Below are 57,671 nucleotides of genomic sequence, written 5' to 3'. Positions count from 1 at the left end.
CCCATCACACCGCGCATCCGCCAACAGGACGATGACCCGGCTCACTCACGAGCCGCGGCGACCGCAGCGGGTAGTCCGCCCGAGGTCGACCGTGAGCAGTCGCCCGACCCCGAGAGATCCCGCGTGCGCTGCGCAAACACCCGACGACACGCACCACGGGAGCCGGGCGGAGCCGACCCGGTCCGACGCATGCCCCCGGTCGGCGACATCCGTCGGACCGGTGAACGCCCGTACGGCGGCGCCCCGCCCGCACCGACGACACGGCTCCCGGCGGGTGATCCCACCGGGAGCCGTGTCGTGTTCACCGGACCTGCTACTTCTTCGCGGTCGTCGTGCTCTTCTTCGCCGTCGACTTCGAGGCCGTCGACCCGGACGTCGACTTCTTCGCGGTGCTCTTCGTGCCCGTGCTCTTCGTGCCCGTGCTCTTGGCGGCCGTGGACTTGCCGGCGCTGGACTTGGTGGCCGTGCTCTTCGTCCCGGTGCTCTTCGTGCCCGCGCTCTTGGTGCTGGTGCTCTTGGTGCCCGCGGTCGACTTCTTGCTCGTCGTCTTCTTCGCAGGCCCCTTGGCGCGCTTCTCGGCGAGCAGCTCCTCGGCGCGTTCCTGCGTCAGGTCCTCGACGCTGTCGGACTTGCGCAGTGACGCGTTGTACTCGCCGTCGGTCACGTACGGCCCGAACCGGCCGTCCTTGACCACGATCGGCTTGCCGGAGACGGAGTCCTCCTTGAGCTCCAGCAGCGGCGGCTTCGCGGCCTGCCTGCCCCGGCGCTTCGGCTCGGCGTAGAGCTTCAACGCCTCGTCGAGCGTGATGTCGAAGATCTGATCCTCGGTGGCCAGCGACCGCGAGTCGGTGCCCTTCTTCAGATACGGCCCGTACCGGCCGTTCTGCGCGGTGATCTCCTCGCCCGACTCCGGATCCGTACCCACCACGCGCGGCAGCGACAGCAGCTTCAGCGCGTCGTCGAGAGTCACCTCGGCGATGTCCATCGACTTCAGCAGCGACGCGGTGCGCGGCTTCGGCTTTGCAGTCTTCTTCGCCGTGGTCTTCTTGGCGGTGGTCTTCTTGGTCGCCGTCTTCGTCCCGGTCTTCTGCTCCCCCGAGGAGTCCTCGCCCCCGTCGGACTCGGCGGCAGCCTCCTCCGCCGAGTCCTGCTCGGCCGGTTCCTCCTCCGGTTCCGGCAGGATCTCCGTGACGTACGGGCCGAACCGGCCCTCCTTCACGACGATCTCGTGCCCGCTCACCGGGTCGGTGCCCAGCACACGCCCTTCCTGCGGCGTCGCGAACAGCTTCTCGGCGATCTCCAACGTCAGCTCGTCCGGCGGCAGATCGTCGGACAGGTTCGCCCGCTGCGACTTGCCGTCCACCTCGCGTTCCAGATACGGCCCGTACCGGCCCACGCGCACGACGACGTCCCGGCCCTCGGAGTCGGTGAACATCGGGATGGAGTTGATCTCCCGCGCGTCGATGTCCTCGACGCCCGACCCGACCAGCTTCTTCAGCCCGCCGATGCGGCCGACCGAACCGTCGACGCCCAGGTCGCCGCCGAAGTAGAAGCGCGACAGCCAGCTGGTGCGCTTGTCGTCACCGCTGGCGATGCGGTCGAGCTCGTCCTCCATCGCAGCGGTGAAGTCGTAATCGACGAGCCGCTCGAAGTGCCGCTCCATCAACCCGACGACGGAGAACGCCACCCACGACGGCACCAGCGCGGAACCCTTCTTCCACACGTAACCGCGGTCCTGGATGGTCTTGATGATCGACGCGTACGTCGAAGGACGGCCGATGCCCAGCTCCTCGAGCTTGCTCACCAGCGCGGGCTCGCTGTAGCGCGCAGGCGGCGACGTCGCGTGGCCGTCCGGGTCGAGCTCGGCAGCCGTGAGGTTCTGTCCCTCGGCGAGCTGCGGCAGCCGCTTCTGCTTGTCGTCGGCCTCACCGCCCTCTTCGGTGTCGACGGATTCGACGTAGGCCTTCAGGAAGCCGGGGAACGTGATCGTCCGGCCGGAGGCCGAGAACACGCACTCTTCCCCGCTCGTGGCCGTGCCGGTGATCTTCACCGACATCGTCGTGCCCTTGGCGTCGGCCATCTGCGAGGCGATGGTGCGCTGCCAGATCAGTTCGTACAGGCGGAACTCGTCGGTCTCCAGCTCGCCCGCGACCTGACCGGGCGTGCGGAACACCTCACCGGCCGGGCGGATCGCCTCGTGCGCCTCCTGCGCATTCTTGACCTTGCGGTTGTACTGCCGCGGGCCGTTCGACACGTACTCGGAGCCGTACAGGTCGGTCGCCTGGCTGCGCGCCGCCGACAGTGCCGCCTCCGACAGCGTCGTCGAGTCGGTACGCATATAGGTGATGTAACCGTTCTCGTACAGCCGCTGCGCGATCCGCATCGACCGCTCCGACGAGAACCGCAGCTTGCGGCCCGCCTCCTGCTGCAACGTCGACGTCATGAACGGCGCGTACGGCTTCCGCGTGTACGGCTTCTCCTCGACGCTGCTGACCGCGAAGTCACGGCCGCCGAGCGCTTCGGCCAGCCGGTTCGCCTCGGTCTCGTCCAGCACGCGGACCTCGGCCGAGGCGTCCTTGAGCTGCCCGTTCCAGCCGAAGTCCCGGCCGGTGGCGACGCGAGCGCCGTCCACCGCCGTCAGCCGCGCAGGGAAGTTCCGCGGCGCCGCGTCGGCACCGGCGTCCATCGTCGCCGAGATGTCCCAGTACGACGCCGAGGTGAACCGCATGCGCTCGCGTTCCCGCTCGACGATCACGCGGGTCGCCACCGACTGCACCCGGCCCGCCGACAGTCGCGGCATGACCTTCTTCCACAACACCGGCGAGACCTCGTAGCCGTACAGCCGGTCGAGGATGCGGCGCGTCTCCTGCGCGTCCACCAGGTCCGGGTCGAGCTCACGCGTGCTCTCCGCCGCGGCCCGGATCGCCTCCGGCGTGACCTCGTGGAACACCATGCGGCGCACCGGCACCTTCGGCTTCAGCGCTTCCAGCAGGTGCCAGGCGATGGCTTCGCCCTCACGGTCGGGGTCCGTCGCGAGGAAGAGCTCGTCGACGTCCTTGAGCAAGCCCTTGAGCTCGGTGACCGTGGCCTTCTTGTCGGCGGGGACGATGTAGAGCGGCTCGAAGTCGTTGTCGACGTCCACGCCGAGTCGCGCCCACGACTGGCCCTTGTACTTGGCGGGCACGTCCGCGGCGCCCCGCGGCAGGTCGCGGATGTGGCCGCGCGAGGACTCGACGACGTAGCCGTTGCCGAGATACGGCGCGATCTTGCGCGCCTTCGTCGGCGACTCGACGATCACCAGTCGTCGATTGCCGCCACCCGAACTCTCGCCGTTCTTCTTCCGCGTCGTTGCCGCCACGCTGTCCCGCTTCCTCACATCATCTATCGGACCCGCCAGTGTGCACGCTGAACGTCCGTCGTGTCTGCCCAGGTTCCTCAACACGCCGCATGCGACGTGTCAAGTGGTTCGGCCGATTCGTCCCCGATGTTTCCATGCCGCTGCGCCGACTCTCGCCCGCCACCCCTACGGTGACTACCCGCCTGCGGGTCGCACAGGTGATGTGGAACTCACCCGGCCGAGTCGACGGCCACGTGTCATTGAGACACCGCGACCCGCCCAGACATTCCCGGCCACCCGGATCACGAATCACGACACGGGGCCCGACCGGGCCACTCATGCCCCACTCCCGGGTGACGACGTGCGGGTCGGCGCCTCGTCGACGGCCTGGCCCGGTCGGCGTCCGGTGAGCGCCGACTCGCGGTCGACGCCGTATCGACGTCCGACTTCGCAGCGTCGACCTCTGACTTCGCCAAGTCAACCGCCGACCCCGCCGGGCCGACCGCCTGCACCGGCACGGCCCGCTCGATCCCTCGCGTCGCGGGAACGGTCGCGGGAAGGTTCTCCGTCACAACGCGCGCCCTGCGGCGTGCCGGGGTCACCGCCCCGCGATGCGGGCATCGCCGCGTGCCGTGAGCTGCCCGCAGGTGCCCGAACGGGTGCCCGCATCGCGCAGCTCGGGGACCCGATCGAGGTCGCCGAGAAGGTCGAGCGTGCCGACCCGGTCGAGCGTCGTGCGCACCGCGCCGACCGCGTCCGCCCCGCGCCGGTCGAGCGCACGCTTCGCGGCGACCGCCTGCTCCCGCACGCGGCCGTAGGCCTCGACCGTCGACACGCGCACCCGTTCGACACCGTCCACGCCGGTCTCCCCGAGCCCGCGGAGACGTTCCAGCGCGGTGTCGAAGCCGCCGATCATCACGGTCAGCAGCCTCGCCGACGTGGCGGAGGTGCGGTCGGGACTGCTGGCGTCGATCTCCGGGAACCGGCTCGCCGCGTCGACGACGTCCGCCGCCGCGCCGCAGTATTCGTCCACCCAGGCGGCGAGCTCGTCGTCGCGCCCTGGAGTGGCGGGATCCCCCGACGCCGCGGGACTGCCGGACGGCCGGTCCGCCTGCCTCGCCGACGAGTCCGGTTGACCACACCCGGCCAGCAGTGCACAGCCGAGAATCCCGCCGGCCACGCCGACCGTCACGAACCTCCGCGCCCCCAACGCCGCCCCTTCCGGTCACGGTTCGTACTGCATCCGATGCGGAGAGTACCGTCCGCACCGGTCGCGTATGCGAACACTGTGCCCATGCCCACGCCGTGCGGAGGCCTCCGAACGGCGAAAGCCCCCAGGGGTCACCTCGGTTCCGTTGATCCCACGCCGCCGTACACGTCGTGTCTCCGACCGGGCGGCGGGGGAGACGGTTGATCGAGTACTGCCACCGGTTGGGTGGCGGAGACGGGAGGGCGCAACCAAGGTGCCCCTGGGGGCATCGGCACGGTGCCTCGTGATCAGGCGTTCGTCGAAGCCTCGGCCGGCGTTTCGGTCATCGCCGAACCGCGCCGCTTCGACACCACGATGGCCGCGACGATGATCGCCACCGACACGACCGAGAACGTGATCCGCAGCGCCGGAGAGGCACCTTCACCCACCGTGAGCTGCACGACCGCGGGTGCGATCAGCAGCGACACCAGGTTCATCACCTTCAGCAGCGGGTTGATCGCCGGTCCCGCGGTGTCCTTGAACGGGTCGCCGACCGTGTCACCGATGACCGTCGCCGCGTGTGCCTCCGAGTTCTTGCCACCGTGGTGACCGTCCTCGACCAGCTTCTTCGCGTTGTCCCACGCACCGCCGGAGTTCGCGAGGAACACCGCCATGAGCGTGCCGCACGCGATCGCGCCGCCGAGGTACCCGGCGAGCGCACCCGTACCGAGTCCGAATCCGACGGCGATCGGCGCGAACACCGCCAGCAGCCCGGGCGTCGCCAGCTCGCGCAGCGAGTCGCGGGTGACGATGTCGACGACCTTGCCGTACTCCGGCCGCGTCGTCCCCTCCATGATCCCCGGGATGTCACGGAACTGCCGTCGCACCTCGTAGACCACGGCGCCTGCCGCGCGCGACACCGCGCTGATGGCCAGGCCCGAGAACAGGAACACCACCGCGGCGCCGATGATGACGCCGACCAGTGTGTTCGGCGAGATGATGCTGTCGACGAACGAGTCTGGGACCGAGTCCCCCACCGTCCTGCCGACCTCGGTGAGCGCGTCGCGGATCGCCGACGAGTACGAGCCGAACAACGCCGTCGCCGCCAGCACGGCCGTCGAGATCGCGATGCCCTTCGTGATCGCCTTCGTGGTGTTACCGACGGCGTCGAGCTCGGTGAGGATCTGAACGCCCTCGCCCTCCTCGAGGTCGCCCGACATCTCCGCGATGCCCTGGGCGTTGTCCGCCACCGGGCCGAACGTGTCCATCGCGACGATCACGCCGACGGTCGTCAACAGGCCCGTACCGGCCAGCGCCACCGCGAACAGCGCGACCGCACCGCCGAGCAGGTAGGCACCGAACACGGCGGCACCGATCACCAGAGCCGTGTACACCGCGGATTCGAACCCGAGCGAGAGGCCCGAGAGGATCACCGTCGCCGCACCCGTCTCGGACGTCTTGCCGACGTCCTTCACGGGCTTGTTCTCGGTGCCCGTGTAGTAACCCGTCAGCCACAGGATCAACCCGGCCAGCACGATGCCGATCAGCACCGAGAGCGTCGCGATGACCGCCGGGTTGCCGGACGCCCCGTCGAACGAACTCGGCAGGAACACGAACGCCGCGATCGCCGACAGCACCGCCGAGATCGCCGCCGATATGTAGAAGGAGCGATTGATCGTCGTCAGCGCGCTCTCACCCGAGCGCGCCTTGGTGATGTAGATGCCGATCACCGCCGTGATCACACCGATCGCCGGAATGATCAGCGGGAAGACCAGTCCCTCGCCGCTCGCGCCGAACGCCGCACTGCCCAGGATCAACGCCGCCACGAGCGTCACGGCGTACGACTCGAACAGGTCGGCGGCCATGCCCGCGCAGTCGCCGACGTTGTCGCCCACGTTGTCGGCGATCGTCGCCGCGTTGCGCGGGTCGTCCTCGGGGATGTTCTGCTCGACCTTGCCGACCAGGTCGGCGCCGACGTCGGAGGCCTTGGTGAAGATACCGCCGCCGACCCGCATGAACATCGCGATCAGGGCGGCACCGAAACCGAAGCCTTCGAGCACCTTCGGCGCCTGGCCCGCGTAGACCAGCACGACGACGGCGGCACCGAACAGGCCGAGACCGACCGTGATCATGCCGACGACGCCACCGGTACGGAACGCGACACGCATCGCCTTCTCCCGGCCACCGGGCTGCCTGGCGGCCGCCGCCACCCGGACGTTCGCTCTCGTCGCCAGCCACATGCCCAGGTAACCGATCGAGAACGAGAACACCGCGCCGATCAGGAAGAACAGCGAACGTCCGATGCGTTCGTTCCAGTCTTCGGCCGGTAGGAACAGCAGCAGCAGAAACACGATCACGCCGAAGACGGCCAGTGTTCTGCGTTGCCGGTTGAGATAGGCAGCGGCGCCCTCCTGCACCGCGGTGGCGATCTCGCGCATCCGCTCCGTGCCCTGGTCTGCCGCCAGGACCTCCTTGAGCAGGACGTATCCGAGTGCCAGTGCAGCCAGGGCGATCACGGCGACCACGGCGACTATGCCGTAGTCACCTCCGGCCAGCTCCGGAGAGCCGGCCGCGAGGAAGTGCCGGGACATGCGTCCTCCTGAAACGTCGCCTACGCCAGCAGCGACTGGTCGGCCGCGGCACTCCGCGGGCCCCACTGTGTCGACGCTGACATGGGATGTGCACCACTTTTTGCGGTTTGTCGGCGCAGTGTATTGGTATCGGAGTCGATCTCGGGAGACCTGTTCCGGGGCGGATACCCGGCGTAGTGGTGTGTCACCGGTCACCCTCAGGTGGCGATGATCACAGCGACGGCTGTGCGATTCTCGAACAGATGAACGAAGCCTCGACCACGCGCGCACGCCGGCTGCTCGAGCGCGCGACGGCCGGCATCCCCGAGCGGCGCGACCCGGTCACGCACGTCGCCGACCTGCCGGGGCGCGACGCCGAGGTCACCGACTGGCCTTCCTGGGCACCGACCGAGGTCGTGGCCGCCCTGCGCAGCGGCGGCATCGACCGTCCGTGGACCCACCAGGCGACGGGCGCCGCGGCCGCGTGGGAGGGCTCCGACGTCATCGTCGCCACCGGAACCGCGTCCGGGAAGTCGCTCGTCTACCAGCTGCCCGTGCTGTCCACGCTGGTCACCGATACCTCGTCGACCGCGCTGTACCTCGCGCCGACGAAAGCCCTCGGCGCCGACCAGCTCGGCGCCGTGACGGCCCTCGACCTCGACGGCGTACGTGCCGCGTCGTACGACGGCGACACCCCGCGCGAGGAACGCGACTGGGTCCGCAAACACGCACGCTGGGTTTTCAGCAACCCCGACATGCTGCACCGCGGCATCCTCAGCGGGCACGCACGCTGGGCGGCGTTCTTCCGCAAGCTGCGCTACGTCGTCGTCGACGAGTGCCACAGCTACCGCGGCGTGTTCGGGTCGCACGTGGCGTTGCTCCTGCGGCGGCTGCAACGCGTGGCCCGCCACTACGGCGCCGAGCCGGTGTTCGTGTTGGCGTCCGCGACGACCGCCGAACCCGCCGAGTTCGCCGCTCGTCTCACGGGCAGACCTGCCACGGCGATCACCGAGGACACGTCGCCGCGAGGTCCGCGGACCGTGGCGCTGTGGGAACCGCCGCTGCTCGACGAGCTGACCGGGGAGAACGGTGCGCCCGTGCGCCGTTCCGCCGGGGCCGAGGCAGCGCGCATCCTGGCGGAGCTGGTGATCGAGGGCGCTCGCACGTTGGCGTTCGTGCGGTCTCGGCACGGCGCGGAACTGACGTCGCTGGGCGCGAAACGCATCCTGGCCGAGGTCGACCCCGCCCTTGAGGAGACGGTCGCCGCCTACCGCGCCGGCTACCTGCCGGAGGAACGGCGGCGACTCGAAGCCGATCTGATGGCACGGCGACTCCTCGGGGTGGCGACCACCAATGCGCTCGAACTCGGCGTCGACATCTCCGGCCTCGACGCGGCGGTGCTCGCCGGTTACCCAGGCACGTTGGCCTCGTTCTGGCAGCAGTCGGGCCGCGCGGGACGAGCGGGCGACGACGCACTGGTGGTGTTCGTGGCGCGGGACGATCCGCTGGACACCTACCTCGTGCACCATCCGGAAGCCCTGCTGGATCAGCCGGTCGAGACCACCGTGCTCGACCCGGTCAATCCATACGTGCTGGCGCCGCAGTTGGCGTGCGCGGCCGCGGAGGTTCCGTTGAAGGCGGGCGAACTCCAGACGTTCGGTGGCGACGAGGCGCGTGCGGTCCTGGACTCACTGGTCGCCGACGGAGTACTGCGCCGCAGGCCTAGCGGGTGGTACTGGACCTCGCGCGACCGGCCGCAGTTCGATGTGGACATCCGCGGGTCGGGCGGGGAGCAGGTCGCGGTCGTCGAGGCCGAGACGTCGAGGCTGCTGGGAACGGTCGATCCGAGTTCGGCGTGTACGACGGTGCATCCCGGTGCGGTGTATCTGCACCAGGGGTCGTCGTACGTGGTCGACGAACTGGACTTGGACACCGGGCTGGCGCTGGTGCACGCCGAGGACCCGGAGTGGAACACGTCGCCGCGCGAGGTGATCGACATCGAGGTGCTGGCGACACAGCAGAAGCAGCATTTCGGCGGCGTGACCGTCTGCCTCGGCGATGTGGCCGTGTCATCGCGGGTCGTCGGCTATCTGCGCCGGCTGCCGTCCGGTGAGGTGCTCGATCAGGTTGCGCTCGACCTGCCGGAAGAGGAGCTGCGCACCAGGGCCGTCTGGTACACGATCAGCGACGAGCTGTTCCAAAGCGCGCCGCCCACAGCCTCGGAGGCCGGCTCCGACGCCGACGGTGGGGATTCAAGCGAAGCCGCCGCGGGCGGTGCGGATGCGGACGGTGCTGGGGTGGGAGGCGCTGTTGTGGAAGGCACCTCTGCGGGCGCCGCTGCGGGCGGCGCTGTCCACGTTGTCGGAACCGCCGCCGGTGACGTCGGCGGTGTTGTCGGGACCGCCGCCGATGGGCCTGCCGGTGAAGCGACTTCGACCGACGCCGGCGGCGACGGTGCACGTATCAGCGCGAGTTCCGGCAGCGGGACCGGTGGGGACGGAGATGCTGCAGGGCGCCGGGAGGCGCCGGGGCTGGGATCGGCGCGCCTTCCCGGCGCCCTGCATGCTGCCGAGCACGCAGCGATCGGCCTGCTACCGCTGTTCGCTACGTGCGACCGCTGGGACATCGGCGGAGTGTCCACCGCGTTGCACGCTGACACCGGGGAGGCGACGGTGTTCGTGCACGATGGTCATCCCGGGGGTGCCGGTTTCGCCGATCGCGGGTTTGCCGCGCTGGTCCCATGGCTGGCCGCTACGCGGGAGGCGATCGTCTCCTGCGAGTGCCCGGCCGGGTGCCCGTCCTGCGTTCAGTCGCCCAAGTGCGGGAATGGCAACGAACCGCTGGACAAGGCGGGGGCTGTGACCGTGCTCGACATCGTGCTCGGGGCGCTGGGACGCGATGGCACACACGGTCACGAGGTGGTTCAGGCCGCGGACGGAGCCGCGGCAGGCTGATCTTCGGGAGCGAGTACCGAGGTGGTCGAACCTGCCACGGCCGCGTCGTCGTGCTCGCCGAGCAGAGCTCGGACCAGCACCTCGTGGACGGTCGACGCCTCCGGCAACCGCCAGCCCCAGATCTCCGGCTTGACGCGCCAGTGCACGACGCCCTGGCGATACGGGGTCGGCGGGAGCGGGACGTATCCGTCACGGCCGTGGCAGGTCACGTCCTCGTTCTCGGCGAGCGCCGGGTGCACGGCGTCGGTCGAGGCGGTGAGGAACAGCCACCGGCCGTTCGGCATCGCCACGATCGGCGCCGGACGGCCCGTCACCCGCAACAGGGATGCAGCCCGCCGACCGAGCTCGTCGCCGACCTCGAGTGCATCGACCATCGTGCCGGTTGCGACGAGCAAGCTGCACGGTTTGCCGGTGAACCACGCGGCGACCTGGCGCGGGTGCGCGCCGAGACGGTCCTGCCAGTTCTCGTGAGCGGGTGCCGGGTACTCCCAGTCGGCGCCCTCGCCCGGGGAGATCGTGCCCGGCAGGATGGGCCAGCCACGCTCGGCGAGGCTGATCGCCTCCGCACGCAACTCGATCCGGAACGAGCCGCGCCAGCTGTCGGGCCACTCCATGTCCAACATGTCTTGCTCAAGCCTCCTGAAACCGTTCGCGCCGCTGCGTTGCGGCGTCTGATTTCACTTAACGGCAAGTTGCAGGCTCGGCGACAGAGGCACTCGACAACCGGACGTTCGGAGACGATGAGTGAGCATCGACACAACGGTTGCGCCGAACGTCGGTCGCCGGTCATCGGGTCCCGTCGCCGGTCGACATACCGTTCGTCGTGGCGGTGGCCTGGGACTCCACCCACCGAACACCGCTCGGCGGCGCCCGGCCGATCGGTGATTCCTGCGCAGAGTCCTTCTCTTCCACAGGCCGGGGATACCGTTCACCGCGTGCAGTCGACCGCTGCTCGTCGTCCGGGCGCGCTTCGGTGGCCGCCGGACCAGCACGCGCGCGGGCGGTGACCGGACCGAAGGCAGCGAGCCACGGCCCACCACCGGCCTCGACGGTCACGAGCGCGTCCGGGTGCGCTACGCGGCAGTCGGTCAGGTCGACGTGCATGCGGTCGGCGACCGTCCGGGCGAGCCGGCATGCTTCGCCCACGCTGCGATCCACCTTGCCGGCCGCGGCGAGTGCGGCCAGATCCGCGGCGTTGGCGACCTGTTGCCGAACCACAGCTACATGACCGACCAGCCACACGACGCCTGCGACAGCCAGCAGACCGGCGATCGCGAACGCGCCCCACACCGTGGCCATGCCCTCGTCCGCGTTCCGGGCCCGTACCTCGCGCTGCGACGCTGCCCTGTTCGACGGCCGTGCCGTTCTCCACGGCCGTGCCGCACTCGGCGGCGTGGCCTCGCCAAAGTCCGCCGACGCGGTGTCCCCGCTGGGGTCCCGCCCGGAGCGCAGGTAGTGCCCCACGAACCTCACCGCGCCACCTCGCTCGCCATGGCTTCCCCGGCCCCAGCTTCCCCTGTTCCGCCTTCTCCTGTTCCGCCTTCTCCTGTGCCGGGTTCCCTTGTTCCGCCTTCCTCTGTTCCGGGTTCGCGGACCGCATAGGCCTCAGCCGAGAGCTCCATCCCCGGCAACAGACCGCCGAGAATCGGGCTGTGCACGGTGACGACGATGCCGGTGCCGTCACCGGCCGACGTCAACGTCGCTCCGTCCGGCGCCAGCCGTTCGACGGCTTCCCGAGCACGGGTTTCGTCCCCTCTGCCGAGCAGGCGCGCCGCTTCACCTGCGGCATCGGCGCAGCGCACCTGGTCCAGCATCGCCGCGACGACTCCCAGAACGAGTCCCAGCACCACGATCAGCGAGCACACCGTGATCGCGCCTTCGACGGTCACCGCACCACGGTCGCTCTCGTCGCACCGGCCGAACGCGTCCCCGTCCCCGCGCCCGTCCCGGTCGCCACAGCCACAGCCACAGCCACCTGTACCGTCGCGAGCCCGCGGTTGCACGGCGAGCATCAGAAGTCCACCGACAGCGCCTGCTCGATGAGCGACGTCAGCGCGGATGTCACGGAGTCACCGGTGACGATCATGTACAGCACCGCCGCCAACGCCGCCGCGGCCAGGGTTCCTATCGCATACTCTGCCGTCGACATCCCCGCATCGACCTCTTTTTCGGCGTGCGCATCGTCCGGCTCGGCACGGCCGGTGACGGCAACGGTCCGGCCGTCGCCTCCGCCGAAGCTCCGTTCACCGTGCCGGTTCCCGGGAGGCTCGGCACCGATCCCTCCGTCACACGGCACCCGTTCCCGTTCCGGCCCCGGCTGTCTCGGAATCAAGGCGGCCAGATCCACCGCAGGTTCATCCACTGCCGATTTGTCGACAGTCGCATCGTCCACCACCGCCTCCGCAGTCCGAAGGTCGCTGCGCGGGGCCGCCGCGGATTTCCGCGAGCTGGCACCATCCCGTGGGGAGATTGCGTTCGTACTCGCCGGCCGAGCGAAGGGCAGCACCGTACGCACGATCGTCATCACTGTGTTCATGACTTTCCTTTCCCATCGGTTTCCGGCGGTCGGCACGCGCCGACCAGATTCAGTCCACATCGGACCCTTTTGATTCAGACCAGCAATTCGTTCGCGAGCCCGATCACCACCGGCGCGATACCGAGGCACAGGAACGCGGGCAGGAAGCAGAGACCGAGCGGCCCCGTCACCAGCACACCGGCTCGCTGGGCGCGCGCCTCGGCGGTGTCGGCGACAGCCTCGCGTTCCCGGTTGGCCATGTCCTCGGCGACGCCTGCGAGCGCACTGCCGGAGCGGGCTGTACGGCAGGCGGCACGAGCGAGTTCGGCCGTGGCCGGGCACTCCTTGGCCGGCAGCCAGGCCTGCTGCGGTTCGGCACCGAGCGCCAGCAGGCCGGCGGTGGCGTGCAACGCGGCGGCCGCGTCGGATTGCGCCGTCGGCGCCACCGCGTGCACTCCGGTGGAAACCGGCATACCCGAACGCAGACACGCGGCAAGCAGGTCACCGGTCGCAGCCATGCGCAACGGATCCGGCTGCTCGCGGCCTCTCCGCGCTCGCACCCGCGTGACGACCCACCACACGCCCGCACCGACGACGGGCGCCGCGACGACCGGCCCCGCGGCAACGACGAGCAACGCGGCCGACACACCCGCGCACGCCGGCAACCCTCGCTCCGAAGACACGAGATATCGCAGTTGCCGCGGACGTTTCGCCAGAGTCGCCTGCGACGGGAGCAACGAACGGAGCCGGGACGCGGACACCGCCGGTGGCAACCAGAGCGCAGCGGCGAGCAACACCGGCACGAGGGGGCTCATCGGGGCAGCACCCTTCCCGTGATCGCCGACGTCCAGGCCACGCCGCCCAACAACAGCGCGACGCCCACGGCCAGCAGCGCCTGCCCGGCTGTCGTCGTGAACAGCACGTCGAGCGGTGCCGCGCCCATCGCCTCGCCGAGCAGCACCCCGAGTACGGGCAGCCCCGCAAGGATCAACGCGCTCGCCCGCGGCCCCGCCATCCGCGCGTCGAGCGTCCCCGCGAGCCGAGCACGAGTCGCCACGTCGCGGTGGACCGCGTCGACGATGTCGGCCAGTGCAAGCCCGTGTCGGCGCGCGAGCGACCACGCGGCCGTCACACGCTCCAGGACACCTGCGGGCAACGACCCCGACTTTGCGGGCAGCCCGGTGAGGCCGGTATCCGGCTCGCCGCCGAGTCGCACGGACACCGCGATAGCCCTGAACACCGGTGCGATGTGGCGCTCCGCTTCCTGCGCCGCCGATTCCGCTGCCGTCGCGGGATGTGCACCGGAACGGAGATCTCCCGCCATAGCGCGCAACGCCTCGGCGAGACCGTTCAGCGCGGCAACGCCCTGCCGCACGCGGCGGCGAGCCCGAATCTGTACGTACACCGCAGCCGCACCGAATCCGGCCGCCAGCACGACGCCGACGCCCGCCCACAGTGCAACCAGCAGCACCGGCGGCAGCGCCGCCACCGCACCGACGCGCCACGACCACAGCGATCGCCACCGGCGCCCGACACGTTCCAGGACCGATGCCCGGTCGGACAAAGCCTGCAACCGCTGTCTGCCCCACTGGTGCGGCCAGAGCAGCAACGCCACACCTCCGGTTGTCAGGCTCGACACCAGGTGGGCCGACGTCACCATGGCGGCTGCACTCCCCGGTCACGCAACAGGGAGGCCAGCAGCTCGCGGTCCGCCGTGGGGCCGGACGCCGTCCAGACGGCCCGCACCTCGACGCCGTCGCCACCGCGCCGCACGACACCGACCTCGGTGAGGCGCCGCGTGCCGCCGCTCCGCTCCATGTGCAGCACGAGCTGCACCGCTGCGGCGAGCTGACTGTGCAGCGCCGAGCGGGACAATCCACCGAGCGCGGCCAACGCCTCGAGCCTGGCGGGCACCTCGCCCGGCGAGTTGGCGTGCAGAGTGCCCGCACCGCCGTCGTGACCGGTGTTGAGTGCGTTCAGTAGCTCGCAGACCTCTCGGCCCCGGACCTCGCCGACGACGAGCCGGTCCGGTCGCATCCGCAAGGCCTCCCGCACGAGGTCGCGCAGTGTCACCTCACCCGCACCCTCGACGTTGGGCGGCCGCGCGACGAGTTGCACCACCTGTGGATGCGACGGCTGGATCTCTGCGGCGTCCTCCACGCTGACGATGCGTTCCCGCGGGGAAACCGCTCCGAGCAGCGCCGCGAGCAGGGTCGTCTTACCGGAACCGGTGGCACCGCTGATCAGAAAGGCCAACCGCGCAGTCACGACGGCCTCCAACAACGCGAACCCGGACTCGTCGACGGTGCCCCGCCTGCGCAGCGCCCGCAGATCGTGCGCGGCGGGACGGAGGACGCGCAGGGACAGACAGGTGCCGCCCGCAGCCACCGGCGGCAACACGGCGTGCATACGCACCCGACCGTGCGATCCGGCACCGGACAACCAGCCGTCGACGAACGGCTGAGCGTCGTCGAGGCGCCGCCCAGCCGCGAGCGCGAGCCGCTGCGCCAGCCTGCGCACGGCCTCCTCGTCGGCGAACGTCACGTCCGTGCGGCGCAGGCCGCCGGAGCCGTCGATCCACACTTCGTCGGGAGCGGTCACGAGCACATCGGTCACCGCCGGGTCGTCAAGCAGCGGTTCCAGCGGTCCGGCACCGACGAACTCGTGGCGGAGCAAGCGCAGCGCGTCGAGGACGTCGAGATGCCCTGACACTCCGGTCGTTTCAGCGCGCACGGCTTCGGCCACCGACTGCGGATCGGGCGTCGAGCCGGCGTTCGCGAGCCGCTGCCGCACCCGTTCGACCAGACGCGCATCGCCGGAAGAAGCCTCATCATCTTCGAGTCGTGAGTGGACAGTACTGGTTCCCATGTTCTCCCCCTTGATAAACGACTACCGGGAATTCCGCCGGCTTCGCAGACAGATCAATGTGGATGGCCCGTCGACAGGCATCAGCCTGCGGCGAGCTCCCGAAGCACGGTGCGCGCCGCAACGCCGAGTGGCCCCCTGCGCCTCGGGTTGAACGAGCCCCGTTCGACGGTCTTGGCGATCCGCCGATCGGCGGGCAGCCACCCCAGCAGCGGCACACCCACGCTGCCGGCGACATCACGTGCGCTCAGCCCGTCCGGGGAGGGACCGCGTACCAGCACCCGAACCCGGCTGCGGACGTCACCGAGCCGCTCCAGCACCCGGGAGGCCGCGACACAGGCGCGCAGTTCGGCGGGCACCACCACGACGACGAGTTCCGCGACGCTCAGAACCCGACGGCCGCACGGGCCGGGATCGCGCGGCAGATCGCACACGACGGTCCGCCCCGCACGTACTCCCGCCCGAAGTACCGCCTCGACCGTCTCCGGCGCCGGACCGCCGCCGTCGCGGTCGCACGAGAGCAACGCGACCGGACCGTCGGGCGGCCCGGCGACCGGCAGGGCGTCGTCGAGTGCCGACATGGCCACCCGCCCGCCGTGGATCCGCACGTCGGGCCAACGCACCCCGGTCTGCAGTTCAGCACCCAGCACGAGATCGATACCGCCGCCGAGGGGATCGCAGTCGAGCAGGACGGACTTGCCTCCCGCTCTGGCGGCGCTCACCGACACGGCCGCAGCCAGCACCGAGGCACCGGCGCCTCCGCGTCCGCCGAGCACTGCGACCACACGACCCCGGTCCACGCTCGGCTGTTCGACGACATCGGCCAACGAGGTGAGCAGTACGCCTTCGGTGTCGGGAAGCGTCACGACCTCACGCGCGCCCAGCACGACGGCGCGGCGCCACACGCTCTGCGGCGGCTTTCCTCCGCACACCAATACGACGTCGTCGCGGCGCGGCCGCACCCGGGTGCTCGGCGCGACATCCTCGTCGACGAGCACGAGCGGCGCTTCGTGCCAGTACGGCTCGGCGTCGTCGAGATCGGCCGCGTGGGCGAGATCGCAATCGACCGCGGCGGCGTGCCTGCGAATCTCGTCCAACACCCGCCCCTCACGCGCGACGACGAGCGGCCGCCGGTCACTACCGGCCATCGCGTCGGTGGCCACGGGATTGCCGACGGCACTCGATTCCGGCGATCGGTCCACAGTCCGTTCCATCACGTCCCCAGAAACTCTCGGTTGCGCATCCACATTCACCTGCGGCCGGGGCGGTGGAAAGAGGAAAAACGCGAACCTGTGGATAACCGGGTCGTTGTGGATAACTCAGCGGTAACCGGAAAAGCGCGAGGCGAGTTCGGGGAGGCGGCCCCCGCCAGGGGGAGGGAAACGGGGACCGCCCGGGCTCGGCCGGGGGTGAGCCGAGCCGTATCCGGGAGCGATACCGGACTACTTTCAGGATAGCTCCGCCCTTCTGTCCGAAACTCGTTCTGAACAGGCAATTCGATAACAGATGGGTCGCGGGTCCCGTGCCACGGACCGGGCCGGTGAAGCGTCGGGATCCGGCGCAGGTGCGCCCGTCCCGCACGCCCTTGTCGATCACATATCGTGAACGCGTGGCCGACTCCGGGAACTCCCCAGCCTGCGGCGTCGCAGCGTTCTTCGATCTCGACAAGACGATCATCGCTTCCTCGAGCGCACTCGCGTTCGGCAGACCGCTCATGCGCGAAGGGATGATCAGCCGCCGTACGGCCCTCAAGAGTGCATACGCCCAGTTCGTGTTCTCCCTGTCCGGCGCCGACGAGGAGCGCACCGAACGCCTCAGGGCCGAGATCTCGGCGCTGTGTCGCGGCTGGGACGTGGCACAACTGCGCGCGATCGTGGCCGAGACGCTGCACGACGTCGTGACGCCGCTCGTCTACGCCGAGGCCGAAGCTCTGATCGCCGCACACAAGGCGCAGGGACACGACGTGATCGTGTTGTCGGCGGCCGGCGACGAGGTGGTCACGCCGATCGCTGCGATGCTCGGCGCGGACCACAGCGTCGGTACCCGTATGAGCATCGTGGCCGGCCACTATTCCGGCGAGATCGACTTCTACTGCTACGGCGAACAGAAAGCGGTCGCGGCACGCCACCTCGCGGCAGAACGGGGCTACGACCTCACCCACTGCCACGCCTACAGCGATTCGAGCACCGACGTCCCGCTGCTGGAGGCCGTCGGGCATCCGCACGCGGTCAACCCGGACCGCACGCTGCGCCGGATCGCCACGGAGCGAACATGGGAGATCCACACCTTCGACAAACCGGTGTCGATCCGGTCGAGGATGACAGTGCGCACCAACGTGCTCGCGGGGGTCGGCCTCGGACTGGGGATCGCCGCAGTCGCCGGAACCGCAGCCTACGGACTGTCCAGGCGGACGGGTGGACGACCGCCCGCATGACATCCGAGGCGACCACGACGGTGGAAACCGGAGAAGAGCCGCTCAGGCGACGTCAACACCCGTCCGGCGGCTGACTTTCCCATCACACCAGGGAAACCCACGTCACGCGCATATCCGGCCACAATCTGTACCGGTGCACCCGAAATACCCCTTGAAGTGAGCTGCATCACTGAGTACAACTGGAGGTGCGGACGTCGAACCGGCCAGGGATCCGGCGAAGATAAGCCCGATCCACCCCGATCGATCTCCGTGCGCGAGTACCGGGTACCCACGCTGGGCACGCCGCGTAAGGCTTCGTCGCCGTGGGACTGCGTCACCGGGACGCCGGACGCCTAGTACCCCAAAAGATGCGACACACGTTGCAGCTTGGTCGCCCAGGCGCTCGCGCGAGGTGAGGCCCGTCGACATCGTCGGCGGGCCACACCTGTGTGCACCACGTGCATCCGACCCCACCCACCGCGCCCAGTGTGTCGTGGTGCTGTGTGTCGTGGTGCTGCGTGTCGCGCCGCTGCGTGTCGTGACATGTCGCGGCGCTGTGTGTCGTGACATGTCGCGGCGCTGTGTGTCGTGACCTGAGCGCCGCGCCACCCCTCCCGCGCCGGCCGACCGGCGCCCTGCCTGTTCGCGCCCTGCCTGTTCGCGCCCTGCCTGTTCGCGCCCTGCCTGTTCGCGCCCTGCCTGTTCGCGCCCTGCCTGTTCGCGCCCTGCCTGTCGGCGCAGCCTCGCAGCCTCGTTCGCGCCCGGTCTGCGGCGCCTGCCGGCCCGCGCAGCGCGCCCTGTGCAGGTCCGTGCTCCCAGTGCTGCGCCGCGCACCTGGTGCCCGGCCGTACACCGGGCGACCTGTGCCGAGCCCGCACCTCCCTCTTCCGCACCCCGCGCCGCCGGATCCGCCTCGGACCGAAAGCAGCCCGCACCGCACCGAAGGCGGCCCGAGTCGGTCACCGATTCTGCTTCCCGTCGATACCGCAGCACGCCGTTCGCGCGATCAGCGCGGCGCCGAGGCCCGCCACGCTTCCGTGGTTGTGAACGAGTCCGCGAATGGCGGATTCCGTTCCCCCATCGGCATGTCATGAGTGGACCGTTCCTGCCGTTTTCCGGAAGGAACGGTCCATTCGTGACGGTGCGCGACGTTCGTCCATTGACGGGCCTATCGTGCTCGCCTAGCTTTCCGGTGCCGACGCTTTCGTGGATTTCCCACATCCACACGCTCACTGGAGGGATTTCGTGACAAAACCTGCTTCCCCGCGCAGGAGGAACAGCTATGCCGCTGCCACGCTCACGGGACTGCTCGTCGTCACCGGCGGTGTCGGTGCATCCGCCGCAGGCTCCGAGGTCTCCGCGAACCCTCCGGCACAGGCCGGTCCGGACAGCACCGTGAGCTGGGCCGAACGCACACTGCGCGACATGACGCTCGAGCAGAAGGTGGGGCAGCTGTTCGTCGCCGACGTCTGGGGACAGGCGCCGAACGAGAAGCACGCGGGCAACCAGGAGAAGTACGGCGTGGACACGCCGTCCGACGTCGTCCGCAAGTACCAGCCGGGCGGAGTCATCTACTTCAATCACGGCGGCACGGACAACATCGAGCGCCCGAAACAGGTCGCGAAGCTGTCCAACGGTCTCCAGCGGGCGGCGCTCGCCACGGATTCCGGCGTGCCACTGATCGTCTCGGTGGACCAGGAAGGCGGGCGCGTGACGCGCGTGGGTGAGCCCGCGACGGAGCAGCCGAGCCCGATGGCACTCGGCGCGGGCCGCGACACCGAGGCCGCGAAGGCCACTGCAGCCGTCACCGGCTCCGAGCTGCGCGCCATGGGCATCAACCAGGACTTCGCGCCGGTCGCCGACGTCAACTCCAACCCTGCGAACCCGATCATCGGTTCGCGGTCCTTCTCCGCGGACCCTCAGCTGGCGAGCGACTTCGTGAGCGCGCAGGTCCACGGATACCAGGACTCGGGCAGCGATACGGCGACCGTCTCGAGTTCGGCCAAACACTTCCCGGGGCACGGCGACGCGGCGACCGACAGCCACACCAGCCTGCCGACGATCGACCGCACCGAGCAGGAATGGCGCGAGATCGACCTGCCGCCGTTCAAGGCGGCCGTCGACGCGGGCATCGACTCGATCATGACCGCGCACATCCGGGTGCCCAGCCTCGACCCGTCGGGGGAGCCGGCCACGCTGTCGAAACCGATCATGACCGGCCTGCTGCGCGAGGAACTCGGCTACGACGGCGTCGTCGTCACAGACTCGCTGCAGATGCAGGGCGTCCGGGAGATGCACCCCGACAGTGAGATCCCGGTACTTGCACTCGAAGCGGGTGTCGACCAGATGCTGATGCCGCCGGACCTCGACGTCGCCGTCAACGGCGTGCTGGACGCAGTGAACAACGGCCGCATCACCGAAGAGCGCATCGACAAGAGCGTGCTGCGCATTCTCGAACTGAAGGCCGAGCGCGGCATTCCCGAAGCGCCGATGGTCAACGTCGGTGCCGTGGACAAGAAGGTCGGCACGCCGGCCAACCGCGAAACGGTGCAGGCCGCCACGGACAAGGCGCCGACGCTGCTGCGCAACGACGACGAGGTGCTGCCACTGACCGGCCAGGGCAAGACGCTGGTGACCGGCTGGAACAACCTCGACTACCCCGGTTACCCGGCCCGTCCGGTCGAGTCGCTCGCCTCGAAACTCGGCGATTCGGCCACGGCGCTGCCGACCGGCGCCGAACCCGACGAGGCGACGATCCGGCGTGCAGTGAACGCAGCGGGTGACGCCGACACGGTCGTCGTCCTCACGAACGGACTCTCGGGTGATGCGGCGCAACGTGACCTGCTGCACGAGTTGTTGGCCACGGACGCGAACGTCGTGGCAGTCTCGGTCCAGGAGCCCTACGACCCCGGCTACGTCGACGTCCCGACATGGCTCGCCACATACGACTGGCGGGACGTTTCCATGACCTCACTCGCGCAGGTGCTGCTCGGCCAGCAGGCCCCGCAAGGCAAGTTGCCGGTGACGATTCCGGCCGGGGACGACCCCGACACGACCCGCTACCCCTTCGGCCACGGTCTGACCTGGTGATGACATGCCTTTGAACCGACGCACGTTCCTGACCGCGAGCGCCCTCGCGACACCCCTGCTGACCTCGGGGTCCCAGCTCGCATCCGCGGCCCCGCGCCCGGGTACGGCAGGCGACGCCGCCGGCCGGTCCGGCCCCGTCCCGGGGCGCGCCGTGCGGCCCGGCGCCGACGTTCTCGCCGACGACGGTTGGAAGCGCCTCGCCGGACGCAAGGTGGGTGTGCTGTCCAATCCCACCGGCGTGCTGGTCAGTGGCGATCACATCGTCGATTCGCTGATCGCGGCGGGTGTCCGCCCGGTCGCCGCGTTCGGCCCGGAACACGGATTCCGGGGCAGCGCGCAGGCCGGCGGCTCCGAAGGTGACTACGAGGACCCTCGCACCGGTGTCCCCGTCTACGACGCCTACGGCGCCACGATCGACGAACTCGCCCGGATGTATCGCAAATCGGGTGTCGACACGGTCGTCTTCGACATCGCCGATGTGGGTTCCCGCTTCTACACCTACATCTGGGCGATGTACGAGGGCATGGCCGCGGCCGCACGGGTCGGGGTGGAGTTCGTCGTTCTCGACCGGCCCAACCCCATCGGGGGCTCGGCGTTCGGTCCGACGCTCGACCCGAAATTCAGCTCCGGCGTCGGACTGAAGCCGATCGTCCTGCAGCACGGCATGACGGCGGGCGAACTGGCGCGATTGTTCAACAACGAATTCCTGCCCGAGGACGGCGGAAAACTCGATAATCTGGACGTCATCGAGACTCGCGGCTGGAAACGTGATCGTTTGTTCTCGCAAACCGATCTTGTCTGGACGCCCCCGAGCCCGAACATGCCGACGCCGAACACCGCGCTGGCATACCCCGGCACCTGCCTTTTTGAGGGAACCGTGTTCTCGGAAGGGCGGGGCACCACGTCGCCGTTCGAGATCTTGGGCGCACCCGGGGTCGACTGGAAGTGGCGTGAAGCACTCCAGGAACAGAACCTTCCCGGTGTATCGTTCCGGGAAACGTACTTCGTGCCGACGTTCGGCAAATTCACCGACGAACAATGCGGTGGCGTTCAGCTGAACATCACCGACCCGCACGCGTTCGAGCCCATTCGCACGGGCATCGCCATGATCGTTACGGCGAAACGAGTGCACCCCAAGCTGTTCGGGTGGCGCGAGGACAACTTCATCGACAAACTCTTCGGTTCCGATCGCCTCCGCAGTATGGTGAACGCCGGCGCAGGCACCGACGAGATCATCGGTTCCTGGGCCGATGAGATCGACGGATTCCGCCGGAACCGGGAGCAGTATCTGATCTACCGGTAGGGGGATTACTCGCGTGCGAGGCAGAATCGTGGCGATGACGGCTGTCTTCGTCCTGACAAGCACGACCACCGCGGCGGCGGCGACACCGGACGAAGGCCGGTTCGACGGGCCGCGTACCGCGCTGTCGCCGACGGCGGGCGCGCTCGCTCACGCCAAGCCCAAGGACGCGGGCGTGGACCCGCGGCCCGTCCGCCAGGCGGAGCGCAGGCTGGCGGAGTTGACCGCGTCGGATGCCGTCGACGGCCACCCGATGTACTCGGGCGCCACCGGACTGCTCGCCCACGACGGCAAAGTCGTGGGCAAGTTCTCGGCGGGAGGCGCGGTGCGCTTCGACCGTGACGGCAACGAGCTGCCGCCGAACCAACAGGTTCGCATGCGCGAGAACACCATCTTCGACATGGCATCGGTCACCAAGCTGTTCACCTCGGTCGCGGTGATGCAGCTGGTCGAGCGCGGCGACGTCGAGCTGTCGGCACCCGTCGCGCGGTACCTGCCCGCGTTCGGGTCGAACGGCAAGGACTCGATCACCGTCGAGCAGCTGCTGACCCACACGTCGGGACTGCAGGCCACGATGCCGCTGTGGGAGGACTACCCGGACCGCACCTCGCGCATCGGCGCGGTCCTCTCGGCCGAGCCCGTGAACGAACCGGGAACCGAGTACGAGTACTCCGATCTGAACCTGATCACCCTCGGCGAACTCGTCGGCAAGCTCACCGGTAAGCGGCTCGACCACTACGTTCACGACAACATCACGGCCCCGCTCGGGATGACCGACACGGGGTTCAACCCGCCGGCCTCGGAGCGGGACCGCATCGCGGCGACGGAGTACCAGTCCGAGCCGGATCGCGGCATGATCCGCGGTGTCGTACACGACGAGAACGCCTGGTCGCTCGACGGCGTCGCCGGTCACGCCGGCATCTTCTCGACCGTCCGCGACATGGGTGTACTCGGGCAGGCGCTGCTGAACGGCGGCGTCTACGGCGGTGAGCGGATCCTGAAGGAACGCAGCGTTCGCGACATGCTCACGAACCGCAACCAGGAGTTCCCCGACCACGCTCACGGGCTCGGATTCGAACTCGACCAGGACTGGTACATGGGTGAACTGTCGTCACCCGTCACCGCAGGCCACACGGGTTACACGGGCACGTCGTTCGTGATCGACCCGAGTTCGCAGTCGATGGCCATCCTGCTGACCAACCGGGTGCACCCGACTCGCGAGTGGGGTTCGATCAACGACGCTCGCGAAGGGTGGGCGACCGCCATGTCGCGGGCACTGAAGGCCAAGCCGAACGCCGGCGGAGGCTCGTGGTTCCGCACTCCGGGACAGGACGACAAGCCGGAGAACGGCAACGGCGGCGGCAAGTCCGGCAACGGCGGCGGCGCCGGCAACCCGGCGGGCTCCGGCGACGATGCGAAGTCGGACAACGGCGGGCTGCGGCCGAAGCCGGTCTCCCATCGACCCGGTTCGTAACCCAGGTCCCCGCACGAAGTCACGTCACCGAGGCGGCCCCGGGTGCAGTGCTGCACTGCACCCGGGGCCGCCTCGCGTTGTACGGGCGCCGACCGGCAACTCACGCGCATTACACGCGTCGACGCGTATCGCACCTCGGATATGGGCATCCATGGTGTTGAAGCGGCCGCCGGGCCGATGTGCCTGCGGCGGCGATTCGGCACCGGCGCCGAGTGACACCCGGTGCACATTCGAGGAGACAGTGATGACGGGCGATTGTTGGCCATTCACCAGCAGATTCACGACGTTCGATGTGGGCCACCCGGCCGCGTCGACCGCACGTGCCGCACGGGTGTGCAGACGCGCAGCGATCGTCACCACCCCACCGAAGAAACGTGCAAACCATACTGAATCGCTCTCTGCTACCGGCACATAGCCGCAGGTGACGTTGCCAAGTCGTTAAGACGCTGTGTCTAACGTCCCCTAGGCGGTTGGCGACTTTCTAAGCAACGATGGTTCGGACGGCCGGGTCGACGGGGGACGCGCCAGGGGCTGCAATCGACTGGAGGGTGTGGGTAACCTTGTCGCAGACGCCAGCAGTAAGGAATTTTCCAACGGGACCTGTAGGTGATGAACCTTTGCCGGACACTGCGGACGACCCCGTGGCCGCGACGGCTCCGGAATCGGCCGACCCGGACGGCAGCCCGCTGGTTCGCATCCGCTCACTGCTGCCGGGCCTCGCGAAGGCCGAACAGCGTGTCGCCAAGGTTGTCCTCGACGACCCGACGACCGTGTCCCGACGCAGCATCACCGAAGTCGCACTGGCGGCGAACACCAGCGAGACGACCGTCACCCGGTTCTGCAAGGCGATCGGCGTCGGCGGATACCCGCAGCTGCGCATCGCGCTCGCCGCGGACACGGCCCGCTCGGCGGCACGCACCCCGCAGGTACACGGCGGCGACATCTCCTACGACGACGATCTCGCCTCGATCGTCGGCAAGATCGGGTTCACCGATGCCAGGGCCGTCGAGGAGACCGCCGAACAGCTCGACGTCGACCGATTGCAGCAGGTCGTCGATGTGATGGCAGGCGCGGGCCGCGTCGACGTCTACGGCGTCGGTGCGAGCGCGTTCGTGGCCGCCGACCTGCAGCAGAAGCTGCATCGCATCGGAAGGGTGAGCTTCTCCTGGTCCGATACGCACATCATGTTGACGTCGGCAGCCGTGCTCGGCGAGGGCGACGTCGCCGTCGGCATCTCGCACTCGGGCGCGACGACCGACACCGTCGAGGCGCTGCGGGCGGCGAAGGAACACGGAGCGACGACGGTCGCGCTGACGAACTTCCCGCGTTCGCCGATCGCAGAGGTCGCCGACCACGTGCTCACCACCGCGGCACGGGAGACGACCTTCCGCTCGGGTGCCACCGCCAGCCGGATCGCCCAGCTGACGGTCATCGACTGCCTGTTCATCGGCATCGCGCAACAGCACATGGACGACGCCGTGAAGGCGCTCGACGCCACTCGCGACGCGGTCGGCACCCACAGGCTCGGTACCCGTCCCGACGGGCGGCGGCGCACCCGATGACAACCCGGCCGGCAAGAGGCCGGGTGAGGACTGAAACGGTGAGAAACATGGCATCCCGCACGACGAACGCGGGTCCGCAGCAGGTCGCGACGATCGCACACGTCGAATCGCCGACCGAGCAACGCAATCCGCGCACGACCGACATCGACCGGATGTCGACCCACGGCATCCTGTCGGCGATCAACGCCGAGGACGCGCAGGTCGCCGGTGCCGTGCAGAGTGTGCTCGATGTCCTCGCCACAGCGGTCGACCATGCGGTTGCGGCGTTGCGTGGCGGCGGCAGGGTGCACTACGTGGGCGCGGGCACGTCGGGCAGGCTCGCGGTGCTCGACGCCGCCGAACTGGTGCCGACCTACAACGTTCCCTCCGACTGGTTCGTCGCCCACCACGCAGGGGGCGAACGTGCGCTCCGGCTGCCCGTGGAGAACGCCGAGGACGACGAGTCGGCGGGTGCCGCCGAGATCGCGGAGTCCGTCGCTCCGGGCGATTTCGTATTGGGCCTGACCGCTTCGGGGCGCACACCGTACGTACTCGGCGCCCTCAAGGAGGCCAAGCGACTCGGCGCGCACACGGGGCTGGTGTCGGACAATCCGTCCGCGCCGGTGCCCGCCGAGGTCGACGTGCCGATCGTCGTGGACACGGGCCCCGAAGCCGTGGCCGGGTCTACCCGGATGAAGGCGGGCACGGCGCAGAAGATGGTGCTGACCGCGTTCTCCACGGCCACGATGGTCAAGCTCGGCCGGACCTACTCGAATCTCATGGTCGGCATGCTCGCCACGAACGCGAAGTTGCGCGGTCGTACGCTGCGCATTCTCGGCGAGGCGACCGGTGCGGCCGAGCAGGAGTGCGACGAGGCGCTGACCAGGGCCGACGGCGACCTCAAGGTGGCGCTCGTCCACCTGCTCGGCGACGTCGACGTCACGACCGCGGCCAACGCGCTCGACCACAACGGCGGGCACGTCCGCGACGCACTCGACGAGATCCGCCCCCGCGCGTCCTGAGTCGCCGCCCCGACCACGAGGAGCCCTGCCGCACGTCCGCCGGCCGCACCCGCTCACCCGATACCCGGACACCCGGCCCGGCCGGCACTCCGCAGGCGGGGCCGACTCTCAGGCGGCGGCGTCGGCGATGCTCTGTGCTTCGCGGGCGCCCGCTTCGAACGCCGCGCAGCAGAACAGCAGCCAGTCCCGCACGCCGTCGGGCTCTCCGGAGGCGAACGCGGCCGCCGTCTCGGCATACCGTTCCTGCCTGCGGAAACAGGCGACCTCGGGCACGGTGAGCGACTTCGGATCGAGGCCGCTCGCCACCATCGTCAGCCGTGCGGCCGCGCGCGCGACCACACCGTCGGCGCTGCCGAACGCCCGCAGCGTCAGCAGTTCGCCGTGGACGACGGCCGTGAGCACCGCCGCGGGCACCTTCGTTCCGCCGGTGACGAGCTGGCCGAGCAGCTCCAGCCGCGGCGACGCCGCGGGATCGGGCCTGCCCAGCGCATCGGGATCGGACGTCAGGTCCGCCGCGGCAAGGACATGGATCCTGGCGAGCGCCTGCATCGGGGCGCGGCGCCACGTCGGCAGGAGCGTCTCGGTCGCCTTCGCCACCCGCAGCGCACCGGCAAGCACCGGATCGCGCACCTCGCCCTCGTCGGGGATCTCCGGGTCGACACCCTCGACGCCCGCCGAGGAGCGCGCGGCGCGCACCGAGGCCTCGGCGGCGGTCGCCGAGCCCTCGCGCAGGTTCACGCCGTACCGGTGGACGGCGAACACCGCGTCCTGGGCCGATTTCGCCGCCTCGGCGACCCCGTCGAGTTCGACGAGTGGCGCGAGCGGGTCTCCAGCTGCAGCCGGCTGACTCATGCGTCCAGCACCTGACCTTCCCTCGTCACAACGGGCGGTTCGGTCGACCACGGGAAGTTGATCCATCGGTCGGTCCGCCGCCACACGTAGTCGCACGCCACCGTCGACACGGGTTTCTCGTACACGACGGCGCAGCGCACCTCCGCCACCTCGTCGGCACAGAAGTCGCGCACCAGTTTCAGCGTCGCACCGGTGTCGGCGACGTCGTCGGCCACCAGCACCTTCGCACCCGCCAGGTCCACGGCGTTCGGGACCGGCGGCAGCATCACCGGCAGGTCGAGTCGCTCGTCGACGCCCGTGTAGAACTCGACGTTCATGACGTGCAGGTTCTTCACGTCGAGCGCGTACCCGAGCGCGCCGGCCACGAACAGGCCTCCGCGGGCGATCGACAGGATCAGATCGGGCCGGAACCCGCTGTCGGCCACCGCCGTGGCGAGCTCACGGCTCGCCGCCCCGAACAGATCCCATGTGAGCACCTCACGCTCCGGCTCACTCTCGGCCACTGTCCATCCTCCCGCGTCGCTTGCACACTCCGGCGAGCATATGCGCCGACCGTTCGTCAGCCGCTCATCGCCCAGGGCGCCCGCAACGAGCGCGGGGCCTTGTGGGTGGGCGAACGTGGCTGCAACCTGTCTCGTGCGGTACTAACTTCACAGGCAGGCGCAGGAACGACGACGCGTGCGCCTGAGCAACGACCAGGAGGCCTTGCAGATGACGACAGAGCAGTCGCCGGCACTCGACAACCTGTTGACCGAGAGCCGGAGTTTCCCTCCGAGCCCGGAGTTCGCGGCGGCGGCCAACGCGACGGCTGAGTGGTACTCGGAGGCCGACGCCGACCGCGAGGCGTTCTGGGCGAAGCAGGCCGAACGCCTGCACTGGAACACGAAGTGGACGCAGGTCGTGGACTGGTCGGACGCCCCGTTCGCCAAGTGGTTCGTCAGCGGCAAGCTCAACGTGGCGTACAACTGTGTCGACCGGCACGTCGAGGCGGGCCACGGCGACCAGACGGCCATCCACTGGATCGGCGAGCCGGGCGACACGCGCGACATCACGTACTCCCAGCTCAAGGACGAGGTGTCGAAGGCAGCGAACGCGCTGACCTCGCTCGGCGTCACCGCCGGTGACCGGGTGGCGATCCAGCTGCAGATGATCCCGGAGGCGATCGTCGCGATGCTGGCGTGCGCCCGGATCGGCGCGCTGCACAGCGTGGTCTTCGGCGGGTTCTCGCCGAGCGCGCTGCGCCAGCGGGTGGACGACGCCGAGGCCAAGGTAGTCATCACCTCGGACGGGCAGTACCGCCGAGGCAAGGCGGCACCGATGAAGGCGAACGTCGACGAGGCGCTCGACGGCGCGGCCAGCGTCGAGAAGGTCATCGTGGTCCGGCGCACCGGCAGTGATCTCGAGGACGACGCGCCGTGGACCGAGGGCCGCGACGTCTGGTGGGACGAGCTGGTCGGCTCCCAGTCCGCCGAGCACAAGCCCGAGGCGTTCGACTCGGAGCACCCGCTGTACATCCTGTACACCTCGGGCACGACGGGTAAGCCGAAGGGGATCCTGCACACGTCGGGCGGCTATCTGACGCAGGCGGCCTACACGCACAACGCGGTGTTCGACCACAAGCCGGGCGAGGACGTCTACTGGTGCACGGCCGACATCGGCTGGGTCACCGGCCACTCGTACATCGTGTACGGCCCGCTCGCGAACCGTGCGACGCAGGTCGTCTACGAGGGCACGCCGAACACCCCGCACGAGGGCCGGCACTGGGAGATCATCCAGAACTACAAGGTGTCGATCTACTACACGGCGCCGACGCTGATCCGCACGTTCATGAAGTGGGGCGCCGAGATCCCGGCGGGTTATGACCTGTCGTCGCTGCGACTGCTCGGCTCGGTGGGTGAGCCGATCAACCCCGAAGCATGGATGTGGTTCCGCGAGAACATCGGCGGCGGCAACTGCCCGATCGTCGACACGTGGTGGCAGACCGAGACGGGCGCGATCATGATCTCGCCACTGCCCGGGGTCACGCACGCCAAGCCGGGTTCGGCGCAGCAGCCGCTGCCGGGCATCTCGGCGAAGGTGGTCGACGACGCGGGCCAGCAGGTCGGCAACGGTGGCGGCGGCTACCTGGTGCTGGACAAGCCGTGGCCGTCGATGCTGCGCGGCATCTGGGGTGACGACCAGCGATTCAAGGACACGTACTGGTCGCGGTTCGCCGATCAGGGCTACTACTTCGCGGGCGACGGCGCGAAGTACGACAACGACGGCGACATCTGGCTGCTGGGCCGGGTCGACGACGTCATGAACGTCTCCGGTCACCGCATCTCCACCACGGAGGTCGAGTCGGCGCTCGTGTCGCACCCGACGGTGGCCGAGGCCGCGGTGGTCGGTGCGAGCGACTCGACGACGGGCCAGGGCATCGTGGCGTTCGTGATCCTGCGCGGTGACGCGGCACAGGCGGGCGACGAGGCGATCCAGGAGCTGCGCAACCACGTGGCGAAGGAGATCGGCCCGATCGCCAAGCCGCGACAGATCATGGTCGTGCCGGAGCTGCCGAAGACCCGTTCGGGCAAGATCATGCGTCGGCTGCTGCGCGACGTGGCCGAGAACCGCGAGGTCGGCGACGTCACCACGCTCGCCGACAGCTCGGTCATGGACCAGATCTCGAAGGGCCTCTCGTCCGGTTCGGACGACTGAGCCGACTCGGTCGCACACGAAAGCGGCCTCCACAGTGGATGTCCACTGTGGAGGCCGCTTTCTTATGTGCGGAGATCCCCTGGGGGATGTGTCAGCCGGTCACGTCCAGGTGGCCGGGCTGCGGGGTCGGAGCCGGGGCGGCACCGTCGGGGCCGGCCTCGTCGCCACCGTCACCGTTGTCGCCGCCGTCACCGTCGCCGCCGCCGCCGTTGCCGCCGTCGTCGCCGCCGTTGTCGCCGCCGTTGTCACCGTCGCCGCCACCGTTGTCGCCGTCGCCGCCGTCATCGCCGTCGTCGGCGGTGCAGGTCGCCGACGCGATGTCGATCGTCTGCCCGGCGACGTCCGACAGGCCCGGGACGCCTTCCAGCAGCTCGATGTGGACCGCCGTGACGGTGTTGTCGGTCTGCTGGTTCAGGGTGACCTGGGCGACGCCGCCGAGCTGCTCGGGCAGCACCGTCGTGTTCGGCTCGAGGTTGTTGATCGGGACTTCGTGCCCGGCGATGGTCAGCGTGGTGATGTTCGAGCTCATCTCGCCGTTGTCGCACTCGGCGCTGATGGTCCCGGTCGCCGCAACCAGGGGCGAACCGCCCGGGAGCTCCGGAAGGCCCTCGACGTCGCCGGGGAGGACGCTGAGGTTGGCAACATCCGCATACGCGTAGTTCGGGGACGCCTCGGCGTTGAGCACCGTCGCCGCGGCCAGACCCGGCACCTCGGTGCCGGCGACCGTCTCGGACCCCTCACCCTCGACGTACGGCGTCTTGGCGATGTCGATCAGGCCGCTGGCGGAGATGCCGAAAGCCGAGTCCTCGGTCTGCGCGAGCGCCGACGGCGCGAACATGACACCACCGACGAGGGCGGCGGACAGGACGCCTGCGCCGAGCGCGGCAGTCTTCTTCTTCGACAAGGAAGTACCTTTCGATTTCCGGTCGTGCATTCGGGTCGGGTTTCCGGGCGGGGGCCCGTTACCGGTGGGGCACTGCCGTGGGAGGGGCGTCAGACGACCTCGACGATCGTTCCCAACGGCAGCTTGACGAGCTCGTCCAGGGCCTCTTTCGTGACCCTGATGCAGCCGTCGCTGTTGGCCTTGCCAACGAAGCTGTTGTCCGGCCACGTGTGGATGCCGACGGTGCCGGGGCCACCGCCGTACGTCTCGTGCGACTCCGAGTGATAACTCAGTGGAAGCACGATGGGGCTGTAGTCGTTCACCTGCTCCTCGATGGAAGCGATGATGTACTGCCGCCCCGTCGGCGTCGGGTGCTCGTCCTTCCCGACCCCGATGGTCCATTCCCCGATCTGCTCACCCTTCTCGGTGATCTCGAGGGTGAAGTCGTCGCGGTGCACCGTGACGGCGAAGTCGTTGCGCGCCTCTTCGACCGTCTCGTCGGTGGTGTGGACCCAGCCGCTGGCGCCGTTCGGACGCGTGGGCAGCAGGATCTGCGCCCAGTCGCCCTTCTCTGCGATGACCGGGACCCACGTCGGCGACGAAATCTGCTTGGTGGGGAGCTTCGCGAACGGCTTACCGCTCGGTTTGTCGTACACCGCCACGGCCTGCTTCGGGTGCAGCACCGTTCCGGTGCCGTCCTTGCTCGCCGACGTGTCCCCCTTCGCGGGGTCGGCGGGAGCCTGCTCGAGATCGCCGTGGGTCGTGGCGTCCGGCAGCTTCGCGAGCTGCTCCTCGGTCACGGCCACCGGCTTGGTGTCCTGCCCGTCGCCGGCCGCGGAGTCACCGCCGCCGCACGCGGTCACGACGAGCGCGAGTACCGCCGCGCCAACAACGGCCGCCAATGAGCGAGGCCGCCTCCGGTACGCGGCCCCGAACCCGGCGGACACACCGGCGTCACGCCCGGCGGAACCGGGACGACCGGCGTTGCTACGCCTTTCCATCGATCACGTCCTGCAACTAGGCACACGAAGGTGCGAGGTGTGGAGCGTTCAGTGGTGCGTCGCCCACGCGATGTGCGACCGTCCCCGCAGACCCGCCCGTTGGCGCTCCTCGTACTCGAGCGCCCGGGCAGCCGGCTCCATCCGGCGCAACCCCAGTACGGCTCTCGCTACGTGCACAGGGGGTACCGGCGCACGGGGTTACTGTTCGCGTACGCGACGGTTCGCATTGTTATCCCCGCTGCAAGTTTCGATCAAATGCGTTGCTTATTTTCAATACGGCCCCGAGCTGCAACGATGAACTGTTTTCCCAGGGCACAGCCCGATCGAGGGATCACTCCATCGGGCTACGTATACGAGGTCTGTACCGGTTTGCCCCAGGAAGAGACACCGACGCGCCCTACGTATCCGAAAAGGCTTCACATCGCCATCCGGACACAACGGACGCGCACGCCACCTGGGCGTATGAGATCTGCACCACACTTTTCGGAATTTTGTTAACGCCATTTCTCCAAGCCCCTAGTACCCGGCTGGACAGAATGTCGAACGAGTGTTCTACACTGCGGGTGCCACTGCCGGACGTTTCGAGGGGACCTGCCCGCGATGAATGCCGAAGCCGCCACCGAAGCCACCACCGAAGCCGCCGCCGGCGCGACTATCAGCACGACCGACGAGGCCGTCAAAACGTCGTTGACCAGCGATAACCCTGGCTCCGAAGCGGCCGCGACGCCGGCTGACTCGGCCGAGGCGTCGGCCGAAGCGCCCAACGACACGACGTCGACCGGAGAGCAGCAGGCCGAGGCACAGCCCGGTGAGGGACAGTCCGCCGACGACGCCAAACCCAAGCGCGGCCGCTCCAAAGGGACCAGCGCACGCAAGACCCGCACCGTCGAGCTGACCCTCACCGTCACCGGAACGGCGGATGGTGAATGGCAGGCCGAGCTCAAGCACGGCAGCAAGTGGGTGACCCGTGGACTGGCCGTGACGGCCTCGGCCGTGTCGCGTGCGGCGAAGGAACTGCACGAGCAGTTGTCGACGCCGATCGACGAGGTCATCAACGCCGCGAAGGAGCAGCAGCAGGCCCGTGTGGCCGAGCTCGAGGCCCAGCTCGAAGAGGCGAAGAAGCAGCTGGCCGAACTGGAGCAGTGAACAGGACGGCCCGCCGGCGCGGTCGCGGCTCCTCGGTGTGACCGCGCCTCGGTGTGACCTCGGCGACCGAACTAGCCGAGGTCCGCATCGGCGGCGATGTCGATGCGGGCTTCGTGACGCACCGGGAAGTTCACCGACCGCGCGATGAAACACGCCTCGTGGGCTGGTTCGTGGAGCGCTCGAGCCCGGTCGGCCATCGCACCATCGGCGACCGTGACGACCGGACGCAGCAGCACCGACGTGAACTCGCCGACCCCGAGCGTCTCGGTCATCGTGCCGACCGGTTCGTCGGCGTAACCGGTGACGACCACACCGGCCTGCCCGCACTGCGCGAGATACGACAGCATGTGGCACTGGGCGAGGGCCGCGAGCAGCAACTCCTCGGGGTTCCAACGGTCGGCGTCGCCGCGGAAGAAGGGGTCGGCCGACCCGGCCAGTGGCGGTTTCCCCTCGGCGATCACGTCGTGTTCGCGACCGAAGTCGCGGTAGCCCGACGTGCCCGTACCGCGGTCGCCTCTCCACCGCACAGTCAGCGTGTACGTGTGTTCGCGCTGTCGCATGGGTCCTTCATACCGGTTTGCGGCGACATCGGGGAACGCGCCGACCCGCGTATCGGCAGCTCGACCGGCGCAGCGGTACGGGCTACCGCACCCCGGCCATCAGCTTGCGGATGTACGGCGAGAGCACCGCGATCAGCACGCCGATGCCGAGCGCCACACCGCCGACCGTCCCGAAGTACGACGCCTCACCGTCCGTCGAGTAGTACTCGGCCAGGGAGCCGGACAACGCCGTACCCAGCGACACCGACAGATAGTTGAGCGCCACCATCTGGGCGCGGAACGCCTGCGGTGCGAGTTTCGTCGACAGCGAGAGACCGACCGGCGACAGGAACATCTCCGCCACCGTGAACGTCGCCAGGATGCCGACGATCGCCAGCAGGGGGCTCGTGTTGCCCTCGCCGCCGGCCATCGGCAGGAACAGCAGGAATGCCACGCCCATCACGCCGGTGCCGAGTGCGAACTTCATCGGCGTCGACGGCTGCCGGTGGCCGAGCTTGGCCCACACTGTGGCGAAGATCGGTGCCAGGATCAGGATGAACACCGGGTTGATCAGGTTCACCCACGAGATCGGCATCTCCCAGCCGAACAGGTCCCGGTTGAGGCGTTCGTCCGAGTACACCTCGAGCACGGTGAATTGCTGCTGGAACAGCGCGAAGAACGCGGCGCTGGCCACGAACATCGGGATGAACGACATCACGCGGCTGCGCTCGACGCTGCTCACCCGGCTGCTGGTCAGCAGGATCACGAAGAGCGCGGCGGCCGCGAGGCCCGCGACCCACACCGCCACGTCGCCGAGGTTCTGCGCGGTGACCGCGCCGGTAAGCACGAGCAGTACGCAGGCGACGGCGACCGCCACGAACACCAGCGCGACCAGCGGGCGGCGCGAGGCGGGCAGCGGGTTCGGCACGATCCGGGAGGTCTCGCCGAGGTTGGAGCGGCCGATCGAGTACTGGATCAGACCCAGCGCCATGCCCGCGGCCGCGAGGCCGAAGCCGACGTGGAATCCGACCGTGTGCTGGAAGAATCCGGTGAGCGCGGTGCCGACGAACGCACCGAGGTTGACGCCCATGTAGAAGATCGTGAAACCGGCGTCGCGGCGCTCGTCGCCTTCGCTGTAGAGCGTGCCCAGCACCGCGGTGGCGTTGGCCTTCACGCCACCGCTGCCGAGCGCGACACACAGCAGACCGGCCCCGACACCCGCGTAACCGGGCAGCACCGCGAGCGCGAGGTGACCGATCATGATGATCACGGCGCTGTAGAACAGCGTCCGCTCGGCGGAGAAGAGGCGGTCGGCGATCCAGGCGGCGAGGATCGTCGACAGGTAGACGAGACCGCCGTACGCACCGACGATGCCGAGTGCTGTGCCCCTGTCCATCTCCAGGCCACCGTCGGCGGCGGAGAAGTAGAGGTACAGCGGCAAGATGCCGAGCATCCCGTAGAACGAGAATCGCTCCCACATCTCGACGCCGAACAGATTGGCGAGCCCCCGGGGATGCCCGAAGAAGGTCTTCTCGTTCCCGCTGCCTGCGGATCCCGCGCCGGCGGGTTCAGTGTCGACACCCGACATGTTGATTACTGTCCGATCTTGCGTACTTTGGCGGGTTTTGCCCGTCTTTCCGGCCAATACTCAACAATACTCCCCGGACGCTACCGATCGTGATGGGCGTCAACTGACATACTCACCCGTTCGGCGGAACCCGGCTCCGACCGCCGGACGACACATCCGGCGACGACTTCACACCACACCGACACCGCCCGTGCGCCCTTCGCGACCGTGACGCCATCAACATGGCACGATGAGGCGCGTGAGCAGCCCGAAGCATGAACTCAACGACGGCGACAACCGGGATGCCGGGGGCTGGGTGCCCTACCTCCCGTTGTCGGAGGATCCCGCGGCCGACTCCGCCGAAGGCGCGTCGATCGGTTCGCTGGTCAAGGACGCGACGCAGCACATGTCGACGCTGTTCCGCGCCGAGCTGGAGCTGGCCAAGGCCGAGACTGTCGGCGAGGTCAAGAAGGCCACCAAGGGCAGCATCTTCTTCATCATCGCCGCGGTGGTCGCGCTCTACAGCTCCTTCTTCTTCTTTTTCTTCCTCGGCGAACTGCTGTCGGAGTGGCTCCAGCGCTGGGCCGCATTCGGCATCGTGTTCCTGCTGATGCTGGTGTTCGCCGGGATCTGCGGCCTCCTGGGGTACCGGAAGTTCAAGAAGGTCCGCGCACCACAGCGGTCGATCGACAGCATCAAGGAATCGGCGGCGGCACTGAAGCCGCAGCACAAGTCGGCCGACGTCGCCGAAGGGATGCCCGGGGCCCCGGGCGAACCGCTTCCGCGGTCCTGACCCTTACCGTCCCGAATCCCGGAAGTGCTCCCGCCCGACCCGTCGACCGTCCGGTACCCCGGCCCGTGGACGCATCGCGACGTGTCCGCCAACGGCATCCTGCTGCACGTGGCGGAGGCGGGCGCAGGCGAACCCGTGTTGCTGCTGCACGGGTTCGCAGGCATGTGGTGGACGTGGCATCACCAGCTACGTGACCTCGCCGAGGCCGGATTCCGCGTGGTCGCCGTCGACCTGCGCGGATACGGCGACTCGGACAAGCCGCCACGGGGCTACGACGCGTGGACGGCCGCCGGGGACGTCGCGGGGCTGATCCGCGCGCTCGGGCTGCGCTCGGCACACGTCGTCGGCCACTCCTGGGGCGGGCTGCTCGCCTGGTCGGCCGCGGCGATGCGACCGCGCGTCGTGCGGTCGGTCGGAGTACTGGGCGGTGCGCATCCGCTGGCGCTGCGGCAGGCGGCAGGCCGGCTGCCCTTCGGACGCCGAGGCGCACAGGCCCGCGCGTCGAGCCACGTGCTGCGGTTCCAGGTTCCGATGGCGCCGGAGAAACGTCTCGTCACCGACAACGCCGCCTACACCGGTGAGCTGCTCGCGTCGTGGTCGGGCGAGGCGTGGCGCGGCACCGACGACTTCACCGAGACCGCGGCGACCCTGCGGCACGCCATGCGTATCCCCGGTGTCGCCCACAGCGCACTCGAGTACTACCGCTGGGCACTGCGCTCACAGTTCCGCGGCGACGGCAGACGGTTCCGGCGCGACGTCGACGCCCGCGTGACGATGCCCGTCCTGCAACTGCACGGCGAGGACGATCCGTGCGTGCTGCTGTCCACCGCACGCGATTCGGCACCGTGGCGCGGCCCGCACTCCGAGTTCGTCACCCTGCCGGGTGTCGGCCACTTCCCGCACCTCGAAGCGCCCGCCGAGACGTCGGCGATCCTCGCCTCGTTCCTCCGCGGCCGCTGACCGCACGGGCTGACCGCGCCGGTAGACCGCACCGGCAGAGCACTCCGTCAGGCGGCACCGGCCCGATCCGTCACGAGGTGCACGAGCCCGTGCCGACCTCCCCGCCGTAGGCGGGCGCCTGCTCGTACTCGTCCCGCACCTCGTCGGCCGTGAGCACGAAGCCGGTGTCGGGGTCCTCGACCGACGCGCCGAACACGACGCCGATGACGTCGCCGTCCGGGTCGACCATCGGGCCGCCGGAGTTGCCGCTGCGCACCTGCCCGCGGACGGTGAAGACGTCACGCTGGACGGTGTTGGCGTCGTAGATGTCGGGACCACGCAGGTTGATCCGTTCCCGCACCCGCAACGGTGACGCGGTGTACGGGCCGTCGAGCGGGTAGCCGAGCGCGATCGCGTCATCACCTTCGACGGCGTCCTCGTCTCGCAGGTCGAGCGGACGCGTGGTGAGACCGGGCACGGCCAGCACCGCGAGGTCGGTACTCGGGTCGAAGTGCACCACCGTGGCAGGCTCGCGGCCCTGGGGAGTCTCGACGGCGACCTGGTCGGTTCCGGCGACGACGTGGGCGTTCGTCATCACGCGCTGCGGGGCTACGACGAAGCCGCTGCCCTCCAGCGAGCGGGAGCACGAGGAGGCGACGCCGCGGATCTTCAGCACACTCGGCTGCGCCTGGCGCACGACGGCGTCGGCGGGCAACGACTCGTCGGGAGGGGAGATCTCCCGCACCGGCGCCTGCTGGAACGGATCCACAATGGACGGGAATCCGGAGGCGTCGAGCAGTTCACGCAGCTCGCCGGGCAGGCCCTGCGCCGCGTCCGGCATGACGTCGTTGACGCCACCGAGCACCGACGACTGATTGATCGCCCGTGCCAGCCCGGGCAGCGCGGCGACGCTCGTCAGCGGAAGCGCGATGAGCCACGCAACGACGAACACCACGATTCCCTGCACGATCGCGCCGAGCGTACTGTCCACACTGGACAGTTTCGGCGAGCGGATCCGGTTCTTCAGCTGACTGCCGGCCAGCACCCCGACGGTCTCACCGAGCGCGACGAGGAACACGACCGTGCCGACGGCGATCGCCACCCGCGCGGCGGGTTCCTCGAACGAGTCCACCAGCCACGGCGCGACCTCGATACCCAGCAGCGCACCGGCGACGACGCCGATGAACGCGGGCAATGCGACGAGCATGCCCTGGCGTGCGCCCGACACCGCCGCGAGCAGTGCCAGTGCGATCACCAGCAGGTCGACCCAGTTCACCGTCACTCCCGGCCCGTTTCACGCTCCATGTGCCGCGCCCACGCTACGTCAAGGTCTCGCACATCCGTGTGATCCCATGGCCGTTCCCAGCCACCCAGTCGCAGCAGCGCCGTCAGCACACCCGCCGTGAAGCCCCAAACGAACAACTCGCCGATGGTGAAGGCAGGGCCCTTCCAGCCGCCGCCGGGTTTGCGGACCATGAAACGGTTCGCCGGATCGGCCAGTTCGGACAGCGGCACGCGGGCCACGGCTGCCGTCTCGCCGGGGTCGACCGCGTGCACCGGCGACGGCTCCTCCCAGTGCGCGAGGACCGGCGTCACCGCGAACCGAGACACCGGGATGTACAGCCGCGGCAGCACCGCCACCGGGCGGATTCCGGACACCTCGACGCCCGTCTCCTCCTCCGCCTCACGCAGTGCCGTGCCGATCGGCCCTTCGTCACCGTCCTCGGCTCCGCCTCCGGGAAATGCCACCTGCCCGGCGTGCGAATCGAGCGTGTCGGCGCGGCGCAGCAGCAGCACGTCCGGGCCGTGCACCGACTGTTCGCCGAACAGCACCAGCACCGAGGCCGCACGCGGGTCCTGCCCGTCGGGCACGGTCAGGCGCGTGAACGCCTCGGCGTCCGTTCCGGCACTGGCCCGCACCAGTTCGGCCAGCCAGTCCGGCACGTCGGCCGGGTCGACGAGCGGACCGGTCATCTCACACGTCACCGTTCGCCTCCCGCTCGCACGGCCTCACGGATCTGCGCCGCGGACGTGAACAGCCGCGGCTGTCGAATGAGCTCGACGTCCCCGTCGCGGGTCACCAGGTACGACGCGGGCAGCGCGCGCGGCACCGACAGCGCCTCCCTGACCGGCCCCGACGGCCCGTCGCCGTCGTGCAGGCCGGGCAGGTCCACGTCGAGCTCGGCCAGCAGTTCGAGCCCCTCGCGCTGGCCACTCTCGACCTGCACGGTGACCACCCGGGCGGCGCCGGGTTCGGCGGCGTAGGCGTCGAGCAACGGCAGCTCCTCCCGGCACGGCTGGCACCACGTGGCCCAGACGTTGATCAGCGTCGGCCGGTCTCCGGCTGCGACGACCTCGCCCACGTCGACCTGCGAACCGTCGGCCAGGCACACCGCATCGACACCGCGCAGCTCACCGGCGGGGGTGCCGGAGCCGGTCTCGCACCCCTCGAGCTGCGCGGCGGCTCGTGCGGAGCCGAGGTCCTCGCCCCCGTCCGCACCGTCCTGCGAGTTCACCATGGGCACGACCGCCACCAGCGCGGCGATCACCAGCACACCCGCCACCAACGCCCAGCGCGCCGCGGGGGTCACTGCTCCGACACCATGGCCAGCAGGTGGTCACGTTCGTCCCCCTTGACCAGCGCCGCGGCCTCGTCGAAATCGGTGGGGCCCTCGCCGAACGCAGGGCAGTCGCGCGCGACCGGGCACGCGCCGCACGCGGGTTTGCGTGCGTGGCAGATCCGCCTGCCGTGCCAGATCACCCGCTGCGAGAGCATCGTCCAGTCCTTCCGCGGGAACAGGTCGCCGACGGCGAACTCGACCTTGACCGGATCCTGTTCGGCCGTCCAGCCCCAGCGGCGGACGAGCCTGCCGAAGTGCGTGTCGACGGTGATGCCGGGCAGGCCGAACGCCTCGCCCAGGATCACGTTGGCCGTCTTCCGGCCGACCCCGGGCAGCTTCACCAGCTCGTCGAGCGTCCGCGGCACCTCGCCGTCGTGGCGTTCGACGAGCGTGGCGCCGAGCTTCAGCAGCGAGCTCGCCTTGTTGCGGTAGAAGCCGGTGGGCCGGATGTACTCCTCGAGCTCGGCCCGGTCGGCACCTGCGTAGTCGGCGGCCGTGCGGTAGCGCGCGAACAGGGCAGGCGTGGTCTGGTTGACGCGCACGTCGGTGCACTGCGCCGACAGGATGACGGCCACGAGCAGCTCGAGCGGCGTCGAGAAGTCCAGCTCGCACTCGGCGTTTGGATACGCCTCGTCCAGGCAACGCTTTATTCGTCGCGCCCGCCGCACCAGGGCGAGCCGACTCTCCTCGGTGAGCGGCCGCGACCGGACAACACTCTTTCGGGGACTCCCCTCCCGGGGGTGCTCAGGAACCGCTGACGACACATCGTTAGCCTACGTGCGACCTCCGACAGGACGGGCACACGCTTCACTACCCTTGGACGCGGCGGTGCCCCCGATCGCCGGATATGGAGAGACATGACCGTCTGGTTCGTCATCGCGGTGCCACTGGCGGTCATGCTGTTCGCACTCGGCATGGAACGCGTCGAGACTCGACTGCGGCACGTGTCCGTGCGCGGCGAGGACGTCGAGGAGTTCCTCGAGCAGGCCAAGCCCGAAGAGGTCAGGGCGCTGTACGGGCACGGCATCGGCAGGGCCCTGGAACTGTTCCGTCGCAGGCGGTTCAGCGGCCGATCCGGCGGCCGGTTCGGCAAGCCTCGCCGCGGCGACCCCGACCGGGAGCCTGCGCAGGCTCGGACATCGGCGTCGGCCACGGCCGCTCCGCAGTCCGCGGCCCGGTCCGCGGAATCGCCGGCCCCGGGCGAGCGCAGCGAACGCGGCACTGACTGAGACCGCTCCCGACCGAAGTCGGTGACACGTCGGCCGGACGCAACAGAGCCGGTGACTGTCTGACGCGAAACCATCACCCACACGCCTCAGAGGTGCGCGAGTGCCACGGCCTGCCGGTAGTCACCGGGACACCCGGAGTGAGCACACGTCACCCGACCGGAGGCGGTCGCCCGGCACCGTTACGCCAGGGTTAAACTTTCGGGTCGGAGATCGTCCGCGTACGGTCTCGACGAGCTGTGTCAGGCAGCGCCCAGCGCCGGGTGATTGCCGTGTACGTCACCCAGGACGGGGTGTCGCTACGGCGGATCGGCGAGCCGGGAAGCGATCTCGAGGGCACGCCCTACACTGCACGTAGTGACCGGCGCCACGCTCCCGTCCCCCGGGTGCGATGGTCGCTTCTCAAAGGAGGCACGAGGTGGACGAGACCCTGGCCAGGGCGGGCATTTTCCAGGGCGTGGAGCCGGCTGCGGCCGAAGCGCTCGCGCAGACCCTGGAGACCGTGGACTTTCCGCGCGGCCACGTGATCTTCAACGAGGGCGAGCCCGGCGACAAGCTCTACATCATCAAGTCGGGCAAGGTGAAGATCGGCCGCAAGTCGGCCGACGGCCGGGAGAACCTCTTCCAGATCATGGGCCCGTCGGACATGTTCGGCGAGCTGTCGATCTTCGATCCGGGACCGCGTACCTCCACGGCGACGACCGTGACCGAGGTCAGCACCGTGACGATGGACCGAGCCGCACTGCGGCAGTGGATCTCCACGCGTCCCGAGATCGCCGAGCAGCTGCTCCGCGTGGTCGCCCGCCGACTGCGGCGTACGAACAACATGGTCGCCGAACTGATCTTCACGGACGTTCCCGGCCGTGTCGCCCGCGCGCTGCTGCAGCTGGCGCAGCGGTTCGGCAGCCAGGAAGCGGGCCTGCTGCGGGTCACGCACGACCTGACCCAGGAAGAGATCGCCCAGTTCGTCGGCGCCTCGCGCGAGACGGTGAACAAGGCACTCGCCGACTTCGCACACCGCGGCTGGCTTCGACTCGAAGGCAAGAGCGTGCTGATCCTCGACCCGGAACGGCTCGCGCGACGCGCCCGCTGACCAGGGGATTCGACACCTCCCACCGGGCGAGGGTCCATCATTCCCCTATGAGGCGGCCGGCGGCTCCGGCAGCAAATGCCGAGCCAGGCGACATCCGGGATCCGGCGTCACGGCGTAACCCGAGGCGGCGTGATGCGAAGCGGCGGCGCGATCCGAGGCCGCGGCGCGATCCGGCGTCGCGGCACGGCCCGACGTCGCAGGCAGCCCGGCATTCCGGGCGGCCGCGATTCGACATCCGCACCGTGGAAGGCGCGGCACGCGGACATCGAAACGGCCGGGCACAGGATCCGCGGACCGCGTGCGGCGCGCTCCGAGCCCGTGGACGCAGTTCGGCACATCGCGCCACGGCGCTACTGCACCAACCGCAGCAAGAACGACTGCACCAAAAGCGACCGCACCAAGACATGACAAAGGGCCGGGCGCCACCCCCGACGTGGCGCACCGGCCCTTTGCCTGTGCGTGGACCATCCCCCGACAGCCCACGCTCCCCGCCCTCCGGTTGAAAGGCCCCGACCCGAATCCCGGAGGGAGATTGTGTTCGCCTCCAGCAGCGTTGGTGCTCGTGCCACCGAGGTCTCGTCACCGAGGCCGGCGACGACCGAACCTCTCGATTACCGAGTACCCGCTGCGAAGCGAGGAAACCGACTATGTAGTTGATCGACATATCCGCGGTCGAAGCAGAGCCCCTACCGGAGCAATGTCCCGATCGAGGTGAGCCTCGATCAAGCACTGCGCCTAGTTCCGGGTCACGGAACCCGTCTTCAGCTTGTTCACGGGTGGGACTCGTAGTGCCGAGCCTCATGACGCGAGCCCCGCTGACTTCTTCAGAATCGCACGGCACCCACCCTGCTCTTCAAGTGTCTTCACCCTCAAGGACGCTCAAGCGGGTCAGAAGATGCCCGAAAACGCTGTTCTGTTATCCAACTGAGACACGGATACCCGAAAGAGGGGTGGGTATGCACCTCAATACTGACCGTCGCCGGTAGACGAAGTCCAGAAAAATAGACTGGTACGCACGTGCCATAATAGTGCGCATGTCCCAGCCCGACCGGTCCGATCCGCCTGCGTCCCACGGCCGCACCTCGCTCGCCGACTACCGCGCGGTGCTGCGCACCCCGCGTTCCCGCAGGCCACTCGTGGCGTCGGTGCTGGCCCGGCTGCCCATCGCGATGATCGGGATCTCGGCACTGCTGTACGTCCAGCACGAGACCGGCTCGTTCGCCGCGGCAGGCCTGGTGTCCGCCGCGGCGCTCGTCGGCGTGGCCTGCGGGTCGGTCGTCCAGGGCCGCATCATCGACCGGTTCGGGCCGACACGCCCACTTCTGGTGGTCACCGCACTGTTCGTCACCGCATTGACGTCACTCATCGTCGTGATCGAAGCCGGTGCGCCCGTGCCGGTACTCGTCGGCTGTTCCGCCGCGATCGGACTGTCCGAACCCGCCACCGGCTCGGCGTCCCGTGCGCTGTGGGGCCGACTGCTCCCCGCAGGTCCGACCCGCGATGCCGCGTTCTCCTACGAGGCGATCAGCATGGAGGTGTTCTTCATCCTCGGGCCGGGGCTGGCGGGCGTGCTGATCGCACTGCCCTGGCCCGGCACCGGCCTGGTGCTCGGCGGGGCGTGCATGGCCACGGGCGCCACCCTGTTCGCGCTGAGTCCCGCGGTACGCGAATGGGGCCCGAATCCGCAGGCAGGGACGTCACTGCTGGGCGCACTGGCGAGCCCGGGCATGCGCACGCTCGCGCTCGCGGCGCTGGGCTTCGGCATCGTGATCGGATTCGTGGAGGTCGCGGTGCCCGCGGCAGCCGAGGCGGCGGGCAACGTCTCCATCGGCGGAGTGCTGTTGTCGCTGTGGTCGGTGAGCTCGGTGGCCTTCGGCGTGGCCTACAGCCTCCGGCCGTGGCCCCGGACGCTGCCCACACGACTTCCGATACTGCTCGGACTGTTCGGCGCGCTGGTCGCGGTCATGGCGTGGCCGTCGACGTTGTGGGGACTCGGCCTGGCGATGTTCGCGGCGGGCGCGATGATCACCCCGCAGTCCACGACGCACTCGACCACGATCGAGCTGACAGCACCACGTGACACCGCCGCGGAGGCGTTCTCGTGGGTCCTGACGTCCGTCACGCTCGGTATCGCGTGTGGCCAGTCCGTCAGCGGCTACGTGGTGGAGCACGCGAGCCCGTCGGCTGCGTTCCTGACCGCCGGCGCCGTGGCGATGGCGATCGCCGCCGTCGTGGCACTCCTGCGCAGGACGATCCGCCCGCACGCGACCGCGGCCGAACCGGCCCCCGCACTCGCGACCTGAGCTGTCGGCGTAGTGACGGCCTGGGCATCAACTTGGGCGTCGGTGTCAGCCCTGCAGGTACTCGAGTTGGGCGGTGACGGAGGCTTCCGCGGCGGGCCAGAGGCCACGGTCGACGTCGGCGTAGACGTGTTCGACGATCTGCAGCGGCGTCGCATCGGTGCCGAGTACGTCGAGCGCACCCCGGATCTCGTCGAGGCGCTGCTGCCGATGCCTGCGGTATTGGTCGACCGTGGCGAGCAGGTCCTCCCGCTCCGGGCCGTGTCCGGTGAGACCGATCGAACCGGCGGGCAGCTCGGCCAGCCGGTCCAGTGAACGCAGGTAATCGCCGATGTGCTCGACGACGGTGGTGCCGCGGCCGAGCACGGTGTCGCCCGTGAGCACGTGCACCACGCCGCCGTGGTCGAACCGCAGCGACACGGAGTCCGCGCAGTGCCCCGGCGTGTGCAGCACCGTCAGTTCCAGCCCCGCTGTGCGGACGACGTCACCGTCACCCAGCGGATCCCCCTCCAGGCACAGTCCGGGGTCGAACGCCCGCACCGGCGCACCGGTCCGTTCGGCCAGCCACGGCGCGCCGTCGGCGTGGTCGGGATGGTGGTGGGTGAGCACGATCAACTCGACCGGTCCCGCCGCGGCGACGACTCGCTCCAGGTGCGCCGTGTCGAGGTACCCGGGATCGACGACGACCGACGCCGGCGCGTCCGGCCCGCGCAGGATCCACGTGTTGGTGCCCTCGAGCGTCATGTTCGACGGGTTCTCCTCGAGCACCACGGTCGCCGCCGAGGTCACCACCCGTGGCGTCTCGTACGCCGGATGCGCGTTCGCGCCGGTCATCACACCTCCAGTCACGGTCCTGGTCCCGGTCACAGCTCGACGAGCACGGATTCGCCGTCGAGCCGCAGCGTGGGCATCAGCTTCGGCACCGGGGTGCGGTCGGTCGCCAGCACCTCGGCCACGTCCCGGCACGCCGCCAGGTCCGCCAGCATCGCCCACGTGGGCGGCATCAGCATGCTTCGACCGGCCTCGCCGTCGGCCATCGCGTCGGCGGGCGTGCGCCAACCCGACTCGGCCGCCTCGGTGGTATCGCCGTCGGCTCGCTGGCCCGCGGGCAACGCTGCGACGAAGAACTTCGTGTCGTAACGGCGCTTCTCGCGTTCCGGGGTGACCCAGTTCGCCCACGGCCGCAGCAGGTCGCCACGCAGGGTCAGCCCGGCGTCGGCGAGGAACGCGGCCAGCGACAGCTCCCTGGCGACGAGCGCGGCGCGGGCATCGGCGTAACCGGAGGTGTCGCCGACGATGGTGCCGGGGCCTTGCCCGGCCAGTAGCACCCCGGACTCCTCGAACATCTCGCGCACCGCGGCGCACACGAGCGCCCTGGCGAGGCGTTCGTCACAGCCGAACCACTCCGCCCACTGCGCGGCGGGGGGACCGGCCCACGCGATGGACGCGTCGGCGTCACGCTCGTCGACCCCGCCGCCGGGGAACACGGTCATCCCCGCGGCGAACTTCATCGCCGCGACCCGTCGTTGCAGGAACACCTCGACGCCGGAGGGTGTGTCGCGCAGCAGCATCACGGTCGCCGCCTCGCGGGCGGGTACGGGCCGTTCCTGCGAATGCGCGGCGTCGGCCGATCCAGCGCCGCCGAACATCGCTTCCGGCACGGCGCTCCTCGGCAGGTGGAAGTTCGCAGACACGTCCGCAACATACCGCCACGGCGGCGCCGGCGGTTCCGTCCGATGCGTGTTTCCGACGTGACGTGCGGTGCACTCGGCACCGCTAAGCGGACCGGCACGGCCCGCGAACGACCGCCTCGGCTCGAACGGCCCCGGTACGAACGCCCTGGTTCGAACGAGGGCCTCGGCAGGCACGAGAACGCCCGCGAGAACCGTCGCCGCTACGAACAGCCGCCCCTGACGAACGCCCCGGTGCGAATGCCCGTGCCCAGGGCCCACGAGGCGTCGCGGCACCTCAGCGGGCGTCGGCCCCGCCCGCAGAGGTGCCGTTCGTCCGCTGGCGCTGCGCCTCGGCCCGTTCCCGCTCGGCGAGTTCGGCGTGCAGTTCCCGCAGTAGTTCACGGTCGCGGTCGGTCAGCTGCGGGTCGTCGAGATTGAGGTCGGGGATCCGGGCGAGCTGGTCGGAATCCAGGTCGGCCGAGGCGAGCGCCTGCCCCTTGTCCCTGTCCTCGGCGATCGCGGCACGCAGCTGGGCGACCTCTTCGCGGGACATCTCGGTGGTCTGCGCCGACCGGTTTTCCTGTTCGACGTCGTGCTGCGGCTGGGGGAACTCGACGACCTGGCCGCCCTCACCGCCGCGGGGCAGTTCCCCGCCGGCGTTTTCGGGCGGTTCGGCCTGCGTGCGCGCGGGATGGCGGGAACGGCGGCCACGGCCCGGTTCGCCGGACGACCTCGCCGACCGCGGCGGTTCAGCGGTCCAGCCGCGGGAGGAAGGAGCGGGTTCGGGTGCCGGTGCAGCCGGCTGCTCCCGAACCGGCGAGTCGTCCCGCACCGCACCGTCGGACGTGGGCGCCTCCGGCACCGCCGCCACGGCGGGCGGATGCTCGGGTGCCGCGGGCACGGACCGCTGCGGTTCCTGGAGCTGCGGTTCCTGGTGCTGCGGTTCCGGCGGCGGTGGAACACTCGCCGGGCCCGTGGGTGCGGGTGCCGGCTCAGCGTGAGCCGGCTCCGCTCTTACAGACTCGGCCCTCGCGGAATCGTGCCGGGCGGAATCCGGGCCTGCGAGCCACACCGGAACGCCGGCGGACAGTGCCGCCTCGTGGTAGGCGGTGCGTTCCGAGCCGGGCCCGGTGACCTCGACGACCGCGCGGATGCCGGCCTTGCGCAGCGCATCACCGACGCGGAAGGCGACGGCGGGCGGGTGCGCGTCGGGGCCGATGTCGACGAGCACCACTCGCTGCGGCAACGGTCCGGGGACGCTACCCGCGGCGGTGTTACGCCACACGGCGTGCACCGAACGCAGGTCGGGCAGCACGCGCAGTACCCGGTCGAGCGCGTCGCCGACGCCTGTGTCCGGGTCGTCCTCACGACTGAAACGGTGTTCGGTCGCGGCGATGTCCTCGACGACGGTGAGCGGATCGGCGAGCGTCGGGTCGGAGCGGGTGAGCTCCAGCAGCGACGCCAGCTCCCGCTGTTCGGCCGGGCGGACGGGAAGGCGGCCTGCGACGAGTGACCCGACGGTCAGTTCGGTGGCGTCGTCGAGATTCGACCTGGCGACGAGTTCGCGCGCCTCGGAAAGAGCACTGTCGTCGAGCCTGCCCGCGAGCGCGAGCAGCACGTTGTACAGGCGCAGCGGGACGCCGAAGCCGTCCTGGTCACCACCGGACCGCAGGTCCACCATGTCGCCGCTCTCCCTCCCGCCCGCCGGCCGCGGACGCTATGCGGATACGAGTTGCCGCCCGGCGTCGGCCGCCCCGGCGCACACGAACCGTGAGTTCGCGAGCGCCTCCCGGTGGTAGGCAGGCGGGTCGAACCGTGTGGGCAGCACCTCCACGCACGGGGCCTCGTCACCCAGCACGCGCAGCAGGCGCTGCAGTTCGCCCGTCAGCCGGGGAAGTCCGGCGGTAGCCGTGACGAGCAGGACACGCTTCGCCCCCTCCGGGCCGGCCCCACGTTCCTGTCGCCAAGCTTCCCGAACTTCACCCACATCGGGTCGCCGTCGCAACGTTGCGTCGATCACGGCGGCCACCGAATCGACAGAGTTCACCCAGTTAGGCGTACTCGCGGTGAATGTGTACCCGCTCTCTAACGGTGCGTCTACCCCAAGGGTGGAACTGACCTGATGCCGGTCAGCGCCGTGCGGGACGAGACCTGCCACCAGCAGGCCGTACTCCTCCTGGTCGAGGTCCACCCTGTGCTTGAGCAAAGTCTTCGGCAGCACGCGGGCGAGGGTGCTCATCGCACCCTCGCCCAGCCAGTCGCGAAACCGCCAGACCAGGTTGTCGGGCAGCCTGCCGGAGAGGCGCAGCAGCAACTCGTGGCACGCCTGCTCGACATCCGGGTCCATCACGACACCTCCACGATCAGCTCGACCTCGACAGGCGCGTCCAGGGGCAGCTCCGCGACACCCACGGCGGACCTGGCGTGGGCACCCGCGTCCCCGAAGACCTCACCGAGCAGCTCGGACGCACCGTTGATCACCGCGGGCTGGGCGTTGAACCCGTCGGCCGAGGCGACGAAGCCCGTCACCTTGACCACGCGGGTGATCGCGTCGATGCCCACGAGGTCGTGCACCGCGGCCAGGGCGTTCAACGTCGCCGTCCTGGCGTACTGCTTGGCCTCCTCGGGGCCGACGTCGCCGCCCACCTTGCCGGTGGCGGGCAGTGCACCCTCGACGAACGGCAGCTGGCCGGAGGTGTAGACGTGCGATCCCGTGCGGATCGCGGGGATGTACGACGCGACCGGAGCCGCGACGCCGGGCAGTTCGATACCGAGCTCGGCGAGCCGCGCCGACGCGGTGCTGGCGCTCATCGGCCTCAGTCCTTCGGGCGCTTGAGGTACGCGACGTGCTGTTCGCCGCTCGGGTTCGGCAGGACGGTCACCAGCTCCCAGCCGTCCTCGCCCCACTGGTCGAGGATCTGCTTGGTGGCGTGGATCAACAGCGGAACGGTGGCGTATTCCCACTTCGTGGCACTCATGGCCGTCACCCTAGACAACCACTGCCAGTAGCGTGAGTTCCCGTGGAAACGTGGCGGATCTTGGCGGCCTCGCTGCTGGTTGTGGCGGGCGGCCTGGCTGTGTTGATGATCATGGCGCGCGCGAGGGAGAAGACCGGCCGGTGGCAGGTGGTCGCCGTGACGGGGCTCGTCGGCGTCACCGCACTGGCGCTGACCTGCGTTCTCACGCTCACCGTGCTGTCGCCGGCCGTGTCGTGGTGGCTGGCGGGCGGCATCGCCGTGGTCGTCGCCGTGCTGGCCATGGCCAGTTGATGTCTTACGCTGCCCCGGTGACCACCACGCTGGCCGGCTGGACCGACGAGCTGACCCGCACCCGGCTGCATTTCGTGACCGGCAAGGGCGGCACCGGCAAGACGACCCTCGCCGCGTCGCTCGGGCTCGCGCTCGCGGGCCACGGCAGGCGCGTACTGCTGGTCGAGGTCGAGGGCAGGCAGGGCTTCGCCCAGCTCTTCGACACCGAACCACTGCCGTACGCGGAGCAACGCATCGCCTCCGCCCCGAACGGTGGCGAGGTGCGAGCGCTGCACATCGACGTCGAGGCGGCGCTGCTCGAGTACTTCGAGATGTTCTACAACCTCGGCTTCGCGGGCCGCACGCTGCGCAGGATGGGTGCGATCGAGTTCGCGACCACGCTGGCACCGGGGCTGCGGGACGTGCTGCTCACGGGCAAGATCAAGGAGTGTGTCGGCCGCACCGACTCCGACGGGCGCCACTTCTACGACGCCGTCGTGGTGGACGCGCCACCCACGGGCCGGGTGGTGAAGTTCCTCGACGTCACCCGCGCGCTGACGGACCTGGCCAAGACGGGTCCGATCCGATCGCAGGCCGACGGCGTCGTGAGCCTGCTGCATTCGGGTCAGACGGCCGTGCACCTGGTGACGCTGCTCGAGGAGATGCCCGTACGCGAGACGCTGGACGCGGTCGCCGAGCTGGATGGTGCGGACCTGCGGCCGGGGGCCGTGCTGATCAACCGGGTGCGCCCGCCGCGGTTGCCCGCCCGATCGATCTCGCCCGCCGCTGACGGCCGGGTCGACGCCGACCGGGTGCGCGCCGGGTTGGCTGCGGCCGGCCTCGACCTGCCGGACGCGACACTCGACGCACTCGTGACCGAGACCGTCGAACACGCCGGCCGGGTCGAGGCGGAGACGACCGCGCGGCAGCAGCTGTCCGAGAGCGACCTGCCGACGCTCGAACTGGCCGACCTCTCCGGCGGGGTCGACGTCGCCGCGCTGTACGAATTGGCGGAATCGCTCCGCGGCCAGGGGGTGCGGTGACGATGTCGGACACACGGGACACCCGGGACCACGTCGACCTGGACGGTCTCGACGTCGACACGCTCATCGACGACCCGGGCACGCGCGTGGTCGTGTGCTGCGGTTCGGGCGGGGTCGGCAAGACGACGACGGCCGCCTCGCTCGCGCTGCGGGCCGCGGAACGCGGCAGGCAGACGGTGGTGCTGACCATCGACCCGGCGCGGCGGCTCGCCCAGGCGCTGGGCCTTCGTGAGCTGGGCAATCATCCCCGACAGGTGACGGTCGACGGGTTCGAACCGGACGGCCAGCTGTGGGCGATGATGCTGGACATGCGCCGCACGTTCGACGACATGGTGCGGCGCCACGCCGGCCCCGAACGGGCCGAACAGCTGCTGAGCAACCCCTTCTACCAGACCATTTCCACGTCCTTCTCCGGCACGCAGGAGTACATGGCGATGGAGAAGCTGGGGCAGCTCGCGGCGACGGGCGACTGGGATCTGATCGTCGTCGACACGCCGCCGAGCCGATCGGCGCTGGACTTCCTCGACGCCCCGAGCCGACTGTCGGCGGCACTGGACGGGCGGATGATCCGCCTGCTCACCAGCCCGGCGCGCGCGGGCGGCTGGGGGATCCGCAAGGTCATGAGCGCGGGCTTCTCGATGTTCGCCAAGGCCGTCTCGACCATCCTGGGCGGCCAGTTGCTGGCGGACGCCTCGGCGTTCATGCAGGCGTTCGACTCGACGTTCGGCGGGTTCCGCGAACGGGCGGCGAAGACGCAGGAACTGCTGCGGTCCGAGGGCACCTCGTTCCTGGTCGTGGCAGCGCCGGAACCGGACGCGCTGCGCGAGGCGAGTTACTTCGTGGAGCGGCTCTCGGAGGAGACGATGCCACTGGCCGGTTTGGTGGCGAACCGGACACATCCCGTGCTGGCCGACCTGTCCGCGGTCGACGCACTCGCGGCGGCCGAGTCACTGGAACGCGGGGAGACCAGCGCACCGCTCGCGGAGGCGGTGCTGCGGTTGCACGCCGACCGGGTACAGCTGGCCGAACGCGAGTCACGGCTGTTGGAGCGTTTCACCAGGGCGCACCCGAGCGTGCCCGTGCGGCGGGTGCCCGCGTTGGCCGGCGACGTGCACGACGTGTGCGGGCTGCGCGACATCGGCGACCGCCTGGCCGGCAACTGACGCACCGGGGTCCGAAGGTCGTGAGGGGTGGACACCGGCCGGGCCGGCGTCCACCCGTCCGGCGTGTCAGCTCGAACCCGCGCCGGCGGGCTCGTATTCACGTTTGGCCGACTCGAGAAGGTCCCACCAGCTGTGCACCTCGGGGCGCTTGCGCAGCAGCGCACGCCGTTCCCGTTCGGTCATTCCTCCCCAGACACCGAAATCGATCCGGTTGTCGAGCGCCTCGGCGAGACATTCGGTCCGCACGGGGCAGCCCATGCAGATGACCTTCGCGCGATTCTGCTCTGCGCCGCGGACGAACAGTCCGTCCGGGTCCGTGTCCCGGCAGTACGCCTGGATACGCCAGCTCGACTGGTTGGTGTTCATCACGACCCCCAGCTCCTACCTGTTGTGACCTGCGCAGTTGCCATGCCTCGGGCCGCCTGGTCGTGGCGCCTCAGCCTCGCCGCTGCGACTGGTCGCTCTCTCTCCCTGTGTTCTCACGGTCCCTCCGCAACGCCTCCCCTTGTGAGCGTTGCCTCGTGAGATGTTGACGGACTGTAGACACGGTCGGTTCCCATATCCAACCGACGAAGTTCGGATTTGTTTTCGCGAATGACCACACGGTCAAGTGCAGGTGGCTACAATGTTTCGGATCGGGGCTTGGAGCTTTCTCCACTGAAGTGGGTATCGGCGCCCCGGCACCGCGCCGTGTAGCCAACCCGCACGTGACGGCTGCTATGCGTACCCTGGCTGCGTGCGTAAGAGAAGCGGTCTGCTGAAGCTGGTTGGTCTCTGCCTGCTGGCCGGTGTGCTGGTGGCGGGGATCCTCTTTCCTGTGGTCGGAGCCGCCGGTGTCGTGTCGAACCAGGCGAGCGAGACCGTGGAGTCGATGTCGGCCGAGCTGGCCGACGAGCCGCCGCCACAGCTGACGACGGTCACGGACAAGAGCGGCAAGCCGATCGCGACGCTGTACAACCAGTACCGCGTACCGACCAAACCCGATCAGATCTCCGACGCCATGAAGTGGGCGCTGATCTCGATCGAGGACCGCCGCTTCTACGAGCACACGGGCGTCGACTGGAAGGGCACGCTGCGCGCCGCGATCAGCAACTCCTCGGGCGGCGACACGCAGGGCGCCTCGACGTTGACGCAGCAGTACGTGAAGAACTATCTGATCAACGTCACCTACCGCGACGACGAGATCGGCCAGCAGCGCGCACAGGAACAGACCATCGCGCGCAAGCTCAAGGAAGCGCGCATCGCGATCCAGCTCGAGACGCGGATGTCGAAGGACGAGATCCTCGCCGGGTATCTGAACGTCGTCGAGTTCTCGCGGCAGATCTACGGTGTCGGCGGGGCCGCGCGGGCTTACTTCAACACCACGCCCGACAAACTGGACGTCGGCCAGTCGGCGATGCTCGCCGGCATGGTGAACAACCCGGCGGTGCTCGACCCGTGGAACAACCCCGAGGGTGCCAAGAACCGCCGCAACATGGTGCTCGACTCGATGGTCGACAACCGCAAGCTGTCGGCCGAGGACGCGGAGCGGATCAAGAAGGAGCCGCTGGGCGTGGCGAAGGGCGGCCCGAACAAGCCCGCGGCGAACTGTGTCGGTGCGGGCCCCGAGCACGGGTTCTTCTGCCAGTACGTCGAGGACTACCTGATCCGCTCGGGCATCTCGAAGGAAGACCTCTACGACGGCGGGTACACGATCCGCACCACGCTCGACCGGCGGATCAACCGCATCGCCAAGCGCTCCGCCGAGGAGCAGGTGCCCAAGATGCAGGAGAACATCGCCAACACGTTGGCCATGGTCCGGCCGGGCAAGAAGCGGCACGAGGTGGTGGCGTTGGCCGCCAACCGCGACTACGGACTGGACAAGGAAGCGGGCCAAACCACCTACGCGCTGCCGTCCGACACGTGGAACGTCACCGGCGCTGGGTCGAGCTACAAGATCTTCACGGCCGCCGCGGCGATGGAACACGCCGGGGTCGGCATCTTCGACTCGCTGCCGTCACCCGGGTCGTACACGGCGAGGAACTTCAGTGACGGCACGAACCCCTACACGGTGGGCAACGCGGGTGAGTACCCCGCCAGCATGACCCTGCAGGACGCGCTCGCCAAGTCGCCGAACACGACGTTCGTGCACCTCGTCGACCGCGTCGGCATGAAGCCGGTCCTCGACATGGCCTACAAGCTCGGCATGCGCCGGACGATGCAGTCGAACGCCGCCAACGGCGGTCCGGTCGACCCCGATGCCGACAGCTCCATGTACTCCCTGCCCCAGCGGAAGTTCTACGGCCCGCGAGCGAACACCCGCGGCATACCGTCGTTCACCCTCGGCGTCAGCCCGACGAACCCGCTGGAGATGTCCAACGTCGCCGCGACGATCCTCAGCGGCGGCACCTGGTGCCCGCCGACCCCGGTCGCCGAGGTCACCGACCGCAACGGCGACCCGGTGAAGATCGACGAGAACCCTTGCCAGCAGGTCGTCAACGAGGACCTGGCGAACTCGCTGGCCGTCGGCATGAGCAAAGACGACCTCCCGGGTGGCACGTCGGCCGCCGCGGCCGAGGCGGTCGACTGGTCACGCCCGATGATCGGCAAGACGGGCACGACGCAGAACAACGCCTCCGGTGCGTTCATCGGCGGCACGCCCCAGCTGGCCGGCGCGTCGATGATCTTCAAACCGGAGCGCCCGACGGGCGGCATCGTGGACAGCGGTCCGGGGAACGTCTACTCGGTCGACGGCGAGGGCAACATCTTCGGCGGCAAGGCCCCGGCCCGCACCTGGTTCAACGCCATGAAGAAGATCATGGAAGGGGAACCGGTCCGCCAGCTCCCGAAGCCCAGCCCCCGCTACGAATGAGGCCTGGCAGCCGTTGACAGCGGCGGCGAGACACCGCGACAGCCCTCGGTGTCCGGTCGGCCGACCGTTCGCGGCTGCCGACCGGAGGCCGGCAGTTCCGGCTGGTGCGTAGCCGTGCACGTCGTGCTCCTGGGGTTCGGCATGGTGGTGACCGCCGTCGTGGTCACCACCATGCCGCCGCGCCACTGCCTCCGCCGCACCATGCCGCCGCCGCACCGCTGCCGCTGTCGCTTCGGCTGACCCTGCTGTGGGCCCGGGTCGCCGCCCTGTACGTCATCGGGTTCGCCGCTCTCCGGCCGTTGTGGTGGCCGACCGGATCGGGACGGCGATCGCGCTGGTGTTCGCCGTCCCGGAAACGCGGCGACGACTGCGTCACGGCACCGGCTCGACGCGCCCCTGACACTTCGCCACACGCGCGTACGCTGGGCGCGTGCATCTGCTGGGCAAGGAGACTTCATGAAGCGCCTCGTCACCACGACGGCGGCCGTCGGCGCCGCGACGCTCGGCTATGCCGTCGGCGTCGAACGCAGGAACTGGACGCTGCGCACCGCCGTGCTGCCCGTCCTCGACGACGACGCCTACCCCATTCGCATCCTCCACATCTCCGATCTGCACATGCTGCCCGGCCAGAAGTCCAAACAACGCTGGGTCGCCGCCCTCGACGAACTCGAACCCGACCTCGTCGTCAACACCGGCGACAACCTCGCCCACCGACGCGCGGTGCCGCACGTGCTCCGCGCGCTGGGACCGCTGCTCGATCGGCCCGGCGTGTTCATCTTCGGCAGCAACGACTACTACGCGCCCAAACCGAAGAACCCCGCTCGTTACCTCATGCCCAAGGGCCGCAAGAAGCGGATCCACGGCAGGCACCTGCCCTGGCAGGACCTGCGCGCAGCGATGATCGAACGCGGCTGGCAGGACCTCACCCACCGCCGCACCACCTTCGACGTCGCAGGCCAGCGCATCTTCGCCGCCGGCGTCGACGACCCCCACCTGCGCCGCGACCGCTTCAACGAGATCGCAGGCCCCGTCGACGCCGAGATCGTGATGAAGCTCGGCATCACCCACTCGCCCGAACCGCGCGTGCTCGACCCGTTCGCCTCCGAGGGCTACGACCTCGTCCTCGCAGGCCACACCCACGGCGGACAGCTCCGCATCCCCGGCATCGGCGCCCTCGTCACCAACTGTGAACTCGACCGCTCCCGCGCCCGAGGCGTCTCCCGGTGGGGCGCCGACATGTGGCTCGGTGTCTCCGCAGGACTCGGCACCTCGCCGTACGCCCCGGCCCGGTTCGCCTGCCCGCCCGAAGCAAGCCTGCTCACCCTCGTTCCCCGCAGTTCACCGACCACCCGCAGGGACACCACCGCCAGAAGGACCACCCGCCGCAAAGCCCGCAGCGAAGTCCGCTAGACTGTTTCCCGACCCGCTCACCGGGAGACCGGTGAACACATCATCGGGGTGTGGCGCAGCTTGGTAGCGTGCCTCGTTCGGGTCGAGGAGGTCGTGGGTTCAAATCCCGCCACCCCGACGAAAGAGGGAGACCCTTGTCCGCGGAAAGCGTGGACAAGGGTCTCTTTCTTTATGTCTTGTGGGGGCGCAGCCCCCACACCCCGGCCCGGCGGGCTCCGCCCCCGGACCCCCTGCCTGTGGTGGCGATGCAGGACGTGAGTTGCGGTGGCGGGGTGGGTCCGGCCGTGCTCGCTGCGCTCGCCGGCCTACTGCCGAATACGTGCGGGTGCGAGCTCTCGTGAGGTGCGGGCGTCGGGGGTCGTGCGTTGCGTCGCGTGGGGCGTCCGCCGTTGCTCGCCGGCGCTCGCTCGGCTGCTCGGGTGCCATGCGGGTGCGGGGACTCGTAGGGCGCGGCAGCCGGGGACGTGTGTTGCGTTGCGTGGGTGAGCCGCCGTTGCTCGCCGGGGGCTCGCTCGGCTCCTCCCGGGACGTCGGAGGGGCAGCGGCGCCGCACCGCGAGAACTGAGTTCGGCCGTGTTGCGCCCTCCGGGCGCCGTGTTTCGGATTCCAGGACCCGTGTTGCGCCCTCCGGGAGGTGTGTTGCGGATTCCAGGGGGCGGGCGCGGCGGACGGGGAGCGCGGCCGTCGGCGGCACGCTGATCGTCGCCGCAGCTGCCGTGGTGGCCCTCGCCGCAGCGGTCTCCGGGCTCCGGGCTCCGGGCTCCGGGCTCCGGGCTCCGGGCTCCGGGCTCCGGGCTCCGGGCTCCGGGACAAGGGTCGAACAGCAGCGGTGGGCCGCACCGAACCGGTACGGCCCACCGCTGCGTGATCGCTTACTCGCCCCGGAAGCGGGCGTACTGCTCGGCGATCGTCGAACCGTCGGCAGCCTCGTCCAGGAACATCAGCGAATCCATGCTGCAGTTGCACGGATTCTTCTCCGCCGTGTTCTGCGGGAAGCTACCGCCGATCTTGATGCCGCGCGGATTCGTCGCACTCGTCGGCGAACCGTCCACCTGCCACGGGTCACCGTCCTTGACGTACGACCCCTCGAGCGGCTCGCCGTTGCGATACAACGCCATCTCGCCGGTCGTGTAGTCGAACGTGGCCGCCAGGTGCACCCACTCGTCCTGCGGCAGGAGCTCACGCCAGTCCCGGTCGGCCGCGAACATCTGCGACTCGCCACCGTCCAGGCGCCTGCCCAGAGCCACCAGCTGCATCTCGCCGTCGACCTCGATCAGCTCGAGCAGCGCACGCACGTCGTGGCCGTCCGAATCGCCGCTCAGCACGCCAGCCAGGCCGACGGAGTTGTACCGCGCGTCCGGGTCGTCCGACGACGGTTCGGGGCTCGGGTTCTCACCCGTCATCTTCACCCAGCCCATCACCGTGATCCCGTCGGCGGCGTTGAACGCGTCCAACGCCTCGACACCGTCGGCGTCGCCGTCCCACAGGCCGGCCTTCCAGTCGTCGTTTCCGACCTGGCCCGGATTCACCTGCTTCAGCTGCAACGAGTTGTTGCTGCCGGGGAACGCCCCGCCGTCGACGCGCATGTCCTCGCCGCCGTTGACCAGGTCCAGCAGCGTGTTGGCGCTGCCCTGACCGGCCTCCTTCGCACCGTCCACAGCGAACGGATGCTCGAAGTCGTAGTGCGCGACCAGGTTGTCCGACACGTCATCGGTGACCTCCGACGGCTCCGCCGGCTTCACGTCGGTGACCTTCCAGATCTTGCCGTTCGCCTTGGCCAGCAGGTACAGCTCGCCCGCCGCGTCGGTGCCGAACCGCAGGTCGACCCGGCCGTCGTCGACGAAGTCGCTCATCCGCTTGCGGTCGCCGTCCGAGTCGAACAGCTGCACCTCGGTGATCGGTTCACGATTCTTGCCGCGGCTCATGTCGGCGGCCTCGGTGCTGAAGACCTCACCGTCGACCAGGTCGCCGAAGATGTACTTGCCCTGCAGCTCCGGATGGACGTCGCCGCGGTACACCTGACCGCCGGAGATCGCGTGGCCACTGTCCGAATTGCACGGCCAGTTGTCGGGTGCATCGTGATCGTAGGCCGCCACCGGGTAGGTGTAGCCGTACTTGGCGTCGTCGGGCGGCAACGGATACAGCACGCACTGCTTCTCCGGGTCGAACCGGAAGCGACCCTCGCGTTCGCTCCACCCGAGGTTGTCGCCCTTCTCGACCTTGTACACCGCTTCGAGCGCTCGCTGTCCGATGTGGCCGAGGTACATGTCGTTCTTGCCCTCGGGGTCCCACGTGAATCGGTGCGGATCCCGCATGCCCAGCGCATAGATCTCGCCGAGCGCGCCTTCCTCGCCGACGA

47 protein-coding genes, 1 tRNA gene and 1 pseudogene (1 of these 49 only partly in view) are annotated in these 57,671 nt (G+C 69.5%); 20 read left to right on the top strand and 29 right to left on the bottom strand.

The genetic code is table 11. From position 1 onward, the window contains the following. Positions 1 to 313 precede the first annotated feature (313 nt). From topA to LY40_RS13610, 3 genes are all read right to left on the bottom strand, one after another. Positions 314 to 3,358, bottom strand: a complete 3,045-nt coding sequence (gene topA / locus LY40_RS13620; RefSeq protein ID WP_258937061.1) for a type I DNA topoisomerase — start codon at positions 3,356 to 3,358, stop codon at positions 314 to 316. Positions 3,359 to 3,935: 577 nt separating this feature from the next. After that, the gene (locus LY40_RS13615; RefSeq protein ID WP_183782315.1) at positions 3,936 to 4,529 is read right to left on the bottom strand and encodes a hypothetical protein; all 594 of its coding nucleotides are present in this window, start codon (positions 4,527 to 4,529) and stop codon (positions 3,936 to 3,938) included. A 305-nt stretch (positions 4,530 to 4,834) separates the two neighbouring features. Beyond that, positions 4,835 to 7,117, bottom strand: coding sequence for a sodium-translocating pyrophosphatase (locus tag LY40_RS13610; protein ID WP_183782312.1), 2,283 nt, complete (start codon positions 7,115 to 7,117; stop codon positions 4,835 to 4,837). Between the two features lie 242 nt (positions 7,118 to 7,359). On the opposite strand from LY40_RS13610, the gene sftH reads away from it, so the two are divergent. Then, a complete protein-coding gene (sftH, locus tag LY40_RS13605; RefSeq protein WP_258937060.1) occupies positions 7,360 to 10,050 on the top strand; it encodes a DEAD/DEAH box helicase in 2,691 nt (896 codons plus the stop codon). Here the strand turns inward: sftH and LY40_RS13600 are convergent. From LY40_RS13600 to ssd, 8 genes are all read right to left on the bottom strand, one after another. Next, positions 10,020 to 10,673 carry a bifunctional DNA primase/polymerase gene (locus LY40_RS13600; protein ID WP_183782306.1) on the bottom strand — a complete coding sequence of 218 codons (654 nt, stop codon included), beginning with the start codon at positions 10,671 to 10,673 and terminating at the stop codon, positions 10,020 to 10,022. The genes sftH and LY40_RS13600 overlap by 31 nt on opposite strands. A gap of 163 nt (positions 10,674 to 10,836) precedes the next feature. Next, entirely contained in the window at positions 10,837 to 11,523 is a 687-nt protein-coding gene (locus LY40_RS13595; protein WP_258937059.1) for an Rv3654c family TadE-like protein, read from the bottom strand. Continuing rightward, a complete protein-coding gene (locus tag LY40_RS26135; protein ID WP_308216693.1) occupies positions 11,520 to 11,939 on the bottom strand; it encodes a TadE family type IV pilus minor pilin in 420 nt (139 codons plus the stop codon). The genes LY40_RS13595 and LY40_RS26135 overlap by 4 nt, the downstream gene beginning before the upstream one ends. Positions 11,940 to 12,061: 122 nt before the next feature. Beyond that, on the bottom strand, positions 12,062 to 12,574 hold the full coding sequence (locus LY40_RS13585) for a DUF4244 domain-containing protein (RefSeq protein WP_258937209.1): 513 nt from the start codon (positions 12,572 to 12,574) through the stop codon (positions 12,062 to 12,064). Between the two features lie 86 nt (positions 12,575 to 12,660). After that, positions 12,661 to 13,380, bottom strand: coding sequence for a type II secretion system F family protein (locus LY40_RS13580; RefSeq protein WP_258937058.1), 720 nt, complete (start codon positions 13,378 to 13,380; stop codon positions 12,661 to 12,663). Beyond that, positions 13,377 to 14,225, bottom strand: coding sequence for a type II secretion system F family protein (locus LY40_RS13575; RefSeq protein WP_258937057.1), 849 nt, complete (start codon positions 14,223 to 14,225; stop codon positions 13,377 to 13,379). The genes LY40_RS13580 and LY40_RS13575 overlap by 4 nt, the downstream gene beginning before the upstream one ends. Continuing rightward, positions 14,219 to 15,433 (bottom strand): TadA family conjugal transfer-associated ATPase, encoded by a 1,215-nt coding sequence (locus LY40_RS13570; protein WP_258937056.1) that lies wholly within the window; start codon positions 15,431 to 15,433, stop codon positions 14,219 to 14,221. Before LY40_RS13570 ends, LY40_RS13575 begins: the two co-directional genes overlap by 7 nt. A gap of 80 nt (positions 15,434 to 15,513) precedes the next feature. Further along, positions 15,514 to 16,632, bottom strand: a complete 1,119-nt coding sequence (gene ssd / locus LY40_RS13565; protein ID WP_258937055.1) for a septum site-determining protein Ssd — start codon at positions 16,630 to 16,632, stop codon at positions 15,514 to 15,516. 407 nt (positions 16,633 to 17,039) lie between these two features. On the opposite strand from ssd, the gene LY40_RS13560 reads away from it, so the two are divergent. From LY40_RS13560 to murQ, 6 genes are all read left to right on the top strand, one after another. Continuing rightward, entirely contained in the window at positions 17,040 to 17,864 is an 825-nt protein-coding gene (locus LY40_RS13560; protein WP_183782294.1) for an HAD family hydrolase, read from the top strand. A gap of 1,224 nt (positions 17,865 to 19,088) precedes the next feature. After that, complete coding sequence (locus LY40_RS13555) at positions 19,089 to 20,933, top strand: glycoside hydrolase family 3 protein (RefSeq protein ID WP_258937054.1); 1,845 nt, start codon at positions 19,089 to 19,091, stop codon at positions 20,931 to 20,933. Between the two features lie 4 nt (positions 20,934 to 20,937). After that, complete coding sequence (locus LY40_RS13550) at positions 20,938 to 22,236, top strand: exo-beta-N-acetylmuramidase NamZ family protein (protein WP_183782291.1); 1,299 nt, start codon at positions 20,938 to 20,940, stop codon at positions 22,234 to 22,236. A gap of 34 nt (positions 22,237 to 22,270) precedes the next feature. After that, positions 22,271 to 23,707 (top strand): serine hydrolase domain-containing protein, encoded by a 1,437-nt coding sequence (locus LY40_RS13545; RefSeq protein WP_258937053.1) that lies wholly within the window; start codon positions 22,271 to 22,273, stop codon positions 23,705 to 23,707. 617 nt (positions 23,708 to 24,324) lie between these two features. Next, complete coding sequence (locus tag LY40_RS13540; protein WP_183782286.1) at positions 24,325 to 25,269, top strand: MurR/RpiR family transcriptional regulator; 945 nt, start codon at positions 24,325 to 24,327, stop codon at positions 25,267 to 25,269. A 47-nt stretch (positions 25,270 to 25,316) separates the two neighbouring features. Beyond that, positions 25,317 to 26,270 carry an N-acetylmuramic acid 6-phosphate etherase gene (gene murQ / locus LY40_RS13535; RefSeq protein ID WP_183782283.1) on the top strand — a complete coding sequence of 318 codons (954 nt, stop codon included), beginning with the start codon at positions 25,317 to 25,319 and terminating at the stop codon, positions 26,268 to 26,270. Between the two features lie 108 nt (positions 26,271 to 26,378). Here the strand turns inward: murQ and LY40_RS13530 are convergent, their stop codons facing one another. Then, positions 26,379 to 27,122 carry a Fic family protein gene (locus tag LY40_RS13530; RefSeq protein WP_258937052.1) on the bottom strand — a complete coding sequence of 248 codons (744 nt, stop codon included), beginning with the start codon at positions 27,120 to 27,122 and terminating at the stop codon, positions 26,379 to 26,381. Continuing rightward, positions 27,119 to 27,625 carry a phosphoribosyltransferase gene (locus tag LY40_RS13525; RefSeq protein WP_183782277.1) on the bottom strand — a complete coding sequence of 169 codons (507 nt, stop codon included), beginning with the start codon at positions 27,623 to 27,625 and terminating at the stop codon, positions 27,119 to 27,121. Before LY40_RS13525 ends, LY40_RS13530 begins: the two co-directional genes overlap by 4 nt. A 208-nt stretch (positions 27,626 to 27,833) precedes the next feature. Here LY40_RS13525 and acs point away from each other — a divergent pair, with 208 nt between their 5' ends. Continuing rightward, positions 27,834 to 29,816 (top strand): acetate--CoA ligase, encoded by a 1,983-nt coding sequence (gene acs, locus LY40_RS13520; protein WP_258937051.1) that lies wholly within the window; start codon positions 27,834 to 27,836, stop codon positions 29,814 to 29,816. Positions 29,817 to 29,907: 91 nt separating this feature from the next. Here the strand turns inward: acs and LY40_RS13515 are convergent, their stop codons facing one another. Further along, a complete protein-coding gene (locus tag LY40_RS13515; protein WP_258937050.1) occupies positions 29,908 to 30,720 on the bottom strand; it encodes a choice-of-anchor P family protein in 813 nt (270 codons plus the stop codon). Between the two features lie 89 nt (positions 30,721 to 30,809). Then, the gene (gene ldt-CoaP, locus LY40_RS13510) at positions 30,810 to 31,601 is read right to left on the bottom strand and encodes a L,D-transpeptidase (RefSeq protein WP_258937049.1); all 792 of its coding nucleotides are present in this window, start codon (positions 31,599 to 31,601) and stop codon (positions 30,810 to 30,812) included. A 699-nt stretch (positions 31,602 to 32,300) separates the two neighbouring features. On the opposite strand from ldt-CoaP, the gene LY40_RS13505 reads away from it, so the two are divergent. Continuing rightward, entirely contained in the window at positions 32,301 to 32,846 is a 546-nt protein-coding gene (locus LY40_RS13505; protein ID WP_183782264.1) for a DUF6319 family protein, read from the top strand. Positions 32,847 to 32,917: 71 nt separating this feature from the next. Here LY40_RS13505 and LY40_RS13500 read toward each other — a convergent pair whose 3' ends face one another. Both LY40_RS13500 and LY40_RS13495 read right to left on the bottom strand, forming a co-directional pair. Next, complete coding sequence (locus tag LY40_RS13500) at positions 32,918 to 33,406, bottom strand: OsmC family protein (RefSeq protein WP_183782261.1); 489 nt, start codon at positions 33,404 to 33,406, stop codon at positions 32,918 to 32,920. Between the two features lie 82 nt (positions 33,407 to 33,488). Beyond that, positions 33,489 to 34,973, bottom strand: a complete 1,485-nt coding sequence (locus tag LY40_RS13495) for a peptide MFS transporter (protein WP_183782258.1) — start codon at positions 34,971 to 34,973, stop codon at positions 33,489 to 33,491. A 229-nt stretch (positions 34,974 to 35,202) separates the two neighbouring features. On the opposite strand from LY40_RS13495, the gene LY40_RS13490 reads away from it, so the two are divergent. Both LY40_RS13490 and LY40_RS13485 read left to right on the top strand, forming a co-directional pair. Then, positions 35,203 to 35,745 (top strand): phage holin family protein, encoded by a 543-nt coding sequence (locus LY40_RS13490; RefSeq protein WP_183782255.1) that lies wholly within the window; start codon positions 35,203 to 35,205, stop codon positions 35,743 to 35,745. Positions 35,746 to 35,769: 24 nt separating this feature from the next. After that, positions 35,770 to 36,705, top strand: a complete 936-nt coding sequence (locus LY40_RS13485; protein ID WP_258937048.1) for an alpha/beta fold hydrolase — start codon at positions 35,770 to 35,772, stop codon at positions 36,703 to 36,705. A 70-nt stretch (positions 36,706 to 36,775) separates the two neighbouring features. Here LY40_RS13485 and LY40_RS13480 read toward each other — a convergent pair whose 3' ends face one another. Genes LY40_RS13480 through nth form a run of 4 tightly spaced genes read right to left on the bottom strand, consistent with a single transcriptional unit; the run spans position 36,776 to position 39,976 of the window. Beyond that, positions 36,776 to 37,960: a MarP family serine protease gene (locus LY40_RS13480; protein WP_183782249.1), complete on the bottom strand. Its 1,185-nt coding sequence runs from the start codon at positions 37,958 to 37,960 to the stop codon at positions 36,776 to 36,778. Positions 37,961 to 37,962: 2 nt separating this feature from the next. Next, a complete protein-coding gene (locus tag LY40_RS13475) occupies positions 37,963 to 38,658 on the bottom strand; it encodes an NUDIX hydrolase (RefSeq protein WP_258937047.1) in 696 nt (231 codons plus the stop codon). Positions 38,659 to 38,666: 8 nt separating this feature from the next. Further along, positions 38,667 to 39,275 (bottom strand): TlpA family protein disulfide reductase, encoded by a 609-nt coding sequence (locus LY40_RS13470; protein WP_183782243.1) that lies wholly within the window; start codon positions 39,273 to 39,275, stop codon positions 38,667 to 38,669. Next, positions 39,272 to 39,976, bottom strand: coding sequence for an endonuclease III (nth, locus tag LY40_RS13465; protein WP_221213182.1), 705 nt, complete (start codon positions 39,974 to 39,976; stop codon positions 39,272 to 39,274). Before nth ends, LY40_RS13470 begins: the two co-directional genes overlap by 4 nt. Positions 39,977 to 40,162: 186 nt before the next feature. Between nth and LY40_RS13460 the strand changes: the two are divergent. The 3 genes and pseudogenes from LY40_RS13460 to LY40_RS13450 form a co-directional block, all read left to right on the top strand. Further along, positions 40,163 to 40,381 (top strand): annotated as a pseudogene (locus tag LY40_RS13460) (hypothetical protein); the annotation flags it as partial. Between the two features lie 568 nt (positions 40,382 to 40,949). Next, positions 40,950 to 41,624, top strand: a complete 675-nt coding sequence (locus LY40_RS13455) for a Crp/Fnr family transcriptional regulator (RefSeq protein WP_183648802.1) — start codon at positions 40,950 to 40,952, stop codon at positions 41,622 to 41,624. A gap of 1,034 nt (positions 41,625 to 42,658) precedes the next feature. Then, entirely contained in the window at positions 42,659 to 43,927 is a 1,269-nt protein-coding gene (locus LY40_RS13450; RefSeq protein ID WP_258937045.1) for an MFS transporter, read from the top strand. 45 nt (positions 43,928 to 43,972) lie between these two features. Here the strand turns inward: LY40_RS13450 and LY40_RS13445 are convergent, their stop codons facing one another. The 6 genes from LY40_RS13445 to sp36 all read right to left on the bottom strand — a co-directional run bounded on the left by LY40_RS13445 (position 43,973) and on the right by sp36 (position 48,575). Next, a complete protein-coding gene (locus LY40_RS13445) occupies positions 43,973 to 44,758 on the bottom strand; it encodes an MBL fold metallo-hydrolase (RefSeq protein ID WP_258937044.1) in 786 nt (261 codons plus the stop codon). 29 nt (positions 44,759 to 44,787) lie between these two features. After that, positions 44,788 to 45,573 (bottom strand): NUDIX hydrolase, encoded by a 786-nt coding sequence (locus LY40_RS13440; RefSeq protein ID WP_183785311.1) that lies wholly within the window; start codon positions 45,571 to 45,573, stop codon positions 44,788 to 44,790. A gap of 319 nt (positions 45,574 to 45,892) precedes the next feature. Further along, positions 45,893 to 47,278, bottom strand: a complete 1,386-nt coding sequence (locus LY40_RS13435; protein WP_258937043.1) for a hypothetical protein — start codon at positions 47,276 to 47,278, stop codon at positions 45,893 to 45,895. 36 nt (positions 47,279 to 47,314) lie between these two features. Beyond that, positions 47,315 to 47,944: a hypothetical protein gene (locus LY40_RS13430; protein ID WP_183782228.1), complete on the bottom strand. Its 630-nt coding sequence runs from the start codon at positions 47,942 to 47,944 to the stop codon at positions 47,315 to 47,317. Further along, on the bottom strand, positions 47,944 to 48,408 hold the full coding sequence (locus LY40_RS13425) for a RidA family protein (RefSeq protein WP_183782225.1): 465 nt from the start codon (positions 48,406 to 48,408) through the stop codon (positions 47,944 to 47,946). Before LY40_RS13425 ends, LY40_RS13430 begins: the two co-directional genes overlap by 1 nt. Positions 48,409 to 48,413: 5 nt before the next feature. Next, positions 48,414 to 48,575: a Sp36 family protein gene (sp36, locus tag LY40_RS13420; protein WP_005466698.1), complete on the bottom strand. Its 162-nt coding sequence runs from the start codon at positions 48,573 to 48,575 to the stop codon at positions 48,414 to 48,416. A gap of 42 nt (positions 48,576 to 48,617) precedes the next feature. Here sp36 and LY40_RS13415 point away from each other — a divergent pair, with 42 nt between their 5' ends. From LY40_RS13415 to bagB, 3 genes are read left to right on the top strand one after another with little or no spacing between them, the layout of a single operon-like run. Beyond that, positions 48,618 to 48,866, top strand: a complete 249-nt coding sequence (locus tag LY40_RS13415; RefSeq protein WP_183782222.1) for a hypothetical protein — start codon at positions 48,618 to 48,620, stop codon at positions 48,864 to 48,866. A gap of 17 nt (positions 48,867 to 48,883) precedes the next feature. Continuing rightward, entirely contained in the window at positions 48,884 to 49,888 is a 1,005-nt protein-coding gene (gene bagA / locus LY40_RS13410; RefSeq protein ID WP_183782219.1) for an ATPase BagA, read from the top strand. Positions 49,889 to 49,890: 2 nt separating this feature from the next. Beyond that, a complete protein-coding gene (bagB, locus tag LY40_RS13405) occupies positions 49,891 to 51,051 on the top strand; it encodes an ATPase BagB (RefSeq protein WP_258937042.1) in 1,161 nt (386 codons plus the stop codon). Positions 51,052 to 51,117: 66 nt separating this feature from the next. Here the strand turns inward: bagB and LY40_RS13400 are convergent, their stop codons facing one another. After that, the gene (locus LY40_RS13400) at positions 51,118 to 51,417 is read right to left on the bottom strand and encodes a WhiB family transcriptional regulator (RefSeq protein WP_183782214.1); all 300 of its coding nucleotides are present in this window, start codon (positions 51,415 to 51,417) and stop codon (positions 51,118 to 51,120) included. Positions 51,418 to 51,787: 370 nt separating this feature from the next. Here LY40_RS13400 and LY40_RS13395 point away from each other — a divergent pair, with 370 nt between their 5' ends. The 3 genes from LY40_RS13395 (at position 51,788) to LY40_RS13385 (ending at position 55,430) form a co-directional block, all read left to right on the top strand. After that, positions 51,788 to 53,902, top strand: a complete 2,115-nt coding sequence (locus tag LY40_RS13395; RefSeq protein ID WP_183782212.1) for a transglycosylase domain-containing protein — start codon at positions 51,788 to 51,790, stop codon at positions 53,900 to 53,902. 456 nt (positions 53,903 to 54,358) lie between these two features. Next, positions 54,359 to 55,312, top strand: coding sequence for a metallophosphoesterase (locus LY40_RS13390; protein WP_183782210.1), 954 nt, complete (start codon positions 54,359 to 54,361; stop codon positions 55,310 to 55,312). A gap of 44 nt (positions 55,313 to 55,356) precedes the next feature. Then, positions 55,357 to 55,430: transfer RNA gene (locus LY40_RS13385), tRNA-Pro, on the top strand. A gap of 754 nt (positions 55,431 to 56,184) precedes the next feature. Here LY40_RS13385 and LY40_RS13380 read toward each other — a convergent pair. Next, a protein-coding gene (locus tag LY40_RS13380) for a PQQ-dependent sugar dehydrogenase (RefSeq protein WP_258937041.1) crosses the window boundary here: on the bottom strand, positions 56,185 to 57,671 show its 3' portion. The gene runs 853 nt beyond the window's last position; only the last 1,487 of its 2,340 coding nucleotides appear in the window; its start codon lies beyond the right edge, outside the window — the gene reads right to left on this strand; the stop codon is at positions 56,185 to 56,187.

Origin of the sequence: Prauserella salsuginis, from assembly GCF_024648885.1 — a bacterium.
Taxonomy (GTDB): Bacteria; Actinomycetota; Actinomycetes; order Mycobacteriales; family Pseudonocardiaceae; genus Prauserella; species Prauserella salsuginis.
This window is presented reverse-complemented; position numbering and strand designations above follow the sequence as displayed.

Coding starts and splice junctions, on each gene's coding strand:
- LY40_RS13445 (WP_258937044.1), bottom strand. CDS start 44,758: ATGACCGGCGCGAACGCGCATCCGGCGTACGAGACGCCACGGGTGGTG.
- bagB (WP_258937042.1), top strand. CDS start 49,891: ATGTCGGACACACGGGACACCCGGGACCACGTCGACCTGGACGGTCTC.
- LY40_RS13435 (WP_258937043.1), bottom strand. CDS start 47,278: ATGGTGGACCTGCGGTCCGGTGGTGACCAGGACGGCTTCGGCGTCCCG.
- LY40_RS13545 (WP_258937053.1), top strand. CDS start 22,271: ATGACGGCTGTCTTCGTCCTGACAAGCACGACCACCGCGGCGGCGGCG.
- LY40_RS13600 (WP_183782306.1), bottom strand. CDS start 10,673: ATGTTGGACATGGAGTGGCCCGACAGCTGGCGCGGCTCGTTCCGGATC.
- LY40_RS13490 (WP_183782255.1), top strand. CDS start 35,203: ATGAGGCGCGTGAGCAGCCCGAAGCATGAACTCAACGACGGCGACAAC.
- sp36 (WP_005466698.1), bottom strand. CDS start 48,575: ATGAGTGCCACGAAGTGGGAATACGCCACCGTTCCGCTGTTGATCCAC.
- LY40_RS13495 (WP_183782258.1), bottom strand. CDS start 34,973: ATGTCGGGTGTCGACACTGAACCCGCCGGCGCGGGATCCGCAGGCAGC.
- LY40_RS13585 (WP_258937209.1), bottom strand. CDS start 12,574: ATGACGATCGTGCGTACGGTGCTGCCCTTCGCTCGGCCGGCGAGTACG.
- LY40_RS13430 (WP_183782228.1), bottom strand. CDS start 47,944: ATGGACCCGGATGTCGAGCAGGCGTGCCACGAGTTGCTGCTGCGCCTC.
- LY40_RS13400 (WP_183782214.1), bottom strand. CDS start 51,417: ATGAACACCAACCAGTCGAGCTGGCGTATCCAGGCGTACTGCCGGGAC.
- LY40_RS13530 (WP_258937052.1), bottom strand. CDS start 27,122: ATGAGTCAGCCGGCTGCAGCTGGAGACCCGCTCGCGCCACTCGTCGAA.
- LY40_RS13505 (WP_183782264.1), top strand. CDS start 32,301: ATGAATGCCGAAGCCGCCACCGAAGCCACCACCGAAGCCGCCGCCGGC.
- LY40_RS13425 (WP_183782225.1), bottom strand. CDS start 48,408: ATGAGCGCCAGCACCGCGTCGGCGCGGCTCGCCGAGCTCGGTATCGAA.
- LY40_RS13390 (WP_183782210.1), top strand. CDS start 54,359: ATGAAGCGCCTCGTCACCACGACGGCGGCCGTCGGCGCCGCGACGCTC.
- LY40_RS13475 (WP_258937047.1), bottom strand. CDS start 38,658: ATGACCGGTCCGCTCGTCGACCCGGCCGACGTGCCGGACTGGCTGGCC.
- LY40_RS13550 (WP_183782291.1), top strand. CDS start 20,938: ATGCCTTTGAACCGACGCACGTTCCTGACCGCGAGCGCCCTCGCGACA.
- LY40_RS13440 (WP_183785311.1), bottom strand. CDS start 45,573: ATGTTCGGCGGCGCTGGATCGGCCGACGCCGCGCATTCGCAGGAACGG.
- LY40_RS13570 (WP_258937056.1), bottom strand. CDS start 15,433: ATGGGAACCAGTACTGTCCACTCACGACTCGAAGATGATGAGGCTTCT.
- LY40_RS13450 (WP_258937045.1), top strand. CDS start 42,659: ATGTCCCAGCCCGACCGGTCCGATCCGCCTGCGTCCCACGGCCGCACC.
- sftH (WP_258937060.1), top strand. CDS start 7,360: ATGAACGAAGCCTCGACCACGCGCGCACGCCGGCTGCTCGAGCGCGCG.
- murQ (WP_183782283.1), top strand. CDS start 25,317: ATGGCATCCCGCACGACGAACGCGGGTCCGCAGCAGGTCGCGACGATC.
- LY40_RS13610 (WP_183782312.1), bottom strand. CDS start 7,117: ATGTCCCGGCACTTCCTCGCGGCCGGCTCTCCGGAGCTGGCCGGAGGT.
- LY40_RS13575 (WP_258937057.1), bottom strand. CDS start 14,225: ATGGTGACGTCGGCCCACCTGGTGTCGAGCCTGACAACCGGAGGTGTG.
- acs (WP_258937051.1), top strand. CDS start 27,834: ATGACGACAGAGCAGTCGCCGGCACTCGACAACCTGTTGACCGAGAGC.
- LY40_RS13580 (WP_258937058.1), bottom strand. CDS start 13,380: ATGAGCCCCCTCGTGCCGGTGTTGCTCGCCGCTGCGCTCTGGTTGCCA.
- LY40_RS13500 (WP_183782261.1), bottom strand. CDS start 33,406: ATGCGACAGCGCGAACACACGTACACGCTGACTGTGCGGTGGAGAGGC.